Here is a 55,933-nt window from a genome sequence, read left to right as displayed (position 1 = left end):
CGCGACACATCCGGAAACGTCCCCGGCGTGAAGTCCTTGCGCTCATCGATGAACCCGTCGACCATCTCCTCGGGCGTAAAATCGCCCTTCGTCCCCATCCACAGGTTCTCGCCCATGTTGCTGCGATCGGAATTGTCGGAATGCTCCAGATCGTCGATCCGCGCGAGCTGCTCGGCCCATTCGCGCGCGGCGGAAGCAAGGGTTTCACTCCAGGCGAGCGGACGAAGGCCGAGGCGGAGCCGCTCGCCATTGTGCGCATCGAGCAATTGCTGCGAAATGTCATCGGCCGGGACAGCCGACGCGGCCGCGGAAGCAGCTGGACCGGAGCGGGAAGCTCCGACTGTCATGTTATCGCGCGCCACAGCGGGGCAAATACTTGTCGTTAAAAGAAAAATTACAAGTACGCCACCGCGGGCGCGAGCAAGCGCTCGCATCTCGTTTCCCGACAGGCTCTGAATTCAACCAAAGTGATGCGCCCGATGTCTTTGGCCCTCTACATACACTGGCCTTTCTGTCTTAGGAAATGCCCCTATTGCGATTTCAATAGCCATGTCCGCTCGCATTTAGACGAGGCCGCTTGGGAACAGGCTTTACTAACCGATATGGCGTTCGAAGCCGGATTGACGGAAGGACGGGAGATCGGCTCGATCTTCTTCGGGGGAGGAACGCCATCGCTCATGCCGCCCGCGCTCGTCGAAAAATTGATCGACCGCGCAGGAAGTTACTGGAAGCTGACCCAAGACGTGGAGATCACGCTCGAAGCCAATCCCTCGTCGGTGGAAGCAGGCAAGTTTTCCGATCTGGCACGAGCCGGGGTCAATCGCGTCTCGCTCGGTCTGCAAGCGCTCAACGACCAAACTCTCGGTTTTCTGGGCCGGATGCACAGCGTGGCGGAGAGCCTCGCAGCTCTCGATCTGGCACAGTCCGCGTTTCGACGCGTGAGCTTCGACCTGATCTACGCGCGCCCCGGCCAGTCGCCCGACTCGTGGCGGGAAGAACTTGCGCAGGCGCTCGCCTTCGGCACCGGCCACCTGTCGTTGTATCAACTGACGATCGAGCCGGGCACGCAGTTCGCCACGCTGGTCCGGCAGGGAAAACTGGTCCCCCAGGACGACGACGAGGCCGCGGAACTGTTCGCGATCACCCGCGACATGACCGCAAGCGCAGGGCTTCCCGCCTACGAGGTGAGCAACCACGCGCGCCCCGGCGAGGAGAGCCGCCATAACCTGACCTACTGGCGCTATGGCGACTACGTCGGCATCGGACCTGGCGCCCATGGCCGGCGCAACGGGGCTGCGACGGTGCGCCACAAGAAGCCCGAGAACTACCTCGATGCGGTGGCCTCTCGCGGGCAGGGTCTTTGCGAAGAACGCGGACTGGGCAATCGCGAACAGGCGGCCGAGGCGGTGATGATGGGCCTGCGCCTGGCCGAAGGCATTCGTCCTCGCGCCCTGGCCCGGCGCTTCGAGCTCGCGGAGGACCAGTTGATCGATCGCGCAAAACGGCGTTTCTATCGCGAGATGGGATATCTCGAGGAAACGCCTGCGACCGAGGACAACGTGGACGATCCGGGAGGCGTGTTGCGCGTGACCGGGCCAGGAATGGCGGTCCTCGACGGGCTGCTCGGCGAGCTCGTGGCGGCCGACCTTCTCGCATGATCGACCGCGGCGACATCCTGCGCGCCTGGCACGACCATCTGGTTCACGCGCGCCGTCGCTCGCCGCATACCGTGCGCGCCTATCATGCAACCGCCGCCCGCTTGCTCGACGCCCTTCCCGACGGCCAGACCTGGACGTCGCTGGCCGGGCTAGAAGCAGCTGCCTTGCGCACGCAGCTCGGCAAGCGCCGCGCGGACGGCATCGGCAACGCCTCGGCCGCGCGCGAACTCTCGGCCTTGCGCGCCTTCCTTGCCTTCGCCCGCGCGCAGGCCGGCGATCCCGAGGCGCGAGCGCCGCGCCTGCGCGGGCCACGGATCAAGAAGGGCCTCCCCCGCCCGATCACCCCGGACGAGGCCGTCGGGCTCGCGGCAACGGTAGCCGAAGACGCCGCGAACGACTGGATCGCCGCGCGCGACCGCGCGGTCCTGCTGCTGCTCTACGGCGCGGGCCTGCGCATTGCCGAGGCGCTGTCGCTGCCCGCGAGTGTCCTCCCGCTCGGCGAAACGCTGCTGGTACGTGGCAAGGGCGGCCGCGAGCGCGTGGTCCCGCTGCTGCCGCTGGTGCGTGCAGCGGTCGATGACTACGTCGCGCGCGTACCCTATCCGCTCGCCCGCAACGAGCCGCTGTTCCGTGGCGCGAAGGGCGGACCGCTCGCGCAGGCGATGATCCAGCGCGCCGTTGCGCGCGCGCGAGTCGCGCTCGGTCTCCCGGCGACGGCGACCCCGCATGCGCTGCGCCATTCGTTCGCGACGCATCTGCTGGGCGCGGGCGCAGACTTGCGGTCGCTGCAGGAGCTGCTCGGCCACGCGAGCCTGTCCTCGACGCAGATCTACACCAAGGTCGACGCCGCAACGCTGCTCGAAGCCTATCGCAGCGCCCATCCGCGGGCCTGACGCGCGACGACGGCCTCAGCGCGGCGCCGCGCTGCGGGGCAGGCGCAGTGTCGTGAGCAGCCCGCCCAGATCCTCGCTTTCGCCGAGCGTGACCGAGCCGCCATAGAGCTCGGCGACGTCGCGCACGATGGCGAGGCCGAGGCCGGTCCCGGGCTTCCCGGTATCGAGCCGCGCGCCGCGGTCGAAGATCCGCTCGCGCGCATCCTCCGGGATGCCGAGGCCGTCGTCCTCGACCCAGATATCGCAGAACTTGGCATCGAGCGGCGATGCATCGACCGTAATGAACACCGAGCCACCGCCGTACTTGGCGGCGTTCTCGATCAGGTTGCCGAGGATCTCGTCGAGGTCCTGCCGCTCGATCGCGACAAGCGCCTCCTTGTTGCCGTCCATGTCGAAGCGCACCTTGGGATAGAGGCGCGATACCGCGCGCTCGACCGCCTCCACGCTCTCCCACACCAGCGCGCGCGACAGGCCGGTGGCGCGGCGGCCGACCGCGCGGGCGCGGGCGAGGTGGTGGTCGACCTGCCGCCGCATGACCGCCGCCTCGCGGATGACGGTATCGGACAGGTCGTCGGCCCGCGCGGTCGCTGCGTTCATCACCACCGTCAACGGCGTCTTGAGCGCGTGCGCCAGGTTCCCGGCATGGGTGCGCGCCTCGGCCGCCTGTCGCTCCGAATGCTCGAGCAATCCGTTGAGCTCGACCACGAGCGGCTGGACTTCGAGCGGCAGCGGCTCGTCGACACGCGCCGCGCCGCCTTCGCGCATGTGCTGGATCGCCCGGCGGACGCGGCGCAGCGGCGAAAGCCCGTAGTAGGTCTGCAGCGAAGCCATGCCGATCAGGCCGAGCCCGAGCACCACGAACGACCAGAGCAGGATCGACCGGATCCGCTGCAATTGCGCATCGATCTCGCCCCGGCTGGCGGCGACCGAGAACTGCCAAAGCGTATTGCTGCCCGGCAGGATCACGCTGCGCTCTATCACGCGCAGCCGTTCGCCTTCGAACTGGTCCGAATCGTAGATGTGCGGCTCGGTGTCGAAATGATCGTTCTTGAGCTTGAGCGTGCGATCCCACAGCGAGCGAGAAGGGAAGTCTTCGTGCCCCTGCCCTGAAATCTGCCAGTAGAGGCCCGAGTTCGGCTCGAGGAATCGTTGGTCGCCAAGCGGCCGGTTGAAGAACACTTCGCCGTCGGGCCCGATCTCGGCCGACGCGACCATCGCGGTGAGCATGTAGCCGAGCTGCTCGTCGAAATTGCGCACGACGAGGCCCGACAGCGTGCGGTCGAGCGCGATGCCCCCGCCCAGTAGCAGCACCGTGATCCACGCGAACGCGATCAGCAGCATGCGCCGGGCGAGCGAGCCGGTGTGCGGTGCCGGGCTCGCTTGCCCGGGCGTCACCGCGTTCTGGACGGCGGGTTGCGTATCCATCGCTGGCTGGGCGGCGCCGCGTGCCTGCCCTCAGCCTCGCTTCGGCAGCGCCGGGTCGTCGAGGCTGTAGCCAAGGCCCCGGATCGTGGTGATCACGTCGGGTCCGAGCTTCTTGCGGATGCGCGTGACGAAGACCTCGATCGTGTTCGAATCGCGGTCGAAGTCCTGGTCGTAGATGTGCTCGATCAACTCGGTGCGGCTGACCACCTTGCCCTTGTGGTGCAGCAGGTAGGACAGCAGCTTGTATTCCTGCGCCGTCAGCTTGACCGGCTCGCCGTCGAGCGTGACGCGGCCCGAACGGGTATCCAGCCGCACGTCCCCGGCGATCAGCTCGCTCGACGAATTGCCCGAGGCGCGACGGATCAGCGCGCGCAGGCGGGCAATCAGTTCCTCGGTCTGGAACGGCTTGGCGAGGTAGTCGTCGGCGCCGGCATCGAGGCCGGCCACCTTGTCCGACCAGCTGTCGCGCGCGGTGAGCACCAGCACCGGGAACTTGCGGCCTTCCTTGCGCCACATGCCCAGCACGGTCAGCCCGTCGATTTCGGGCAGGCCGAGGTCGAGGATCACCGCATCGTATTCCTCGGTCGACCCCATGAAGTGGCCGTCCTCGCCATCGACCGACAGATCGACCGCGTAGCCGTTCTGCTCGAGCGTGGTCTTGAGCTGTCGCCCGAGCGTGGGTTCGTCCTCGACGATCAGGATACGCATGTACGGTTGCCCCTTTTTGCGCTGCGCTCCGCCTGCGGAGCTTCGTGCGCCAAACGTTGTCAGGGGCTAGATGGTCCCAAGAACCTGAACGGTCAAGAAACAGGCCGGACCGGCCGCGTTCAGCGTGATTCGCTCAACACCCTGCCGGTGCGCGCGTCGACGTCGACGAACACGACCCGGCCGTCGCGAATGAACTTGAGCCGATAGGCCATCGCCGCCGGATCGTATTCGGGGCCGAGGTACTGCATGCCCTGCTTGGTCGGCAGGACCCGCCGTTCGATGTCGCGCAGCGACTGGACGTTACCCGCGCGCAAGTCGCGGCGCGCTTCGTCCTGTTCGCCACGCGGCTCGGCGCGCGCGGGCCCGGCGGGCAGGAGAGCGAGCGCGGCAACAGCCGCGAGCAGGGGCATTTTCCGATGCATGATGCGGAGATGCCTATCGTTTGCGCATTGAACAAGCTCTGAATGGGGCTGTCGAACAAGGTTCACACCGCAGGTGGCGCGATTGCATCACTGCCCCCGGCAAGCTAGGCGCTGCGGGTTATGGCAGCAGCACCGATCCTCAGCTGGGAAGGCCTCGGCCTCAACCAGGGCACCAGCTGGCTTTTCCGCGACATCGACATCCACATCGCCCCGCGCGACCGGCTCGCGCTGATCGGACGCAACGGCGCGGGCAAGTCGACGCTGCTCAAGCTGATCGGCGGGCAGATCGAGGGCGACAAGGGCAAGCGCTCGATCCAGCCCGGAATCAAGGTCGTGACGCTCGAGCAGGACCCCTTCTTCACCGGGTTCGACACGCTGATGGACTTCGCCCTGTCCGGCAGCGACGCACCCGAACGCTACGAGGTCGAGGCTATCGCCGGCCAGCTCGGCATCGACATGAGCCGCAAGGCCGAAAGCGCGAGCGGTGGCGAGCGCCGGCGCGCCGCGCTCGCCCGCGCACTTGCTATGGATCCCGACCTGCTGCTGCTCGACGAGCCGACCAACCACCTCGACCTCGCCGCGATCGACTGGCTCGAAGACTGGCTGCAGCGGTACAAGGGCGCCTTCGTCGTGATCAGCCACGACCGCACCTTCCTCGAGCGCCTGACCCGCGCCACCCTCTGGCTCGACCGGGGATCGCTGCGGCGCAAGGACATCGGCTTCGGCGGCTACGAAGCGTGGATGGAGCAGGTCTACGCCGAGGAAGCGCGCGCGGCCGACAAGCTCGACGCCAAGCTCAAGATCGAAGCGCACTGGCTGGAACGCGGCGTCACGGCGCGGCGCAAGCGCAACATGGGCCGGCTGGAAAAGCTTTACGAGATGCGTGCCACCCGCGCGGCGATGCTCAACCCGCAAGGCACCGCCAAGCTGGCCCTGGGCACCGACGACGAGGCCAAGAGCAAGGCGGTGATCGTCGCCGAAAACGTTTCGAAGAAGTTCGGCGATCGCACGATCATCAAGGACTTCACGCTGCGCATCACGCGCAAGGACCGCATCGGCGTGGTCGGCGCGAACGGCGCGGGCAAGACCACGCTGCTGAAGCTGCTGACTGGCGAACTTGCGCCCGATACGGGCACGGTCACGCTCGCCAAAACGCTGTCGGGCGTGATGATCGACCAGCAGCGCAGCCTGATGGCGCCCGACAAGCGCGTGCGCGACGTGCTTGCCGAAGGCAGCGACTGGATCGACGTGCGCGGCACGCGCAAGCACATCCAGGGCTATCTCAAGGAATTCCTGTTCGATCCGGGCCTGGTCGAAGCCCGCGTGGGCACGCTGTCGGGCGGCGAGCGCTCGCGCCTGCTCCTCGCCCGCGAATTCGCGCGCCTGTCGAACCTGCTGGTGCTCGACGAGCCGACCAACGACCTCGATCTCGAAACGCTCGACCTGCTGCAGGAAGTCATCGCCGATTACGAAGGCACCGTGCTGATTGTCAGCCATGACCGCGACTTCCTCGATCGCACGGTGACCATCACGCTCGGCCTCGATGGTTCGGGCAAGGTGGATATCGTGGCGGGCGGCTATGCCGACTGGGAAAAGATCCGCAAGAGCCGCGAAGCCGGCAAGCCCGTGGCGCGAAGCGGCGGCGGCGGCGGCGCCAGCGAAGCGGCGGCAACCCCTCCCCCGCCGCAAGCGGCAAAGAAGGGCAAGCTGTCGTACAAGGACCAGCGCGACTACGAACTGCTCCCGAAGCGGATCGAGGAACTGGACGCCGCGATCGCGCGCGGGGAGGCGCAACTCGCCGACCCGGACCTCTATGCCAAGGACCCGAAGAAGTTCGATGCTCTGATGGCCGCGCTCGAAAAGGTCCGCGCCGACAAGGACGCCGCCGAGGAGCGCTGGCTGGAACTCGCCGAAATGGTCGAAGGCTGAAAGCGGCCCCCTCCCCCGCGCAAGCGAGGGGATCGCGTCGTTATGCCTTCAGCGCTGCCGCGGTGCGTTCGTCGATGCGCTTCTCGAGGATGGAGAGCGGCATGGCGCCCTCGCGCAGCACTTCGTGGAACTGGCGAATGTCGAACTTCGCCCCAAGCGTCTTCTGCGCCTTTTCCCGCGCTCTCTGCCAGGCAATGTGGCCCATCTTGTAGCTGCACGCCTGCCCGATCATCGTGCAATAGCGCTCGACCTCGCGCTGGCTGCGCGGCCGGGCAAAGCCGGTGGTGGCGACCATGTAGTCGGTCGCCTGCTCGCGGCTCCACCGCTTGGTGTGGAGGCCCGTGTCGATGACGAGACGGGCCGCGCGGAACAGGAACGACTGCAGGTAGCCCGCCTTCTCGATCCCATCGTAGCCGCCCAACTCGTCGGCGAGCTGCTCGGAATAGAGCGCCCAGCCTTCGGAATAGGCCGAGAAACCGCCGATCTTGCGCAGCATCGGAATATCCTTCGAGGTCTGCGCGATGCTGATCTGCAGGTGATGGCCGGGCACGCCCTCGTGATAGGTCAGCGACGGCAGCGAATACTTCGGCCAGTCTGCCACTTCCTTGAGGTTGATCCAGTAGATCGCGGGGCGCGACCCATCGAGCGCGGCGCGGTAGTAATAGCCATTCGACGCGCCGTCCTGGATCTCCACCGGAACGCGGCGGATCTCGAGCGGCTGCCCAGGCAGCGTCGCGAAGGCTTTGGGCAGGAGCCCCGTCATCCGCGCCACCCCGGCGTTGAGGCTGGCGATCAGCGCGGCGCGGCCTTCGTCCGTTTCCGGATAGAGCTGGTCCGGCCGTGCGTTCAGCGCAGCCAGCCGCTCGCCCACGGTGCCCTTGGTCATGCCTGCACCCTTGAGCACGGCGTCCAGCCTGGCGGTCAGGTCCGCCACCTGTTCGAGGCCGATCTTGTGGACCTGCTCGGGCGAGAACTCGGTCGTGGTCGCCTGTCGCAAGGCGGCGGCGTAGACGGCATCGCCGTTCTGCAGGCGCCATGCGCCGTCACCCGCCGGGGTCTGCGCGCGCAGCTGCTGCACCAGGGCGATCTGGCGGTCGAGCGCGGGATAGACGCTGTCCGCCACGATCTTCTCAGCGCGCGCCTGCCAGTCGCCGGCAATACCCTTGGCCGCTGTCCGCCGCACCAGCGAGGCGACCATGGTGTTTTGCGCAGCCGGAACCGAGCGCAGCTTCTGCATCTGGCCGAGCGTCAGGTCGAGCGACCAGCCCGGCGCTATCAGCCCGCGCGCGCTTTGCGCCTTCTGCTCGGCACTGTCCTCGTCGAGCGCCTTGCCCACCAGCGCGAGGCGGGCGAGATAGGCCTCGGCATCGGCCGCGGTCTCGATGGTGTGCCGGCTGTCGAGAAAATCGGGCAGCGAGAAATAGGCCCCGCCCTGCTGGTAGAGGCGATAGGGCCGCTGCACCGAATCGACATGAAGGCGCGGCGACTCCAGGCGCGATTCGAGTTGATAGGTCACGACGTCGAGGTTGAGCCGGCTGGCGCTCGACAACGCCGCGCGGTCGACCTTGGCAAGATCTGCCAGCGCCTGCTGGGTCTGGGCCACGCCGGCGGCCACGCCCGCCTCGGTGCGATCGTCGAGCAGCGACTTCATCCCCGCCCATTCGCCCTTGTCGAGTCCCAGCGAGCTCACTCCCTCGGGCGAGAGCGCCATGCTGTCCTTGAAGATGCGGTCGAACAGGGCGTTCAGCGCTGCGTCGGCGTCGCCCGCAGCAAGTGCCAGGCCCGGCCGCGCCAGCGCAATCATGCCGAGCGCGCCGGTGCCGGCGAGAAAATGTCTGCGTTCCATGAAATGCGGTCCCTTCGTGCGATCAGGCGGCGCGCAGGCGTTCGGCGGTGCGCTGCTCGATCCGCGCCTCGAGCATCGAGAGCGGCATCACCCCTTCCTTCAGCACTTCGTGGAACCAGGGCAGGCTGAACTTGGCACCCAGCGCCGCCTCGGCCTTCTTGCGGGCGCGCACCCATGCGGTATGGCCGATCTTGTAGCTGCAGGCCTGGCCGATCGATGCGCAGTAGCGTTCGATCTCGCGCTGTGCGCGCGCACGCGGGAAGCCGACGGTGGTAACGAGGTAGTCGGTCGCCTTCTCGCGGCTCCACTTGTAGTGGTTTAGCCCGGTATCGACCACCAGCCGCGCCGCGCGGAACAGGAACGACTGCAGGTAGCCTGCGCGCTCGATCCCGTTGTACCCGCCCAGTTCGTCGGCGAGCTGCTCGGCGTAGAGCGCCCAGCCCTCGCCATAGGCCGACAGGAAGAAGTCCTTCAGCATCATCGGCAGCGCCCCGGCGGTGCGGCTGTAGCCGCCCTGCAGGTGATGGCCCGGCACGCCTTCGTGGTAGGTCAGCGCCGGCAGCGAGTAGCGCGGCCAGTCGCCCGTCGACTTGAGGTTGATCCAGTAGATCGCCGGGCGCGAGCCGTCGAGCGTCGCCGAATAGTAGTAGCCGTTGGGGGCCCCGTCCTGGATCTCGACGGGCACGCGCCGGATCTCGAGCTTTTCGCTCGGAACATCGGCGAAGGCGCGCGGCAACTTGGCCTGCATCGCCGCAACCCCGGCGTTAAGGTCCTTGAGCAGCGCGGCGCGGCCCTCGTCGGTGTCGGGGTAGAGCTGGTCGCCGGCATGGTTGAGCGCGGTCAGCCGCGCACCGACGTTGCCGCTCGCATAGCCCGCCCCCTTCAGGATGCCGTCAAGCTGGGCGGTGATGTCGGCCACCTGCTCGAGCCCGATCTTGTGGATCTCCTCGGGCGTCATCGTCGTGGTCGTCGCCTGGGCGAGCGCCGCGCGGTAGATCTCGTCACCACGCGGCAGGCGCCACGCCCCGTCACCGGGCCGGGTGGTGCGACGCAGGCGCTCGACCAGCGCGATCTGGCGATCGAGCGCGGGATAGATTTCGTTGGCGACGATCCGTGCGGCGCGGGCCTCCCAGTCGCCGGCGAGATTCTTCGCCGCCGCGCGGGTCACGAGCGAGCGCACCATGCCGTTCTGCTCGGGCGCGCTCTGGCGCAGCTTCTTCATCTGGCCGAGCGCGAGATCGAGCGACCAGCCCGGCGCGAGGATGCCCTTGGCCGCCTTGCACCGCTGGTCTTCGGTCTGCTCGTCGAGCGTGTAGCGGAAGAAGCGCAGGCGCGAGAGATAGGCTTCGGCGTCTTCGATCGTCTCGATCGGGTGCTGGCTGTCGAGGAAGTCGGGAATGCCGAAGTAGGCGCCATCCTGCTGGGTGATCGGATAGGGCGATTGCACGCCGTCCACGCCAAGCGGCCGGGCGACGAGTTCCTGTTCGTACTTGTAGGCGGCAATATCGCGGATGCGCTTGCCAGCATCGCTCAGGCTGGCAGGATCGAACGCGCGGATCTTGCGCAGCGCCTCGCGGGTGAAGGCCTCGGCCGCATCCCGGCCGGCCTCGCTGCTGTCGCTGAGGCGCGCACGCAGTTCGCGGCGCGGCCCGGTGTCGAGCCCCATGCTCGTCGCCTGCTCGGGGCTCAGCAGAAGTTCGTCGTAGAAGATCTTGTCCAGCAGCGCATTGAGCGCCTGGTCCGCGCTCCCTTCGGCCAGCACGCGCATCGGCCAGGAAAGACCCAGCGCGGCCACGGCGCTGCCCGAGTATGCCAGAAACTGCCGACGTTCCATTTTTTGCTCCCTGAACAGATCGTTGCAAGCGTTACCGCCTGCTGGCCCGTTGGGGAAGCTGCGAAATGGCCGCGTCGGCAGCCGGCGCGCTCAGGGAATGCGATAGAAGTCGGCGACGCGGTCGAGTGCGATACCGAGCACCAGCTTCGCGCTTCGTGCCGGCCAGCCGAGCGCTCGCTCCGCCGCCGGCAGCCCCTCGCCGGCGCAGACCACGCGCCAGAGCACGTCGGATAGCCCGCTTCCGGCTGCTGCGATGGCCGAATCGAACCGCCTAGCAGCCGCCAGTTGGCGCTCCCCGGCGGTCAGATCGTGCCGGTGATCGCGATTCAGCCGAACCGGATTCCAACGCATCGTCACGACCGGGGCGAGCTGCGCGGTCTCCCAATCGCGCCGCAGGCGCTCGCCGGCAAGGAACCGGCGGTCGCTCAGATGACCGCGAGCATGAAGCCAGGTCAGCGGGCTTTCCGCGATATTTACCTTGACGCTCCGGGACTTGGCTCCATCTGTGCGGTGAAGCTGGGGACCTTCCGAGGTCAATTCACGCTCTTCCAGAACTTGCGCCATGTCGATCGCCCACCTTCTGCACAACAGCCCAAGGAACAAATACGGAACGATAGTATCACTTGCCCGAAATGGTGGATTGTAGGAAAGCATAACGTCGCACGCCACCGCCGATCCCATGACGAAAGCCGCCGTGCCATGATAAATCGAATTCGCGACATCCGTCGCCAGAAGGGCCTGACCCTCGCCGACGTAGCCGCGCGCTGCAATCCGCCGACCACGGCGCAGACCATCGGCCGTCTCGAGACGGGCATGCGGTCGCTGTCGCTCGCCTGGATGAACCGGATCGGCGCGGCGCTCGACGTCGATCCGCAGTTGCTCGTCGGCGCGGAGAGCGACCGGCCGACCGCGATGGTGGCCAAGCTCGGCGCGGCGGGCCCCGAAGCCCTGTCGCGGCCGATGGAAGCGGTGTTTCCGCTGGCCCCCGACGGGGATACGCCGGTCGTCGTGCTCGGCGTGGAGGCGAGCGTCGGGGAATATCGCGCAGGGGACCAGGTATGGCTTCGGCAATGCGCGCCTGAAGACTTCGCCCGCGCCCTCAACCGCGACGTGCTCGTGCCTCGTCCGGCCGGTCGCTTCGCCTTCGGGCGGATGATCGATCACGAAAGCGGGCGGGTCTCGCTGCTGCCCCCTGGCATCGGACAGCGCCAGATCGTCATCGACCAGCCGGCATGGATCGGCGTTGCCGAGATGCTGGTGCGCCGTCTCTGATTTCCCAAGACCGTGAAGCGGCGGCTGCTGTCGATCTCGACGCTGTTTCCGGCGCCGCAACGCCCGGCGTTCGGCCGCTTCGTCGCGCGCCAGGCGAGCGCCCTCGCCGCGCGGGGTGACTGGGATGTCACCGTGCTCAACCCGATCGGGCTGCCGCCGGTCCGGCTTCAGCGCTACCGGTCGCTCGAGGCCATTCCGGCGCAGGAGCAGGTCGACGGCGTCGATGTCCACCACCCGCGCTTCCCGCTCCTGCCCGGCCTGTCGGGGCCGTTCAATGCGGCCCTGATCGCGCGGGCGCTTCTGCCGCTGGCGCGCTCGCTCCACGCCGAGCGGCGGTTCGACCTGATCGATGCGCAGTTCTTCTATCCCGACGGTCCCGCCGCCGCGCGCCTCGCCGCGGCGCTCGGGCTGCCCTTGGCGATCAAGGCGCGCGGGTCCGATATCCATTACTGGGGCACGCGGGCGAGCGCCCTGCGGCAGATGCGCAAGGCTGCCTGTGCCGCCAGCGCGGTGCTCGCGGTGTCGGCTGCCCTCGGGCGCGACATGGCGGCGCTCGGGCTGGCGCCGCGCGGCGTTCGCGTCCATTACACCGGGCTCGACCATCGGCGCTTCACGCCCCTGCCGCGTGCCGCCGCCCGCCAACGGGTCTCGACCATCCCGGGCCTCGGGATCTCGCCCGAAGGGCGCATGATTGTCTGCGTCGGCGCACTGCTCGCGATCAAGGGCCAGGACCTCGCCATTCGCGCGCTGCCCCATTTGCCCGACGACGTACGCCTCGTGCTGGCGGGGGAAGGAGCCGAGGAGGCGACGCTGCGCGCGCTCGCCGAGCGCAGCGGGGTCGCCGCGCGCGTCCGGTTTCTCGGATCGGTGGGGCACGAACACCTGCCGGCCCTGCTGAGCGCGGCGGACGTGATGGTCCTGCCCTCGGAACGCGAAGGGCTCGCCAACGCCTGGATCGAAGCGCTCGCCTGCGGCACGCCGGTGGTCATTGCCGACATCGGCGGCGCGCGGGAGGTGGTGACCTCCCCGGCCGCCGGCCGGATCGTTGCCCGCACCCCCGAAGCGATCGCAGAGGGCGTCCGGTCGCTGCTCGAAGCGCCGCCGAGCCAGGCGGAGGTCGCCGCGACCGTCGCGCGCTTCAGCTGGGAGGCCAATGCAGCCGCGCTCGCCGAAATCTACGACGAGATCGCCTGATACGGAAAAGCGGGCCGGAAGCATTCGCCTCCGACCCGCCAAGAACCTTCAGTCTCTATCGCTTACACGCCTTCGCGAGCCAGCCGTTCCTGCTTTTCCAGCGCGGTCTCGGTCGGCACGAAGCTCTTCGGGTTCACCTTGAGCCAGATCAGGATGGGCGCTGCCATGTAGATCGAGCTGTAGGTGCCGACGAAGATGCCGAGCGTGATTGCGGCGGTGAAGCCGAAGATCACTTCGGGCCCCAGCAGCAGCAGCGCCACCAGCGTGATCAGCATCGACAGCGAGGTCACGATCGTGCGCGCCAGCGTCTCGTTGACCGAAAGGTCGAGCAGTTCGGGCATCGGCATCTTGCGGAACTTCTTCAGGTTCTCGCGGATGCGGTCGTAGACCACGATCGTGTCGTTGAGCGAGTAGCCGATCAGCGTCAGCAACGCGGCGACGATATTGAGGTCGAACTCCATCTGCGTCAGCGCGAACATGCCGAGCGTCAGCGTCACGTCGTGGACAAGGCTGAGCAACGCGCCGATGCCGAACTGCCATTCGAAGCGCAGCCAGATGTAGGCCGCAACCGCCAGCGCGGCGAGGCCCAGCGCCTTGAAGGCGTCCCAGCCAAGCTCCTTGGAGACCTTGCCGGAAACCGAGTCGACGCCGTCGATCCGAGCATCGGCGTGGTTCTTCTTGACGTCGGCGGTGATCGTGCGCGCCATCTTGTCCGACAGCGCCGGATCGTGATCGGCGCCTTCGGGCAGCTTCATCCGGATCGAGATCTCGTTGGGCTTGCCGTAGCGCTGGATGATCGGCTCGCCGTAGCCGAGCCTGGCCACTTCGCCGCGCAGCGCGCCTACCGGCGCTTCGGCGCTGCGTTCGAAGGTCACGCGGATCATCTGCCCGCCGACGAAATCGACGCCGAGGTTGAGGCCCTTGGTCAGCACCAGGCCCCAGCTCGCCGCCATCAGCAGCACGCTGACGATGTAGAAGGGCACGCGCCACTTGAGGAAGTGGATGTTGGTGTGATCGGGAACGAGCTTGAGGAGCTTCATCTGCCTCTTCTCCTCTTACAGGTTCAGGTCGACAGGGCGCGCGCGACGCAGCCACTGCGCGACCCACAGGCGAGTGAGCGTGACCGCGGTGAACACCGAGGTCGCGATGCCGATCATCAGCACGACCGCAAAGCCCTTTACCGGACCCGAGCCGAACGCGAACATCAGCGCAGCGGCGATCACGTTGGTGATGTTGGCATCGAAGATCGCGCGGCTGGCTTCCTTGTAGCCCATCTCGACCGCAGCGACGACGCGCCGTCCGCGATGGCGCTCCTCGCGGATGCGCTCGTTGATCAGCACGTTGGCGTCGACCGCCGCGCCGATCGTCAGCACGAAACCGGCAATGCCCGGCAGCGTCAAGGTGGTCCCGATCAGCCCCATGATGCCCAGGATCATCAGCACGTTGATGACCAGCGCGATGCAGGCATAGACCCCGAACCGGCCATAGGTGACGAGGATGAACACCGCGAGCGCGAGCGTGCCGACGCCCATCGCGATCATGCCCTTGCGGATCGAGTCCGCGCCGAGGTCGGGGCCGACGGTGCGCTCTTCGACGACCTTCAGGTCGACCGGCAGCGCGCCCGAGCGCAGCGAGATGGCCAGAGCATTCGCGCTTTCGGTGGTGAAGCGGCCCGAGATCACCGCGCTGCCGCCAAGGATCGGCTCGTTGATGTTGGGCGCCGAAAGCACCTTGCCGTCAAGAATGATGGCGAACGGCTTGCCGACGTTCTGCGTCGTGAGCTTGGCGAACTTCGCGCCGCCTTCGGTGTTGAAGGTGATGTTGACGACCGGCTCGTTGGTCTGCTGGTTGTTCGACATCTGCGCATTGGTCAGTTCGTCGCCGCGGATGCCGCCGAGGCGCTTGACCGCGATCGCCGGTGCGCCGCCGCCCTCGCCGGCATTGGCGTAAGGCACGATCTCGCTGCCAGGAGGCGCGATGCCGCGCGCGACGTCGGAGGGAAGCGCAGTGCTGTCGACCAGCTTGAATTCGAGCTTGGCAGTCTGGCCGAGCAGGTTCTTGAGCTGCTGCGGGTCCTGCAGGCCCGGCACCTGCACGACGATCCGCTGCGCGCCCTGGCGGATGATCGTCGGCTCCTTGGTCCCCAGCGCGTCGATGCGCTTGCGCACCACTTCGACCGCGGTGTCCATCGCCTGGCTCACCGCCTGGTCGATGCCTTCCTGCGTCGGCGTCAGGACGAAGCGGTTGCCGTCGGCGACGGTGATCGTCCAGTCGCGCTTGCCGGTCAGGCCTGCCCCGTTGGTCAGCGGCAGGATCGCCTCGCGCACGGCGTCGACCTTGCCCGGGTCCTCGACGAGGAAGCTCAGCGCGCCGTTGTTGTTCGAAATGTCGCTGATGCGGATGTTCTCCGCCTTGAGCTTGCCGCGGACGCTCTCATCCATGCCCTCGATGCGCTGCTGGCGCACCTGCGAAGGATCGGCCTCGAGCAGGATGTGGCTGCCGCCGGCGAGGTCGAGGCCGAGGTTGACCTTGGGCTGCGGCAGCGACGCCGGCAGCCGGATGTTGGTCATCGAAGTCAGCGAAGGCACGGCTGCGAGCGCGCAGACCAGCGTCAGCGCCCAGAGCCAGATCACCTTCCAGCGGGGAAATTCGAGCATCGGTATCGTCCTGCTGGAAGGATCAGTCGTTGGCGGGCTTGGCGCCGGCGGGCGGCACGATGTCGCCGATCGTCGACTTGACCGCCTTCACCCGCACGTTGGGCGCGAGTTCGAGATCGACCGTGGTTTCGTCGACCTTGATCACCTTGGCGATGAGGCCGCCGGCGGTCACCACCTGGTCGCCCTTCTGGATTCCGGCGAGCTTGGCCTGATGCTCCTTCTGCCGGCGCATCTGCGGGCGCAGGATCAGGAAATAGAACACCGCCCCCATCGCGATCAGGGGCAGGAACTGGAGATAGGCCGGCGGCTCGTTCGACGCCGCAGCGGGCGCGGCAGAAGCGAGAAGGGCAAACATGGCAGGACCGTTCATGGGATCGGCTGGAACTCTTTTCAGGCGGCGCGCGAGGCACGAGTGCCCGCGCAACCACAGGGAAAACAACGTGGCCGCGCGCCTAGCAGCCTTGCCGCGTCAAGGCAATCGAACCCACGCGCCGCGCGCGATCCTCGCAATGGCGCGGAACCTTCGCCAACCCCCTTGCCATGATCCAAAGCCCTGCCTATAGGCCGCCGCTCCGGTCGGGACGTAGCGCAGCCTGGTAGCGCATCACACTGGGGGTGTGGGGGTCGGAGGTTCGAATCCTCTCGTCCCGACCAATCGAAAAAGGCCGAGCCTTCCGTGTGGAGGGCTCGGCCTTTTCGCTTTCAGCGGTGGCGGTCGATCAATCCATTTCGAGCCCGGCGAAGTCGCCCGCCGCGCGCCATTCGTCGAGGATGCGGAAGAACGCGGGCGAGCCCTTGCCGTAGGAGGCAAAGCTCGCCGCGAGCGGGCTCAGCTGCCCTTCGCCGTTGTAGTAGCCGGGGGTGCATTCCTCGAGGAACTTGCGCCGGTCGAGCAGGGAATCGAGCACCTCGGCGGTCCAGGCCTCCTCCGCTTCGACGGTCGGTTCGACGCGTGTCGCCTGCCGCCCCATCGCCTCGGAGATCAGGTGCGATGCATGGCAGGCCTGCTCGTCGAGCGAGTGCGGGTAGTTGGCGGTGAAGCCCGACTGGATGACCGAGAAGATGAACAGGTTGGGAAAGCCGTTGACGGTCATGCCGTGGAGCGTGCGCGCCCCCTTCTCCCACTTCTGCTCGAGCGTGCGCCCGTCACGCCCATGGACCTCGTAGCCGGCACGCCGGGCATAGCTCGTGCCGACTTCGAAGCCGGTGGCGAAGATCAGGCAGTCGAGCTTGTACTCGCGGCCATTGGCGACGACCCCGTCCCTGGTGATCCGCTCCACGCCCTTGCCGTTGGTGTCGACCAGCGTGACGCTGTCGCGGTTGAAGGTGTCGAGATATTCGTCGTGGAAGCACGGCCGCTTGCAGAACTGGTTGTACCAGGGCTTCAGCGCCTCGGCGACCTCGGGCCTGGTGATCTTCTCGTCGACACGCGCGCGGATCGATTCCATCTTCTTGAAGTCGGCGAGTTGGACGAGCTCGTCGGGGTTGGTGGCGCCGTCCTTCACCGCCTTCATCCGCGCGATCACGCCGAGGTTGCGGATGATTTCGGTCCAGCCATCGGCGACGAGGTCCTCTTCCGCCCAGCCGCCCGACACCAGGGTGTTGAAGTTCTCCATGCGATGGCGCTGCCATCCAGGCTCAAGCGAGGCCGCCCATTGCGGATCGGTCAGCCGGTCGTTGCGCACGTCGATGGACGACGGCGTGCGCTGGAACACATAAAGCTGCTTCGCACCGGCGCCGAGGTGCGGGACCGCCTGCACGGCGGTGGCGCCCGTGCCGATGATGCCGACAACCTTGTCGCCCAGCTTGTCGAGCCCGCCCTTCGAGGTGCCGCCGGTATAATCGTAGTCCCAGCGGCTGGTGTGGAAGGTGTGGCCTTCGAACTGCTCGATCCCGGGAATGCCGGGCAGCTTGGGACGGTGCAGCGGCCCGTTGGCCATGATCACGAAGCGGGCGCGAATGGCGTCCCCGCGATTGGTCGCGACGATCCAGCGCCGCGCGCCCTCGTCCCAGTCCATGCCGGTCACTTCGGTCTGCAACAGCGCGCCGCGCGCCAGGTCGAAGTGGTCCGCGATGCGCTGCGAATAGGCGCGGATCTCGTCGGCGCCCGAGTACTTGCGCTCGGGCATGAAACCGGTCTCTTCGAGCAGCGGCAGGTAGACATAGCTTTCGATGTCGCAGGCAGCGCCCGGATAGCGGTTCCAGTACCAGGTGCCGCCGAATTCGCCGCCCTTCTCGATCAGGCAGATGTCCCCGACGCCGGCCTTGCGCAGCCGCGCTCCGGCCAGCAGCCCGCCGAAGCCCCCGCCGATCACCACAACGTCACGCTCGTCGGTAACGGGCGCGCGCTCGATCGGCTTTTCGACATAGGGGTCGTTGAGGAAGTGTGCGAACTTGCCGGCCATCTCGACGTATTGTTCGTTGGCGTCGGCGCGCAGGCGCTTGTCGCGCTCGGCCAGGTAGCGCTCCTTGAGCGCGACGGGGTCGAAGCCAAGGTTGAGCTCGGTCATATCGTCGATCCTCCATCGACCACGATCGTCTGGCCGTTGACGTAGCTGCCGGCTTTCGAGGCGAGGAATACCGCGGCGCCCGCGATTTCCTCGGGCATTCCGATCCGGCGCATCGGGTGGTTCTCGTTGTAGGCCTTTTCCGCTGCCGGATTGTCCCACAGCGCGCGGGCAAAGTCGGTGCGGATGAGCCCCGGCGCGATCGCATTGGCGCGGATGTTGTGCTGCCCGACCTCGACCGCGAGGTTGCGCACCAGTTGCATGTCGGCTGCCTTCGATATGCAGTAGGCCCCGATCGTCGGCGATCCGCGCAGTCCGCCAATCGAGCTCACCACGATCACCGCCCCATCGCGCCGCGCGATCATCCCGGGCAGGCACAGCTGGATCAGCCAGTGGTTGGACAGCACGTTGTTGTCCATGATCTTGCGGAATTGCTCGTCGCCGATCCCGCTCATCGGACCATAGTACGGATTGCTTGCGGCATTGCAGACGAGCACGTCGATCGGCCCGACCTCGGCCTGGGTGCGCTCGACAAGCGTCTCGAGCGCCTCCTTCGACGAAATGCTCGCGGCGATCGGCGTGGCCGTGCCTTCGCCGAAGCGTTGATTGATCTCGGCCGCGACCGCATCGCAGGCATCCTGCTTGCGGCTCGAGATCACCACCCGCGCACCCTGGGTTGCCATTTCCTCGGCGATCGCGCGACCTATGCCGCGCGTCGATCCGGTAATGACCGCCACCTTGCCGGTCATGTCGAACAGACTCATCTGCCTCTCCTTGCGGTCTGGCGCCGCTCCTGTCGGAAAAGCTAGGTCAATCGACTTAACTGTAAAGAACAATCGTCACGGGGCTCGCAAATTACCGGCGCGGCAAGACCCCACGCGCCGCGCGATCAGCGCCCGATCGCGGCCAGCAGCGCGGTCGCCTCGGCCTCGCTCACCACTTCGGCATACTTGGCCTGAAGATCGAACAGATTGGCCTCGTGCGGGGCGTGGTGCCGGTCGCCGCAGGCATCGCGCACCACGAACGGCAGGAAGCCGTTCTGGCAGGCATCGAGCGCCGTCGCCCGGATGCACCCGGACGTCGACGTGCCGCAGACCAGCACCGTATCGACGCCCAGCGAGGTCAGCGTCGCGGCAAGATGCGTGGCAAAGAAGGCCGAGGCATAGCGCTTGGTGACGACGATATCGCCGTCCTGCGGCGCCAGCACGGCGGGAAAGGCGCCCAGCGGCGATCCCTTCTCGAACACCTTGAGCGCCGGAACCTTGCGGAAGAAGACGCCGCCGTCCGCGCCGCCCGGCTGGTATTCGACATTGGTGAACACGATCGGAATGCGCGCCGCGCGCGCCGCGGCCGTCATGCGCACGGCACTCGCCAGCGCGTCCTCGATCCCGGCATAAAGCGGCGAGCCCGGCTGGAGGTAGGCTTCGACCAGATCGATCAGCAGCAGCGCCGGACGCTGGCCGAACGGCAGGCGCCCGTCGAAGGCGCCCGCGTAGTTCTCGGCCAGGTCGGCGCTCTCCTGCCCCATCAGATCACACCCTTCTCTGCCATCGTGGCAAGCTCGCTTTCCGACAGGCCGAGCAGTTCGCCATAGACTTCGGCGTTGTGCTGCCCGACCACCGAAGGCGCCGGCCGCCGCACGCTGCTCGGCGTTGCCGAGAACTTGGGGAAGCTCGATTGCATCTTGAGCGGACCGAACCGCTCGGTTTCAACCTCGATGATCGCCTCGCGCGCCTGGAAGTGCGGATCGGCGAGCATGTCGGGCGCGCGATACACGCGGCCTGCCGGGATCGAATGCGCGATCATCAGCGCGTCGACCTCGTCCATGGTCAGCGTGGCGGTCCATTCGTTGATCAGCGCATCGAGCTCGTCCTGGTTCTCGCCGCGGGCGAGATGCGTCGCATAGCGCGGATCGTCGCCCAGTTCGGGCCGGCCCATCGCCGTTGCCAGCCGCTTCCACAGCGAATCCTTGTTGGCCCCGATCATGAACTCGCCGTCCTTGCAGCGATAGACGTTGGACGGCGCAATGCCCTTGAGGATCGATCCCGACCGTTCGCGGATCAGGCCCATGCGATCGTATTCCGGCACAAGCCCTTCCATCACCTGCAGCACGCTTTCGTAGAGCGCGGTGTCGATGACCTGCCCCTTGCCAGTCTTTTCCTTGACGTGGAGTGCGGCGAGCACGCCCATGCAGCCATAGGTCGCGGTCAGCGTATCGCCGATCGACACGCCCATGCGGCTGGGCGCGCGGTCGGGTTCGCCGACGATGTAGCGCCAGCCGCCCATCGCCTCGCCGATGCCGCCAAAGCCCGCCCGGTCCGAATAGGGCCCGGTTTGGCCATAGCCCGACATGCGCGCGATGATCAGGTGGGGGAATTCGGCGAGCAGCACGTCCGGCCCCAGCCCCCACTTCTCCAGCGTGCCGGGCTTGAAGTTCTCGATCAGCACGTCGGCATGCGCGATCAGCTTCTTCACCAGCGCCTGGCCTTCGGGCACGCGCAGGTTCGCGCTGACCGAACGCTTGTTGCGGGCGATCACCTCCCACTGCACCTTTTCGGCGCCCTGCCCCCATTCGCGCATGGGATCGCCGGTTACGGGCGGCTCCACCTTGATCACGTCCGCGCCCATGTCGCCCAGCAACTGGCCGCAGAACGGGCCCGCCAGCAGCTGGCCCAGTTCGACGACGCGAATGTCCTTCAATGCACCGTTGTTCATGGTCACTCCGCCGCTTCGAGATGCGGCCATTGAGGCTGGATCGGAGCGGCAAGTCCGGTCTCGGCCTCGCACGCAGCGCGCAGGGCCTCGATGCCGGGGCCGGTGTTGAAGACGGGGAGTGCGCCGCGGGATGCGCGAAGTTCGCTGCGGAGCGCTTGGGTCGCTGCCGCGTCGACGCCGCCGTCGGCCGCAATGACCACGCCGTAAGCGCGCGCGCCATCGACCGTCACGAGACCTTGCGTGATCTCCTTGGCCACCAGCGCGGGATCACGCTCGAGCGGGTCGCCCCAGCCGCCCCCGCCCCAGGTGACGAAGTGCAGCTGGTCGCCCACCTCCACGTCAACGTCCTCGACCTTGTTGCCGATGATCGTCATCGTGCCGTCGGCCTTTTCGAGCAGCTTCTTCGCCCGCTTGCCCGGCTCACCGCCGTTGACGCCCCAGGGCGGCACGAACCAGCGGTCGTCGTGGATCGAGATCGTACCGGGCGACAGGAAGCGGTAGGTCATGTGGATGCCGTTGCCGCCGCGATGCAGCCCCGCCCCGCCCGAATCCGGCTCGGTTTCGTAGCGCTCGATCATCATCGGGAAATAGCGCTCTAGGAACTCGTTGGGCACGTTGGTGAAGCCCGGCCACAGCGAATGGCCGTCCGGCCCGTCGCCCAGCGGCCGCCCGGGAATGCCGCCGAAGCCGATCTGGAACAGCTGGAACCAGGCATTGCCCTTGCCCGGCCGCTGGTCGTAGCCCGAATAGAACAGGTGCGGGCTCGACGAAAAGCCGGCGGCATTGAGGAATTCCGGCGTCTTCTGTCCCAGCAGCCCGCCAAGGATGTCGAAGATGCGGCCCAGCGCATGGGTGCGACCCGAAAGCGCGGCGGGAAACTTCGGCTTCAGCAGCGATCCTTCGGGGATGCGCACGTCGATCAGGTCATAGAACCCGTCGTTGAACAGGATCATCGGGTCGAAGACCATGATCATGTAGATGCCGAAGAACATCTTGAACATGTTCTCGTTCAGGAAGAAGTTGATCGACGCCGAAGACTGCGGATCGGTGCCGTCGAAGTCGAGGATCACCTTCTCGCCTTCGCGCCACATCGTGCACTTGATGCGGTACGGGCCATACCCCATGCCGTCGTCGCAGATGTAGTCCTCGAAGCTCACCGGCTCCTCGCTCACCGCTTGCGACAGCAGCGTCTTCATCGCGCGGTGGTTGCGCGCCAGCAGTTCCTGCGTGGCCGAGACATAGACATCGTCGCCGAAGCGGTTCGCCATCTCGATCACCCGGCGCGCGGCGACGCGGCACGATGCGATCAGCGCGTTGAGGTCCGCCGCGCACCAGTCCGCCTTGCGCGTCTGGTGCATGACCAGCTTCATCAGGTCTTCGTTGTATTCCCCCTTCTTCCAGATCTTCACCGGGGGGATGCGCACGCCTTCCTCGTAGATCGAGCGCGCGTTGATCGGCATCGAGCCGACGACCTTGCCGCCGATGTCGCTCTGGTGGCCGAACATCGAGGTATAAGCGATCAGGCGTCCGTCCTTGAACACCGGCAGCAGCACCAGCCAGTCGTTCGAATGGCTGATCGCGCCGTCGACCGAGTACGGGTCGGACAGGAAGATCATGTCCCCGTCCTCGAGCGTGCCTTCGTAGTTCTTGAGGAAGCCGCCGATGAAGCTGCCGAACTGGCCGACGATCATGCGGCCTTCGGGATCGGCGATCAGCGGAAAGGCGTCTCCCTGCTCGCGGATGCCCGGCGACATCGCCGTGCGCACAAGCGTGGCGTCCATCTCGACGCGCGCGTTGCGCAGCGCGTTCTCGATGATGTCGAGCGTCACCGGATCGATCGCGACGGTCTCGAACGGGGTGGAATTGGTCTGGACGATGGTGGCAGGCATGGTTTTGTCCCTTTCGTCAGGCCAGATTGATCAGGATGTTGCCGACATGGTCGACGGTGGCGACGCAGCCGCTCTCGATCAGCGTGGTCGAATCCATTTCGCACACGATCGCAGGGCCGGGGATCACGTCCCCGGCGCGCAGCTTCGCGCGGTCATAGATCACCGCCGCCTGCTCGCGCCCGTCCATCCAAAGCACATGGTCGCGGATCTTGGCGGCGGACGGATCGCCATCGCCCTTCTCCAGCTCCGCCGCCGGCAGGTCGAGCGCACGGCCCAGCGCCACGGCGCGCAGGTTCACGATCTCGTGCGGGGTGTCCATGTTGAAGGTGAACAGCCGCTTGTGCTCTTCATCGAAGCGCGCCAGCACGCCGGAAATGCCCTCGCCGGCGAGCGCCTCGGCGGTGATCGTCAGCGGCACCTCGAAGGCTTGCCCGGCGTAGCGCACATCGACCTCGAAAGCGGTGGTGATCTCGGCTTCGGACACGCCGTCGCTCAGCAACTCGCCTTTCACCTGCGTCGCCATCTCGTCGAGCACGGCGACGAGGTCCTCCGCCTTCGTATCCTTTGCGAGGCGCGACCACGACCGCGCGGTTTCGGTGCGCATCCGCGTCGTCGCATCGCCCAGCGCGCAGAGTACGCCCGGCGAAACCGGCGAAACCGCAGGCCAGCTGCCCATCAGCCTCGCCACCGCGTTGACATGCAGCGGCCCGGCACCGCCGAAGCCCATCACCGCGAAGTCGCGCGGGTCATAACCCTGCTGCACCGAAATCATGCGCAGCGCGCCGAACATGTTCTCGTTGACGATGTCGATGATCCCGCGCGCGGCAGCCATCAGGTCGATGCCCAGCGCATCGGCCACGGTCTGCACCGCTGCCTTGGCGCCTTCACGGTCGAGCTTGAACGTCCCTCCCAGCAGGTTCTCCGGCAGATATCCCAGAACGACATTGGCATCGGTGACGGTGGGGGCCGTGCCGCCCTTTCCATAGGCGACCGGCCCCGGCACCGCTCCTGCGCTCTGCGGCCCGACCCGAAGGGCTCTTGTCAGCTCAGGAACATAAGCGATCGAACCGCCGCCCGCGCCGACGGTCTTCACGTCGAGCGCCGAGGCGCGGACGGAAAGATGGCCGACCTCGGTGGTGCGCTGGCGGCGCGGTTCGAGGTTTTCGATCAGCGCGACGTCGGTGCTGGTGCCGCCGACGTCGAGCGTGAGGATATTCTTGATGCCCGCATTGCGGCCCACCCAGATCGCGCCGGTCACGCCGCCGGCGGGACCCGACATCAGGATGTTGACCGGGTGCTCCTCGGCCTTCTGCGCGCTCATCAGCCCGCCGTCGGACCGCAGCAGCGAGAGCTTGCCGGTCATCCCTTCGCTGGCGAGCCGGTTGCGCAGGTTGGACACGTACTTGCCCACGACCGGCCGGACCGAAGCGTTGGCCACCGTGGTCAGCGTACGTTCGTATTCCTGCATTTCGGGCAGGACTTCGTGGGAGAGCGACACCGGCACGCCCGGCAGCACTTCGGCCACCAGTTCGCCGATCCGCGCTTCGTGCGCGCCATTGGCATAGGCGTTGATCAGGCTGACGGTCACGGCCTCAACGCCGTTGTCCTTCAGCCGGTTGAGCTGGAAGCGCACATCGGCTTCGTCGAGCGGGCGCACTTCGTGGCCTTCGGCGTTCATGCGGCCCTTGACCGTGACGGTATCCTCAAGCGCGGCCAGCGGCTGCGGCTTGGGCCAGATGATCCACGCGGCCAGCCCGCCCGGCACATAGCTGCGGGCGATCTGCATGATGTCGCGATAGCCCTCCGTGGTCACGAGGCCGACGCGCGCGCCCTTCCCTTCAAGCACCGCGTTGGTGGCAACCGTCGTGCCGTGCAGGAAATAGTCGATCGCGCCCGCGCCGATCCCCGCCTTTTCGCAGATCGCGGTCACACCGTTGAGGATGCCCTCGGAACTGTCGTGCGGGGTCGATGGCGTCTTGTGCCGCCAGAACGCGCCCGTGTCGGTATCGAACAGCAGGAGGTCGGTAAACGTGCCGCCGACGTCCACGCCAAGCCGGTAACCCATCGATCTGAGACCCCTTTTTCTCAAGCCTGCTTCGGGAACGACGGCGCTTTCGCCACCATCCCCGGCAGGGAACGCTGCATCACCTCGCCCAGCCAGTGATTGGCCGAAACCAGGCTCGTAAGATCAAGGCCCGTGCGCACCCCGGCGCGCTCGAGCATGTAGACGACATCTTCGGTGGACACGTTGCCCGCCGCGCCCGGTGCGAACGGGCAGCCGCCCAGGCCGCCGATCGCGGCATCGACCGTCACCGCGCCGGCCAGCACCGCTGCCCAGACGTTGGCGAGGCCCGTGCCGCGCGTGTTGTGGAAGTGGACGCGCACCGGCACGTGGGGGACCGCAGCGCGCACCTTGCCCACCAGCGAGGTGACGTGCGCCGGATTGCCGACGCCGATCGTGTCGGCGAGCCCAATCTCCACCGGGCCCGCTTCGGCCAGCGCAACCGCCATCGCGACGATCCGCTCCTCGGCCACCTCGCCTTCGAACGGGCAGCCGAACGATGCGGCGATGGTCACCTGGCCGGTCTTGCCCGCCTCGCGCGCCATCGTGATGATCTCTTTCGCGGCCTCGACCGAACCGTCGCTGGTCTGGCCCTGGTTGGCCATCGCAAAGGTATCGGTCGCAACCGACACGGCGCCGAGCTGGTCGATGCGGCCGGTCGCCAGCGCGCGCCCGGCACCGCGCGCATTCATCACCAGGCCGATGTAGGTCACGTCGTCGCGCTCAGGCAGGCCTTCGCACACCGCTTCGGCATCGGCCATCTGCGGCACGGCCTTGGGGTTGACGAAGCTCGTCACCTCGATCCGTCGGCTGCCCGCGGCGATCGCGCGCTCGACGAGCGCAAGCTTGTCGGCGGTCGAGACGAGCGCCTTCTCGTTCTGCAACCCGTCCCGCGGGGCAACTTCGACCATTTCGATTGATTCTGTATACATTACTCAGCAGCTTCCCGGATGACGCCCTGCTCGGCAAGGCCACGGTGGGCGTCGGCATAGGCATGGTAGGCGCGCAGGATGTGCCCGGTCATGATCGCCTCGGCCCAGGCCCCGTCGCGGCGCGCGAAGGCGGCGATCAGTTCCTCGTGCTCGCCGTGCGAGCGGCGCAGTGCCTCGTGGCTGTAATGGTGCGCCGTGCGCCACACCACCGGCTGCTCGATCAGCGTGCCAAGCAGGGCCGCCAGCCGCCGCGAGGCTGCAACTTCGAGGATGATCGCGTGGAAATCGCGATTACCCTCGAGGAAGCCGACGACGTCGGGCACACCCTTGCGTACCGCCGCGCCGATCTGCCGATTCGCCACACACATGCGTTCGAGCGCCTGGTCCGTCATCCGCTCCGCCGCGCGCCGCGCCGCCTTGCCTTCCAGCATCGCGCGCAGTTCGAAGGCATCGGCCACATCGTCGATCGACCAGTCCGCCACGAAGCTGCGCTGGGTGTCCGTGCGGGTGACCAGAAGATCGGATTCCAGCCGCCGCAGCGCCTCGCGCACCGGGGTCCGGGAAACGCCGCATTTCTCCGCCAGCGCCTCTTCCGCAAGCTGCGCGCCCGCCGGGAGTTCTCCCGACAGGATCATGCTGCGAATGGCCTCGTAAGCGCGGTCGGAAGCGCGGGACACGGATCACTCCAAAGAACTTGACCTTCCATATTTGTATACAATACGATCCCAACTCATCAAGCCGCGTTGGCCATGGGGGCATAAAAAAGGCGCGGCGGGTGGAAGGCCTCCTTCACCAAGGGGGCCCAGAACAGGGAGTTTACGATGCGCCGTTCCCACTGGACCCTTCTCGCCGCCTCGGCTCTCGCCGGGATCACCGCACCTGCCCATGCGCAGGAAGCGCCGCAGGCCGACGCCGCCGCGCCGACCGACGACGGCGGCATCATCGTCACCGCCCGCCGCCAGAACGAACGCCTGCAGGACGTGCCGGCCTCGGTCGCGGTGCTCACCGCCGATGCGCTCGCCCGCACCGGCGCGGTCAAGGCGGAAGACTTCGTGCGCCTGACCCCCGGCGTCACCATCGTCACCGGCACCGCCGAAGCGGGCGACACCCAGATCAACATCCGCGGCATCAACGGCGCGCGCGATGCCGAAAGCTCGGTCGCCCTGATCGTCGACGGCATCCTCAAGACCAACACCGCGCAATTGAACCAGCCGCAGGGCACGATCAGCCAGGTCGAGATGCTCAAAGGGCCGCAGGGCGCGCTCTATGGCCGCAACGCCGCCGCCGGCGCGATCGTCATCCAGACGATGAAACCCACCGACACGCTCAGCGGCGCGGCCAAGCTCTCCTATGCCGACTACAACACCTGGGAAGCGAGCGCGCACGTGGCGGGGCCGCTCGGCAGCGGCGCCGGCTTCGTGCTCTCGGGCTACTACTACAAGACCGAAGGCTTCTACGAGAACGTCTTCACCAATTCGAAGACGGTGGACGACAAGGAGAACTGGGCGGTCGACGGGCGCGTCCTCGTCGGAGAAGGCAGCGCCACCCAGCTCGACCTCAAGGCCCGCTACGGCGAATTCCACGGCGCCTCGCTGCCGTTCAACGCCGCCTTCCACCTGCCCAACTTCGGCGGCGCCTTCTACGAGGACGTCAACAAGCACCCGTTCAACTTCTACAGCAACATCCGCCCGACCAACGACCAGACCAGCTTCGACGCCTCGATCAAGCTCGACCATGAATTCTCCGACAGCCTCAAGCTGGTCGGCTGGGCGCTCTATTCGAACGTCAACCAGGATCTCGTCGCCGACGGCACCTCGGCGGACTTCGGCCGCTTCCTCAGCGCCAAGGATGCGCGCGCCCAGGGCGCGGTCGACGCCTGCTTCGCCAGCACCGCCGCGCTCACCGGCTACAAGGTCAACGCGCCCGGCTTCATCGGCCAGATCCCGGTGCCGTTTATCTTCGCGCCGGCCACCGGTTCGACCTTCGGCCCCTACAGCCCCACCACCTGCGACGGCACCCAGTACCAGGTGCGCAAGCAGCAGGACATCAGCACCGAATGGCGCCTGATCGGCGATGCGGGGACGATCAACTGGCAGCTCGGCGGCTACTACCTGCACATCAAGCGCACCGTCGGCGTCAGCCTGGGGGCCGATACCGGCAACGGCGTGATCAAGCAGCTCTACAACGCGCCGGATTCGGACAACCCGACCACGCTGCTGCTGGCCGACCGGTTCAAGACCAACGTCTATGCCGCATTCGGCTCGGTCGAGTGGAAGCCCAGCGACCAGTTCGACGCGGGCGTCGCCGTCCGCTACGATATCGAGGACCGCAAGTCCTCCTCGCTGGTCCCCACCGCCACCGATCCGTTCACCGGCGGTCCGATCAACCCCGGCCGGGCGTTCGGCGCGCTCAAGGACAAGCACGCCCGCTTCGAACAGTTCGAGCCCAAGGTCACGCTCAGCTACCGGCCGACCAGCGACCTCAACCTCTATGCCAACTGGGGCATCGGCTTCAAATCGGGCGGCTTCAACAACCAGGGCTCGGCGCAGCTGATCAAGGACAGCTTCGTCAACTTCTTCGGCGCCGACGTCACCGTCAACGACCAGTACAAGAAGGAATGGTCGAGCGCGTGGGAAGCCGGGCTCAAGGGCAACCTGCTCGATGGCAAGCTGACCTTCGATCTCGCGGGCTACTACACCCAGGTCCACGACATGCAGTTCTTCGAGTTCTTCGTCGGCAGCTTCGGCCTGCTGCGCGTGGTCTCGAACATCGACCGGGTCGACCTCAAGGGCATCGAAGCCACCGTCACGGTAAAGCCGACGCAAGGGTTCAAGCTGTTCGGCTCGTTCAACTACACCGACAGCGAGATCAAGAAGAACGGCTCGCGCCCCTACACCGTCGGCAACAAGTCGCCCTACACGGCCGACTACACCTTCAACGCCGGCATGGAGATCGAGCAGCCGATCAACGATTCGCTGCGCTTCTTCACGCGCGCCGACTACCGCCTGACCGGCCCCACCTGGTTCCACACCGTGCAGGACCAGTCGGTCCCGACGCTGTTCTCGGGTCTGCTTCCGGGTTCGGCGCTGGCGCTGCCGAGCTTCGTCGGCGACGGCAAGTACGACGTCGCGCGGCGCGATGCCTTCGGCATCGTCAACCTGCGTGCCGGGCTCCAGACCGATCGCTTCAGCCTGTCGGTCTTCGCCAACAACCTGTTCGACAAGCAGTACCTCAACGAGGTCATCACCGCGGTCGAGTTCGGCGGCTCGTTCATCACGCCGGGCACGCGTCGGCTCGTCGGCGTCGAGGGCAGCGTCAAGTTCTGACTGGAGCCCCGGTCGGGAGAGACGTCAGGAGAGGCCGGGGCGCTGCTGCGAGGCGCGCTCCGGCTCTCGCCGGGCGCGCACCCTGCGCCGCATGTCGTGTACGAAACTTTCGCGCAGGCGCCCCAGCAAGCTTGCCAGCGGTCCGCGCGCACGCCGCTCGCGCTCGATGGTCAGGCGGGCACGCAACCATGTCGGCACCGAGGTCTGCAACAGGGCTTCGAGATAGACCGGGCTGATCTCGCATAGAATGTCGCGCGGCATTGCCGGGCCGAGATCGACGAACAGTTCGCGAAACCGCTCGTCCGCCGCGATCAGCGGACGGGCCGATTTCCACGAAGGCAAGAGCCAGGCGTCTGCAAGGTTCACCGGTTACGTCCGCGACTATTGTTTCGGCCGACAACGCCTTGCACCATATCTTGTTCCCGCCTTCCTTGTCGAACCTCACTTGCGCCTTTTTGGAAGGTGCAACGATGCGCTGGCGCGGTCCCACCGGCATCGAGGGGAAGCCGATGGCGCGCGATGCGGCGAACGCGATGTCAGCGCGGCAATCCCTCCTCGCTCAGCAGGCGGTGTTCGCACAGCGCCTGCTCGATGGTTGCAGCAGCACTCTTCGCCGCCTTCCGCGACGCCCAGCCGCCGAATGCGCCCCACCCCATATCGAAGATGGCCTTGCCGCCTCCCGGGCCAAGGGTGGCAACGCTCCGCGAGACGACCGCGCGGATGCGCCGTTCGATCGGCTTGCGCAGTTGCGCGACATCGCAGGCATCGACCGGCCAGTCCGGCTTCTCCGCGCGCGGCGAGGACACGTAGAGCGGAACGATTGCCCGCCCCCGCGCGCTGTCGCCCTCCATCGTCTCCGGTTCCTCCTCGAACAACCAGGTCCGCGCCCCCTGATTGTCGACCACCGGGATGCGGAAGTACGTCTCGAGGAACGAGCGGCAGTTCTCCCGCCCCAGCATGAAGTCGTGGTGGCGATAGGCTTTGCTGAGGAAGCCGGAAAACCCGCCGAGCGCGCCGCTCGCCAGCGCCGCCCCGCCCGTATAGTTGCCGCCACCTGCGCTCTGGGGCCGGTCGCGCCCGCTCGGGCTGATGATGAACCGGCTGTAGACGGTGCTGTCGAGCGCCAGCCGCACGTCCTCGGGATGGAACCGCCCTTGGTTCTTCATCGCCGCGATCACTCCGCCCGCCAGCGATATCAGGGTCTCGTCCTCGGCGCGGGCAAAAGCGTCCTTCCTGCCCGTCGCCTGGCCGGCCTTCGCCGCGCAGGCAGGAGCCTCCTGCGCAGCAAGGCGTGCCTTGACCGCCGGTGAATCCGGGAACGGGTCGACCATGATCAGCGCGCGGCACGCCTTGGCCGCGTCGCGCGGATTGCGCCCGAGGATCCCCGCAAGCTCGACCCGCGCCCATTCGAGCGGCTCGTTGTCGATCACCCCGCCGTCGGCCGAGGCGTAGCTGTACCCGGCGATCGCGCCACGGTCGTCGACGAGGTGCCGCACGCGTCCGTCGACGCGGTAGTCGATCCCGCTCGGCTCTCCCGCCACCGGGCAGGAAATCTGGGCGTGGTCGGGGAAGAAGGTTGCGTCGAACAGGCCCTTCAGCGGCACGATCGTGCGCGCGCGCAAGGCCAGCGGGAACGATCCCGTGGCGAGCGCCGCCTCGCCCAGCATCTGCCATGCCGGATCGTCCAGCCGCGCCTCGCGGCAGAGGTTGACCTCGTCGGCCCGCGCCTCGGTGTTGCCGCGCAGCTTCACGCTGAACCGGGCAAGGTCCGCGTGGCTGGTCATCGCATAGCTCGCCCCGGCATTGCCGTCGAAGTCGAAGCTGTAGGGAACGCCGCGCAGGTTGGTGATGGTGAAGCACAGCTTGAGCCGGTCGTCCAGCCAGGTCCGGTCGCAGATCTGGAAGCCGGCGCCGGCCCGCTGCGGAAACGACAGGATCTGGTCGCGCGCCTCGTCGAGCGCGGTGCAGTCGAGCAGCGAGCGCGGCGGCCCTTCGAACTCGGCGAGGTCGCGAAGGCCCAGCAGCCGGTCCATGTCGACCCCTTCGACCCAGCCGGCATAGAAAGGATTGCCGGTCGCGGTGTTTGGCGCAGGCCACCCGGTCACGTGCGGGAAGCGCCGCTGCGCGGCGGCGGCGAACATCGCTCCCGACATGCCGCCGGCCGAAGCCCCGCTGATGACCTGGACCACCACGCGGTGCCGCTTGGCGGCGCCGGGCTTGTCCGCAGCGATGTCCTCCAGGCGTTTGGCTTCGTAGGCGTCGAGCGCCTCGAACAGGAAGTCGAGCACGCCGCCGATATAGGCCCCGGCCGAAACCGCGCCCGCGAGCACCAGCCCGATCTCGAACGTCCTCGGCGCCTCGCCGGGGGGCGCCGGCCACACCGGCGGGCCACACGACGCATTGTAATCCTGATACTTTTGCGGATTTGCCATGGCCTTCGCTCCGTCCTGCCACAAATGGCTGCGGAACCGGCGGCTTTCCCTTGCCGATTCCCGATTGCGAACGTCCCGGGCCTCAAGAAGATCATAGCTCCCGGCAGCGATCAACCCGGACGGGGCGCCGCTGCGACAGTCGAACCCTGACATGTCTGGAATTGAACGCGTTTTTATTTTCCTACAGATCTCGTCGCGAATATGTGGGACGACATCCTGTGTTCGATCGGAAAGCACGCGATGTCTGGTGACCGACTTGCAACCTCGGAGAGCTCCTGCGCCGTTCCGCGCGACGTCTGGGTCGAACGCGCGCGACCGACGTTTCTCTACGTCATGTATGGCCTCATCCTGTGGTCGATCCCGCTGGGCCTGCTCGCCGCGGTTCGCCCCGACCTCGCCGCTGCCGTGACCAGGGCGATGAGCGCCTACTTCAACGGGCTGCCCGAACCGCTCTACGCGCTGTTCGGCACGGGGTACGTCGGCTATACCGTCGCGCGCCAATGGGGAAAGGCGCAGGCGCGGCCGTGACCTCTGCCTCGGCAAATCTCCTCAGGGGGTGACGAAGCCTGGTTAGTTTCAGGTAACTTTTTCCTGCTAGACCCGTCCGCACGATGGACAGCCGCCGCCTCTTGCCGCGTTCAACCGGCCCCCGGTTCCCCGCCCTGCGCAGTGCCTTGGCGGGCCTCGCGGTCGCGATGCTGCTCTCGGGGTGCAACCGCGCGCCGCAGGATGATCGCGTCGCAGCGCTCGAACAGCGCCTCACCGCGGTCGAGCAGCGCGCCGAGGCGGCCGAGAAGCGCGCCAGGAGCGCCGAGGAAATGGCCCGCCACGCCGCGCCCAATCCTTACGTCAGCAACGACGCGTTCCCCGAGCCCGATCCCGACGTCAACCAGGTTACCGACCCGACGAGCGAGGATCCGCAGTTCCAGAACGGCGTCGCCCCGCCGCCCGCCCCGGTCATCCCCAACGGCTGAACTTGCGCGGCGACGGCAGCGGTGCGAAGAAGCGCCCCCGCTTATTCGCGCCAGCAAGGTGATCGCTTCGTGACCCAGACCGTCTACGTTCTCAACGGGCCCAACCTCAACCTGCTCGGCCTGCGCGAGCCCGAGATCTACGGCACGCAGACGCTCGACGACATCGCCGGGCTGCTCGAGGACCGCGCCCGCGAGCTCGATCTCGAGATCGACATGCGCCAGTCGAACCACGAAGGCCACCTCGTCGACTGGATGCATGAAGCGCAGGCCACCGGGGCACAGGCGGTGCTGCTCAACGCCGGCGCCTATACCCACACCTCGATCGCGCTCCACGATGCGATCAAGGCGATCCGCACCCCGGTGATCGAGGTTCACCTCTCGAACCCGCACGCGCGCGAGGGTTTCCGACACAAGTCCTACGTCGGCATGGCGGCGAAGGGCACGATCGCCGGGTTCGGCGCGACCGGCTACCTGCTCGCGCTCGAGGCGGCCGCGCGGCTCTGAAAACCCGGGTCGACACGAGTTTTCCACCCGACGGACAGCGCTTTCTCTTGCCACTAGGGACAAGCGCGGGCATGGCGCGCAGCTTGAATTCACCAATCCCGCGAGGACAGAACATGGGTAACGACCGCGGCGACCAGGGCCGGTCCGACAACGCCGGCACCATGGCGATCGACAGCGCGCTGGTGCGCGAACTCGCCGAGCTGCTGGCCGACACCGGCCTTTCCGAAATCGAGGTCGAGGACGGCGACCGCAAGATCCGCGTCGCGCGCACGCTGACCGCCGCCGCCGCGCCGGTCGCCTATGCCGCGCCCGCGCCGGCCGCAGCGCCGGCCCCCGCCGCCGCGCCGGCCGCTGCTGCCGAAACCGCGCCCGCGGCGGACCACGCCAACGCGATCAAGTCGCCGATGGTCGGCACGGCCTACCTCGCCGCCGAACCCGGCGCGCCGAACTTCGTCTCGGTCGGACAGAGCGTGAAGGCGGGCGAAACCCTGCTGATCATCGAGGCGATGAAGGTGATGAACGCGATCACCGCGCCTGCCGCCGGCACGGTCAAGGCGATCCTCGTCGAGAACGCGCAGCCGGTCGAATTCGACCAGCCGCTGATCGTGATCGCGTAAGGCCGCCCGAATGGCCATCAAGCGCCTGCTGATCGCCAACCGCGGCGAGATCGCGCTGCGCATCCACCGCGCCGCGCACGAAATGGGCATCGAAACGGTGGCGGTCCACTCCACCGCCGATGCCGATGCCATGCACGTCCGCCTCGCCGACCAGGCGGTCTGCATCGGCCCGCCCGCGGCCAAGGACAGCTACCTCAACGTCGCGGCGATCATCTCGGCGGCCGAGATCACCGGCGCCGACGCGATCCACCCGGGCTACGGCTTCCTTTCCGAAAACGCCAAGTTCGCCGAGATCGTCGAGGCGCACGGGCTGATCTGGATCGGCCCCAAGCCCGAACACATCCGCACGATGGGCGACAAGATCGAGGCCAAGCGCACCGCCGGCGCGCTCGGCCTGCCGCTCGTGCCGGGGTCCGACGGCGCGGTCTCGGACGTCGAGGAAGCCAAGGCGATCGCCGAGGCAGCGGGCTATCCCGTGATCATCAAGGCCGCATCGGGCGGCGGCGGGCGCGGCATGAAGGTCTGCACCAGCCCCGACCAGCTCGAGACGCTGATCCAGCAGGCCGGCAGCGAAGCCAAGGCCGCGTTCGGCGATGCCACGGTCTACATCGAAAAGTACCTCGGCAACCCGCGCCACATCGAATTCCAGATTTTCGGCGACGGCAACGGCCAGGCCATCCACCTGGGCGAACGCGATTGTTCGCTGCAGCGCCGCCACCAGAAGGTGCTCGAAGAAGCGCCCTCGCCCGTCATCTCCGCCGCCGAGCGCGACCGCATGGGCGGCGTCGTCGCCAAGGCGATGGCCGACATGGGCTATCGCGGCGCGGGCACGATCGAGTTCCTGTGGGAAAACGGCGAGTTCTACTTCATCGAGATGAACACCCGCCTGCAGGTCGAACACCCGGTGACCGAAGCGATTACCGGCGTCGATCTGGTCCGCGAACAGATCCGCATCGCCGACGGCAAGCCGCTGTCGGTCAAGCAGGACGAGATCGAGTTCAAGGGCCACGCCATCGAATGCCGCATCAACGCGGAAGACCCCTTCACCTTCGCCCCCTCGCCGGGCCTGGTGAAGAGCTACCATGCGGCGGGCGGAATGCACGTGCGCGTCGATTCCGGGCTTTATGCCGGATACAAGATCCCGCCGTACTATGACTCGATGATCGCCAAGCTGATCGTCTACGGCCGCACCCGCGAAGGCTGCATCATGCGCCTTCGGCGCGCGCTGGAAGAAATGGTGATCGACGGGGTCAAGACCTCGATCCCGCTGCACCAGCGCCTGCTCAACGATCCGACGTTTCTCGATGGCGGCTACACCATCAAGTATCTTGAGGAATGGCTGGCCAAGGACGCCTGACCGCTCCGCAACGTACGACCGGATACGAAAGCCCCCGCCCTGTGCGGGGGCTTTTTTGTCAGTTCTCGCGCGGCTTCCAGCGCACCACGCGCCAGGCATAGACCAAGGCCAGCAGCAACATCCCCGCCGCCGCGACCGGCCCGGTGTATTTCTCCAGCGCGCCGAAGTTGCGCCCCAGATGCCAGCCTGCCCAGACCAGCACCGCGTTCCACACCGCCGTGCCGGCGAGCGTGAACACAAGAAACCGCACATGGCCCATCCGGGCGAGCCCAGCCGGCAGCGAGATCAGCGTGCGCATGAAGGGCGAAAAGCGCATCACGAACACCACCCACTGCCCGTGCTTCTGGAAGAACACCACCAGCCGCGCGACGTCGTGCCAGTCCATCGTCAGCCAGCGCCCGAAGCGGTCGACGAAGGGCTTCAACCGTTCGTAGCCCAGCGCACGGCCGAGCAGGAACCAGGCATAGTTCCCCAGCGTCGAGCCGACCGTGCCGGCGATCATAAGCGGCGCCACCGCCATGCGCCCATGCGCCACCGAAATGCCGCCGATGCCCATGATCACCTCGGACGGGATCGGCGGGAAGATGTTTTCAAGCGCCATCAGGAACGCGATGCCCCAATAGCCGCCACCTTCGATCAGGTGGAAGATCCAGTCGTTCATGGCTGGTGGAACACCTACAAGGGCCATCTTGATCCTCCCCGTTTGTGCTTCGCAAAAACAGGGAGGACCAGAAGAAGCCACACCGTTGCGGCAAGGTCCTCCCCGTTTTCACGAAGTGCAAATGGGGAGGTGGCCCGCCACAAGCGGGCCGGAGGGGTAACGAACTCTACAACCGCCCCTCGATCGCGTCCCAGATCATGCCCGCGACATCGGTCCCGTCGAACCGCTCGATCGCCACGATGCCGGTGGGCGAGGTCACGTTGATTTCGGTCAGGTACCTGCCGCCGATCACGTCGATGCCGACGAAGATCAGCCCCAGCCGCTTCAGTTCCGGCCCCAGCGCGGCGCAGATTTCCTGCTCCTGCGGCGTCAGCTCGGTCTTTTCGGCATAGCCCCCGACGGCAAGGTTCGAGCGGAATTCGCCCTCGCCCGGCTTGCGGTTGATCGCGCCCGCCACTTCGCCATCGACCAGCACGATGCGCTTGTCGCCATTGGCGACTTCGGGAAGGAAGGCCTGGACCATGTGCGGCTCGGGCCAGGTCTGGTTGAACACTTCGAACAGCGCGCCGAGGTTCTCGCCTTCTTCACCGACGCGGAAGATCGCCTTGCCGCCGTTGCCGTGGATCGGCTTGATCACGATCGCGCCGTGGCGTTTCTGGAAGGCGCGCACTTCCTCGACCGAGCGCGTCACCAGCGTCGGCGGCATGAAGCGGCGATAGTCGAGCACCATCACCTTTTCGGGCGCATTGCGCACGCTGCGGGGATTGTTGACCACCAGCGTCTCGCGCTCGATCCGCTCGAGCAGGTGCGTCGCGGTGATGTAGCCCATGTGAAACGGCGGGTCCTGCCGCATCAGCACCACGTCGACATCGCGGCCAAGGTCCAGCCGGCGGCGTTCGCCCGCGTGGTAATGGTCGCCCACCACCCGCTGCACCGTCACCGGATGCGCGTTCGCAATCAGGCGGTCGTCTTCGTCGAGGCTCAGCGCGCCGACGTCGTAGTGGAAGATCTCGTGCCCGCGCTCCTGCGCCGAAAGCATCAGCGCGAAGGTCGAATCCCCGGCGATGTTGATCGAAGGAAGCGGGTCCATCTGGACCGCGACGCGAAGGGTCATGGGGCAAGCACCTCAGTCAAAACTCTGATGCAGCCCTTAAGGCCGATTTGGAAGGCGTGCGACCAATTTCGCGCTGCCGCAAGACGCGGCGCTCCCCGCACAGGAAAAGGGACCTTCCATGCGCAAGATCATCACTGCCGTTGCCGCTGCCGCCGCCGTTATCGGCTTCAGCGCCGCCGCCGCCGCCAACCCCGCCCCGCACCCGACCGAGCACCCCAAGGACGACCACGGCGGCGACCACAAGGACGGCGAGCACAAGGACGAGCACAAGCCGCACTAAGCCTTAAGCGTCACGCGCCGGATTGCCCCACGTTGGCGATCCGGCGCGGCCATGCCCCGGGGGCGAGCAGGATCACGTCGATCTGCACGCCGTCCCCCGCCTTCGCGAACCGACCGACGAGCCCTTCGGCAGCGCGCGCCACGCGGCGCAGGCGGTAAGCGTCGGTCGCGGTGTCGAGCGCTTCCCTGCTCCGCCGCCACTTCACCTCGACGAAGGCCACCGTGCGCCCCTTGCGCGCGACGATGTCGATCTCGCCCGCACGGGTCCGCACCCTGCGCGCGAGGATGCGCCAGCCGGTCAGCCGCAGATACCAGCACGCGAGCGTCTCGCCCTTGCGCCCCTGCCGTTCGGCCTCGACGCGCCCGGCGGTCACTTCAGCTCCATCGCCCGCGCGTAGAGCGCCTTGCGGTCGAGCCCGAGCGCGCGCGCCACGCTGCCCGCCGCCTGGCTCACGCTCATCGTTTCGAGCGCCTCGCGCAAGGCGGCGTCGATGTCCGCCTCCTGCGGCGCGGCGGGCGCGGGCGGAGGCCCGGCCAGCAGCACGATCTCGCCCTTGGGCGGATGCGCGGTGTAGTGCGCCGCCAGCTCCTCGGCCGTGCCGGTGCGGCATTCCTCGTGAAGCTTGGTCAGTTCGCGCGCCACGGCGATCTCGCGCCCGGGCATGATCCGCGCCATCGCCTCGAGGCTGTCGACCAGCCGCGGCCCGGTCTCGTAGAACACCAGCGTCGCCGGCACCGCGGCAAGCTCGGCCAGCGCATCGCCCCGCGCCTTGTCCTTCGACGGCAGGAAGCCGGCGAACAGGAAGCGGTCGGTCGGCAGCCCCGCCAGCGTCAGCGCCACCACCAGCGCGCTCGGCCCCGGCAGGCTGGTCACCGCGATGCCGCGCTCGCGCGCGGTGCGCACCAGCTTGTAGCCCGGGTCCGAGATCAGCGGCGTGCCGGCGTCCGAAACCAGCGCGACCGGCTTTTCGCCCATCTCGGCCAGCAGCCGCTCGCGCGCCTCTTCGCTGGCGTGATCGTCGTAGCGCCGCATCGGGCGCTTGATTCCAAGATGATTCAGCAACTTGCCCGTGACGCGCGTGTCTTCGCAGGCTATCACCGCGCAAGCAGAGAGGACTTCGGCGGCGCGACGCGTCAGGTCGCCGAGATTGCCAATCGGCGTGGCGACAATGTAGAGCCCCGGCGGGAGCGAAGGCGTATCCATGCGCTTTCCCATGAACCGGGTCACGGGGAGCGGCAAGAGCATGAATGAAGGCAATCGGGCACGCGGCGGGTCGGTGACGCGGCGTTTTGCGGTTCTCGCGACGCTTTCGCTGCTGGCGGGCTGCGCGGTGATCCCCAAGACCGGCCCCGCGCCGGCGCCCAAGCCCACCGAAGTCGCGCCCGATTCCAACGTCCTGCCCACCGACGCCGACCGCCACCGCATCGCGCTGCTGGTGCCGATGACCGGCGCCAACGCCACCGTCGGCCAGGCCATCGCCAATGCCGCCACGATGGCGCTGCTCGACACCAACGCGCAAAGCCTGCGCATCACCACCTACGACACCGCCGCCGGGGCCTCGGCCGCCGCGAGCAAGGCGATCGGCGATGGCAACAAGCTGATCCTCGGGCCGCTGATGGCCGACGATGTCGCCGCGGTCGCGGCCGTGGCGCGGCCGGCGCGCGTGCCGATGATCACCTATTCGAACGACACCGCCATGGCCGCGCGCGACGTGTTCGTGTTCGGCCAGGCGCCGGGGCAGTCGGTCACCCGCGTGCTCCAGTATGCCCATGCCCACGGCGTCAACACGCTGGGCGCGATCATCCCGGCTGGCGACTACGGCCAGCGCGTCTCGGCCGCGCTCGGCCAGGCGGCGCGCGCCAGCGGCGTGACCGTCGGCGGCATCGAGACCTACGTGCGCACCAACACATCGGTGGGCAGCGCGATGCGGCGGGTGAAGACGCGGGGCAAGGTCGATGCGATCCTCATCGCCGACGGCGCGCGGATCGCGGTCATGGCCGCGCCCTTTGCCGCGGGCACGCAGCTGCTCGGCACCGAACTGTGGAGCGGCGAGGCCTCGATCGCCAAGAGCCCGGCGCTGAAGGGCGCGCTCTTCGCCACCGTCTCGGACCAGCGGTTCGGGCCGTTCGAGCGCTCCTACCGCGCCCGCTTCGGCGCCGCCCCGGCGCGCCTCGCCACGCTGGGCTACGATTCCGTGCTGCTCACGCTCAACATCGCCCGCAACTGGAAGCCTGGCGCGCCCTTCCCCATCGCGCGCATGTTCGATCCCGAAGGCTTCATCGGCACCGACGGGGTGTTCCGCTTCAACGACCTCGGCGTCGCCGAACGCGCGATGGAAGTGCGCCAGGTTGCGCCCGGCACCTTCGTCACCGTCAGCCCGGCGCCCGCGCGGTTCTAGGGGGCAATGCCCGCCTGCAGAGGCGGGCCGAGAAAGCTCGAAAAGGGCGGGATAAGGACAAGGCCCCGCTTGCGCGCGGAATCGCGGGTGTTCTATACCCGTTCCCATGTCCGATGACCTGTTCGACAAGCTCCCCGCCAGCACCCCTTCCGAAAGCTACGACGGTTCCGCGATCGAGGTGCTCGAAGGGCTCGAGCCGGTCCGCCGCCGCCCGGGCATGTACATCGGCGGCACCGACGAACGCGCGCTCCATCACCTCGCCGCCGAAGTGCTCGACAATGCGATGGACGAAGCGGTGGCGGGCCACGCCAACCGCATCGAAGTCGTACTCGAAGAAGCGCCGGGCAGCGCCGGGCAGCTGACGATCAGCGACAACGGACGCGGCATCCCGGTCGACGAACACCCGAAGTATCCGGGCAAGTCGGCGCTCGAAGTCATCCTCACCACGCTCCATTCGGGCGGCAAGTTCTCGGGCAAGGCCTATGCCACCAGCGGCGGCCTCCACGGCGTTGGCGTCAGCGTGGTCAACGCGCTGTCCACGCTCACCCGGATCGAGGTTGCCCGCAACAAGGAGCTTTACGCGCAGGAATTCAGCCGGGGCCTGCCCACCGGGCCGCTCCAGCGCATCGGCAATGCCCCCAACCGGCGCGGCACGCAGGTGACCTTCGTGCCCGATGCCGAAATCTTCGGCGAGGATGCGAAGTTCAAGCCGGCGCGCCTGTTCCGCCTCGTGCGGTCGAAGGCCTATCTCTTCGCCGGGGTCGAAATCCGCTGGAAGTGCGCCGCCAGCCTCGCCAGCGACGATGTGCCGGCCGAAGCGGTGTTCCAGTTTCCCGGCGGCCTTGCCGATCACCTCGCCGAACAGGTTTCGGGCCGCGAATGCGTCACCACGCTGCCCTTCTCCGGGCGGCAGGATTTCCCGGCCGGCCCCAATGGCGAGGAGATGGGCCGCGTCGAATGGGCCATCGCCTGGCCGCTGTGGTCCGACGGATCGTACTCCTGGTACTGCAACACCATCCCCACGCCCGATGGCGGCACGCACGAACAGGGCCTGCGCGCGGCGCTGACCAAGGGCATCCGCGCCTTCGGCGAACTCGTCGGCCAGAAGAAGGCCAAGGACATCGCGCCCGAAGACATGATCACCGGCAGCGAGATCATGCTGTCGGTGTTCATCCGCGATCCCCAGTTCCAGAGCCAGACCAAGGACCGCCTGACCAGCCCCGAAGCCGCGCGCCTGGTCGAAAACGCGGTGCGCGATCACTTCGACCACTTCCTCACCGACAACCTCGAACGCGGCAAGGCGCTGCTGGCTGCGGTGATGGAGCGCATGGACGAACGCCTGCGCCGCAAGCAGGAGCGCGAGGTCAAGCGCAAGACCGCCACCAACGCCCGCAAGCTGCGCCTGCCGGGCAAGCTGACCGACTGTTCGGGCGAAGGCGATGGCGAGACCGAGCTGTTCATCGTCGAAGGGGATTCGGCCGGCGGCAGCGCCAAGCAGGCGCGCGACCGCAAGACGCAGGCGATCCTGCCGATCCGCGGCAAGATCCTCAACGTCGCCAGCGCAACGGCGGACAAGATCCGCGCCAACAGCGAAATCGCCGACCTGGCGCTGGCCTTGGGCTGCGGCATGCGCAAGGACTGCAACCCGGACGCGCTGCGCTACGACCGCGTGATCATCATGACCGACGCCGATGTCGACGGCGCGCACATCGCCACGCTGCTGATGACGTTCTTCTTCCAGGAAATGCCCGAGCTGGTGCGCCGCGGCCATCTCTACCTCGCCCAGCCGCCGCTCTATCGCCTGACCAGCGGCAGCACCTCGGCCTATGCCAAGGACGACGCCCACCGCGCCGAACTGGAGCGCACGAAGTTCAAGGGCAAGAAGGTCGAAGTCGGCCGCTTCAAGGGCCTCGGCGAAATGAACCCGCAGCAGCTGCGCGAAACCACGATGGCGCCCGCCACGCGCAGCCTGATCCGCATCACGCTCCCGCCCGAATACGAAGGCCGCGCCGCCGTGAAGGACCTGGTCGACCGCCTGATGGGCCGCGACCCCGCCCAGCGCTTCATGTTCATCCAGAACCGCGCCAGCGAGATCGACCCCGAACTGATCGACGCGTGAGCGGGGGCGAGTTTACGAAGTCGCCAGGTGATCGCGTGAAAAATCGCTTCACTTAGCCGCCATCAAACACACCTTGATCGCATTCGAGATGATGCTGGCGGCACTAGCTGGTGGCGCAAGCTTGCCCAACTGCGCTGCATGATCGAGACAATCAGCGCTGGCCGACGTTTTCTTCGCATCGGCAAGGATTTGCGCCGCAACGCCGGTAGAAAAGCTCTTACCCAGGCCAACATCGCCGTGGACGCCATCGGCTCCGGTTTTCACCGAATTGTTGTTGCTGAAGGTACCATAGACAGACAGGGCGTCGTGGCGATTGCCATTCGGCTTTCCATCGGCATTGCCGGATACCTGCCGAATGCTCTCTGCCTGATCTTCGACGGCATCAATGGCTTTTGCCAGATCATCGGCAGCGTCTTTCGCTCGCTTTTTGGCGCTGTCGTACTCGAATGCTGCATTGCCGTTGGCTTTGACGAAGTTGCGCGCAGCGGCGACGCGTTCGGGTTCAGCGGAGCGCAACGCCTCTTCAACCGGCTGCGGAGACTGCTCAAGCGGCGGTGGCGGCTCATCGGCCTGCTGACCAGCAACAGTTGCGTCGAAAGTCTCGATTATTGCGCGGGCTCGTTCGAAATCCTTGAGGGTCTCGGCATTGCGCCGCTCCCGGGACTGCTCTGACACGAGGTTCGCGCGCGCACTTTCGACGGCCGCCTGCTTTTCCATCAGCTTTCGCGACTCGTCCCGCAACAGTTGCGACAGGTCCGAGGCGGTCTCGTTGGTGCCAGTGATTTCCGTGATCGGATAATCGCTTCTCTTGCATTCGACCCCGGGCTTGACCTCGCAGTGGCGGGCCTTCGTGACCGGAACATAGGCCGCGTCGGTCGCATCGACGCCGATCAGGAATTTGGCGCCCGGCGTCTCGGCGGTCCCCGAGGACAGGCCGACGCCGACCTTCACCGTCGAGACATAGACCATCGCCCCATGGTCGATGGTGCTGCACCCCGAAAGCACCAACGCACCCACGACCGGCCAGATTCTCCGACTGATCATTGTGATCCCCCCTTGCCCATGACACATAGCCGGTCCCCGCCAGCATTCTTCGCCAACACCGCTCGCAGCGCTTCGACATTTCCGGCGTGCGGCTCGATCAGCACGACCCGGCATGCTTGGGGATCGTAGACGAACACCCCTCGCTCGCGCAGGTAGCCCAAGGTCGGCCCGCCCGATCCCGGCACCAGCCCGAGCCCGCTCACGCTGTAGCCGATCGCGCCCGCGCCGTCCGCGGGCGCGACCTTCAGTACGCCGCCGCGCAACTGCAGCCGCGCGTCGCCTTCGATCCGGACGATGGTGCAGCCGCTGCAGAACTGCAGCAGAATAGCCCCCACCAGAAGACCAAATCTGTACGGCAATATCCGCCCGCCCTTCTCTCGGGCATGCTACTTGTTTTGACGATCCGACAAAAGACCGAATTTTCTTGTTGATCTTATGTAGTAACGGGTCTGCTTAATGTCGGATTTCGCGCGGAATTTTTTGATGACTCCGTGAACTCGCCCGTTACCGTCACTCGCCCCTCAATGCTTCAGATGCCCGCCCACCGCGCCGGCCAGCCGCTTCGATAGCGGCTCGCTCCCTTCCGCGCCGCGCTGGGCGAAGTGCATCAGCACCGCGGCGAGCACCGCCGCGATCAGCGCCTCGAGCTCGGCGCCCTGCAGGCGCCGGATCATCTTGTTGGCCTGCTTGCGCGGCTCCTTGGGCAGGCGGAACCCGTTGATCTTCTTGGGCAGCTTGAACGTCTTGGCCATGGTTGCGTCTCCTTTGCCCGATGGAACGCTCCGGAGGCGGCCCTGGCTCCCGCGCCACCTAGGCGCGCATTTCGGGATCACCATCGGCAACGGATGGCGCGAAGAGGCTTGTAACCATGGTTAATATGGTATTACTTCCCCCCTAATTGCCAATGTTGCAACAGGGGACGACTTTCATCATGGCAGTCATCATTGGAACAAGCGGAATAGACGATCTGGTCGGTACGGTCCTGTACGACTATATCTACGGCGGGCTCGAGGCGGACAAGATTTCCGGCGGCTTCGGCAACGACGTGATCTTCGGCGATCGGTCGAGCGGCGAATTCAGCACGCCCGCATCTGGCGGCGCCGATACGATCCGCGGCGGCGCAAACGACGACACGATCTATGGCGAGGCCGGAAACGACACGCTGTTCGGCGATTCGGGTAACGACCTGCTGTATGGCGGTGCCGGCGCCGACAAGTATTTCGGCGGAACCGGCAGCGACCAGTTCTTCGTCGGCACTGTCGATGACATGGCCGGGGACAGCATCGACGGCGGCGCCGGCATCGACAAGCTCGTCGCCGACTTCGGCGCGCGGGCCTCCGCCCTCACCTTCACCGCGCGCGATGCGAGGTTCAGCTACGCGGTCGCGGGCCTGACGGTGATCAACGTCGAGCAATACGACATCACCGGCACCGCCTTTGCCGACAAGTTGACCGGCTGGCGCAACGACGACATCCTCGCCGGCGGCGCCGGGGCCGACGTGCTCAAGGGCCTCGAAGGCGCCGATACCCTGCGCGGCGGCGAAGGCGCCGACGACCTTGCGGGCGGATCGGGCCGCGACGTGATCTACGGCGACGAGAGCGGCCAGGCCTTTGCCGACGTGATCCATGGCGATGCCGGCAACGACTATGCCGATGGCGGCGGCGGCAACGACAAGGTCTACGGCGGCACCGGGAACGACCAGCTCTACGGCGGCGAGGGCGACGATCTCGTGCTCGGCGAAGAGGGCATCGATACGCTCTACGGCGGCGCCGGGGCCGACACCCTCAAGGGCGGGGCGGGCGGCGACCTGATCTATGCGGGGTACGGCAACAGCTTCTACAACGGCGACACCGGCACCGAAAAGGACACGATCGACGCCGGCGACGACAACGACACCGTGGTGATCGGCGTCGGCGACAGCGCGCTCGGCGGCGCGGGCACCGACATCCTCGGCCTCAGCTTCAGCGCGAGCAGCACCGGGGTCGACTTCGCGTTCAAGACCGCCAGCACCACGCTCGCCAACGGCACCACCTTCGCCGGCTTCGAGGTCCTGCAGTTCGCCGGCGGGTCGGGCGCCGACACGGTCACCGGCGGCGACAACAACGACCTGCTCTACGGCGGCAGCGGCGCCGACGTGCTCAAGGGCGGCGCGGGCGCCGACTCGCTCGATGGCCAGGAAGGCGACGACCAGCTCTACGGCGGCGAAGGCGGCGACGTCCTGTCCGACAGCGGCATCACCGGCAACGACCGGCTCTACGGCGGCAACGGCAACGACTACCTCTACAACGGCGCCGGCACCGACACGCTCAACGGCGATGCCGGCGACGACATCATCTTCATGGGCGACTACGACGTCGCGGCCGATACCGCCAACGGCGGCGACGGGATCGACAAGGTCAGCTACGCCAACACCTACGTCTCGGTCGTCGTCGACCTCGCCAGCCGGGGCAAGAACGACGGCGGCGCGATCGGCGATCGCTACACCGGCGTCGAGAACCTCGAAGGGTCGGCGCTCGACGATCGCATCGCGGGCGACGCCAAGGCGAATTCTCTCGAAGGCAACAGCGGCGACGACACGCTCGACGGGCGCGGCGGCAACGACCGGATCGACGGCGGCACCGGGGCCGACGTGATGACCGGCGGAGACGGCGCCGACACCTTCGTGCTGCGCGCCGACTTCGTCTACTCGGGCGCGGGCTGGCAGGGCGACGAGATCACCGATTTCGTCCGCGGCACCGACAAGCTAGAGATCAACCGCTACGCGTTCGGGACCAATATGTCGTTCAGCGTCGGCCCCGGGATTTCCTCAGGGATGGACGCCACGCCGCACCTGCACTTCGATCCCGACAGCTCGCGGCTGTGGTTCGATCGCGACGGCAATCTCGACGATGGCGAGCCGATCCTCATCGCCACGCTCATCGGCGTGACCACGCTGGCGCTGAGCGACATCGTCATCATCTAGGCCGTGAACGCATAAGCACCCGCGCCGCTTCGGCCGGGTCCGCCGGCGCCGGCTAGCGGGCCTCTGCCGGAGGCGGAGCGCGGAAGTCGAAGCGGATGCGCACCCAGGTGCCGAGCTGCGGCTTGCCGTCGACGCGCGGCGGGCGGACCAGGAACTGCCAGGCCGCCTGCCGCAGCGCACGCGCGAGGCCCGAGCCCGGGGGCGATTCCGCCAGCTCGCGGCAATCCTCGACGTGGTAGTTCTCGATCGTGCGGCAGGCGATCATCGCCCACGAACCCGGCGGGCGCGCGGCCGGCAGGTAGGGGCCGAGTTCGGCGTCGCGCGGCTCGCGATACCACTGCGCGGCATAGAGCACCGCGCCGCCCGGCCCCTCGCCGACGCTGGGCGACGAGGCGCCGCCGCCCGCCTGCCCCGCGCCTGCCGAGGCGGCGGCCGGCGCGGCGGGCGCCATCCTGCCGATGTCGGCGGCGGCGAAATCCTTGCGGCTCATCACGATGAAGCCGGGCGGCAGCGCCGGGCTTTCGGCAGGCACGATCACCCGCGGCGGGATTCGCACCGCGCGGGCCACCGGTTCGGGCTGCGGCTGGACCGGCTGCTTCTGCGCCGCGGCCTTCCGCTTCTGCTCGGGCTTGCGCTCGCGGCTCTTCTCCTCGCCGCGCTCCTGGCTCAGGCTCACCGCGGTGAGCTCGCCCCGGCCTTCGCCGCCGAACTCGACGTAATCGCCCATCCGCACGACGATCGCGGCGAGCGCGAAGCACACCGCCGCGGCGAGCACGATCGCCCTCGGCCGGTCGCGTTTCGATGCGCCATAGCGCGAAGGGGCAGCCGCGGGGGCCTCGACATTCATCGCCCTGCGCCTAGACGGTCAATTCTGACAGGACAATGTACGGGCGATGAAGGGTGGGCAGGCGGCGCGCAAGAGTCACTTGCCAGCCGCCATCGGCCTGCTATCGTTTAACCAACCGATTAACTCACCCGACCACCGGCGCGGACGACCGCCGCCGCTACGACCAGAACAGAGCAAGGGACAGCCGATGCGCTTCGAAGGTACCCAGAACTATGTCGCCACCGACGATCTCAAGGTGGCGGTCAACGCCGCGGTGCTGCTGCGCCGCCCCCTGCTCGTCAAGGGCGAGCCCGGCACCGGCAAGACCGTGCTGGCGCACGAAATCGCCAAGGCGGTGGGCGCGCCGCTGATCGAATGGAACATCAAGTCCACGACCAAGGCGCAGCAGGGCCTGTACGAATACGACGCGGTCGCCCGCCTGCGCGATGGCCAGCTGGGCGACGAGCGCGTCCACGACATCCGCAACTATATCAAGAAGGGCAAGCTGTGGGAGGCGTTCACCGCGCCGCAGTTGCCCGTGCTGCTGATCGACGAGATCGACAAGGCGGACATCGAGTTCCCGAACGACCTGCTGCAGGAGCTCGACCGCATGAGCTTCGACGTCTACGAAACGCAGGAGCGGATCACCGCCCGGGAACGCCCGATCGTCGTCATCACCTCGAACAACGAGAAGGAACTGCCCGACGCCTTCCTGCGCCGCTGCTTCTTCCACTACATCAAGTTCCCCGACCGCGACACGATGCAGGCGATCATCGACGTCCACTTCCCCGGCATCCAGAAGACGCTCGTCACCAAGGCGATGGAAGTGTTCTACGAAGTGCGCGACGTGCCCGGCCTCAAGAAGAAGCCTTCGACCAGCGAACTGCTCGACTGGCTCAAGCTGCTGCTCAACGAGGACATGCCCTTGGACGTGCTGCAGAACCGCGACCCCACCAAGGCGATCCCGCCGCTGCATGGGGCCTTGCTCAAGAACGAGCAGGACATCATGCTGTTCGAACGGCTCGCCTTTATGGCCCGCCGCCCGAGCTGACGAAGGACGAGGAGCCGCCAGACGATGACCGCACCCTATTCCGGGCGCTGCGCCTGCGGCGCGGTCACGCTGGCGATTGCGGCCGAGCCTGCCGCGACGCGCCAGTGCTGGTGCCGCCAGTGCCAGCAGATCGCCGCCGGCGGGCCGACCCACAACGCGATCTTCCCGGCCGAAGCGGTGACGATCCACGGCGTGCTCGCCAGCAACACCTGGCGGGCGGCGAGCGGCAACACGCTCACCTTCCACTTCTGCCCCTCGTGCGGCACGCAGGTCTACGGCCAGAGCTCGGCGCGCCCGCATCTCAAGACCGTGCGCTTCGGCGCGCTCGACGCAGGCCACGGGCTGGAACCCGAAGTCGTGATCTGGACCGACGATGCCCCCGCCTGGGCGCAGATCGATCCGGCCCGCGAAAGCTGGCCCCAACAGCCGCCCGCCCCATCGCCGACCACGCCTCCCCTTCCCCCTTCAGGGACCTGAACCGATGTTCTTCAACTTCGTCGACGAACTGCGCGCGGCGGGCATTCCCGCCAGCTTCAAGGAGCACCTCGTGCTCCTCGAAGCGCTCGACAAGGACGTGATCGAGCAGACGCCCGAGGCGTTCTATTACCTCAGCCGCGCCACCTTCGTGAAGGACGAAGGCCTGCTCGACCGCTTCGACCAGGTCTTCAACAAGGTGTTCAAGGGCATCCTCACCGACTACGGCCAGCGCCCGGTCGACATTCCCGAGGACTGGCTCAAGGCGGTTGCCGAGAAGTTCCTCACCGAAGAGGAAATGGAGAAGATCAAGGCCATGGGCTCCTGGGAGGAGATCATGGACACCTTGAAGAAGCGGCTGGAGGAGCAGGAAAAGCGCCACCAGGGCGGCAACAAGTGGATCGGCACCGGCGGCACGTCGCCGTTCGGCAATTCGGGCTACAACCCCGAAGGCGTGCGCATCGGCGGCGAAAGCAAGCACGGCCGCGCGATCAAGGTCTGGGAAAAGCGCGAGTTCCAGAACCTCGACAACACCAAGGAACTGGGCACCCGCAACATCAAGGTCGCGCTGCGCCGGCTGCGCCGCTTCGCCCGCGAAGGCAACCCGGACGAGCTGGACCTCGAAGGCACGATCGAAGGCACCGCCAAGCAGGGCTGGCTCGACATCCGCATGCGCGCCGAGCGGCGCAATGCGGTCAAGCTGCTGCTGTTCCTCGACGTCGGCGGGTCGATGGACCCGTTCATCCGCATGGTCGAGGAACTGTTCAGCGCGGCCACGGCCGAGTTCAAGAACATGGAGTTCTTCTACTTCCACAACTGCCTCTACGAAGGCGTGTGGAAGGACAACAAGCGGCGCTGGTCTGAGCGGACCAAGACCTGGGACATCCTCCACAAGTACGGCCACGACTACAAGATCGTGTTCGTCGGCGACGCGGCGATGAGCCCCTACGAGATCAGCCACCCGGGCGGCAGCGTCGAGCACTTCAACGAGGAAGCGGGCGCGGTCTGGCTGCACCGCATCGCCCAGACCTACCCCGCGACGGTCTGGCTCAACCCTGTGCCCGAAAAGCAGTGGACCTATTCGCAGTCGACCAAGATGATCAAGGACATCCTCAACGGATCGATGTTCCCGCTGACCCTCGACGGGCTCGACGGCGCGATGCGCGAACTGACGCGCAAGAAGCATTGAGCCCCTCCGTCAGCCGCCTGCGGCGGCTGACGCCTCCCGTTTGTGCTGCGCAAAAACGGGGAGGATCGAGCATCGCCGTCGCGAAGCGAATGACGCAGGGGCAACCGCTTACCCGACCGTCACGCCCTTCCAGAACGCCACGCGCCCCCTGATCGCGCGCGCGGCCTCCTTCGGCTCGGCATAGTACCACGCCGCGTCCCGGTTTTCCGCGCCGTTCACGACCAGCGAGTAGTATTGCGCGGTCCCCTTCCAGGGGCAGACGCTGGTCGTCGCGCTCGGCTTCAGCACCCCCGGATCGACCGATTCCAGCGGAAAGTAGTGGTTGCCCTCCACCACCACCGTATCGTCGCTGCGCGCGATCACCGCGCCGTTCCACCGTGCCTCGACCATCGTCCGGACCTTTTCGCTTGCATCGCTGCTTGCGAACCTGCCCCAATCCACGTCGCGCAGCCAGTCGGGCGAAGGGGCATCGCGCTGCGCTCGCCCCGCGCCCGCGCCGGGCGGTCTCAATAGAGCAGGTACGGCGCGCGCGTCTCGATCCAGGCCTGCTCGTCGGGCCCGGCGACGCCGTCGAGGTCGGCCGGCGTGCTCGCCGCATCGTCGACCCACTCGCGCAACGCCGGGCCGCCGTTGATCACGTCGATGGCGAGCTTGTCGAACACGTACTCGTAAGCGAAATCGCGCCACAGCGGATAATCCGGGTAAAGCCGGCGGATCGCCTTGAACGCCAGCGCCTGCAACCGCCACGGGCGGAATGCGTGGTGATCGTAGAAGCGGCCCTCGGCATGGACCATCAGCGCGCTGCACAGCGTCTTGGCGTGCTTGTGGAAGGTCGGTTCGAACCAGCATTCGCGGATCGCGGCGCCGTCCATCCACTGCGGGGCGAACGTGCGCATCTCGGCCAGCACGGCCTTGGCGTCGATGTCGGGCGCGCCGAACAGCACTTCGAGCGGGCGGGTGGTGCCGCGCCCTTCCGAAACCGTCGCGCCTTCGATCATCACCGTGCCGGCATAGGCGCGCGCCATGTTGAGGCTTGCCGCGTTGGGCGACGGATTGACCCAGATGCGGCTCTCGGGCCAGCCGAATCCGGGGCCGCTTTCGGGCTGCCAGCCCTCCATCTCGACAACGCGGTAATCGACATCGAGCTTGAAGTGATCGACGAACCAGTGGCCCATCTCGCCCAAGGTAAGGCCATGGCGCATCGGCATCGGCCCGGCGCCCACGAAGCTTTCCCAGCCGGGCCGCAGCGTGGTGCCCTCGATCGGGCGGCCGGCGGGATTGGGCCGATCGAGCACCCACACCGCCTTGCCCGTGCCTGATGCGGCTTCGAGCAGGTAGAGCAGCGTGGTGACGAACGTGTAGATGCGGCAGCCGAGGTCCTGCAGATCGAACAGGAACACGTCGGCGCTGTCCATCATCCGCGCGGTGGGGCGGCGGACTTCGCCATAAAGGCTGAACACCGGGATGCCGTAGACCGGATCGAGCTCGTCGGCGGTTTCGACCATGTTGTCCTGCTTGTCCCCCTTCAGCCCGTGCTGCGGGCCGAAGGCGGCGGTCAGGTTCACGTCCGCCAGGCCGGCCAGCGCATCGAGCGAGTGGACCAGGCCTTCGGTAACCGAAGCGGGATGCGCGACAAGCGCGACGCGGCGGCCGGCGAGCGGCGCGCGCAAGGTGGGGTCCGCCAGCAGGCGGTCGATGCCGAACTTCATGGGTGCCCGGGTGCCGCAAGGTGGCCGTGGAAGCAAGCCGGGTCGTGGAAGTCGGGCGCCTCGCCCCCGTGCGCCATCGCCCAGTAGGACATGTGCCCGCCCTCCTCCTCGATCACCGCGGTCAGGCCATAGCGCGCCGGCAGCGGCGGCAGCGCGCTTGCCGGCAGCACGGCATCGCAGATCAGCACGTTCTGCCCGCGCCGCGGGGTGCAGACGGGCTGCGGCGCGACCGCCCGCTCGGCCATGCCGGCGCGCACGTCGGCAAAGGAATAGGCCGCCCAGCGCTCGGACGGGCTGAAGTTGAACTCGGCATAGGCCGGCGCGTCCGCCCCTTGCACGAACAGCTCGAAGCAGGTCGCCCGCCACAACCCGTCGGCGCGGCGCTTGCCCGCAAACGGCGGCACCACCAGCGCGGCGGCGCCTTCGACCCGCCAGCGGACGGAGAGCCAGTTTGCATCGAACCCGATGATCCGCGCCGAAACCGCCGCGACATGAAACGGCGGGCGTGCCGGGTGCGGTAAGAGCTCGAACGTTTCCAAGCGCGGATCTCCATGCTAGGCGCGCCGCCACCAGAAAGAAGGCCGCGATGACCCAATACCAGTCGACCCTGCTCCGCCTGCTCGAAGAGCGTGGCTACATCCACCAGCTGACCGATGCCGAAGGGCTCGATAAGCTGGCGAGCGCGGACGTGGTGCCGGGCTATATCGGCTTCGACGCCACCGCGCCATCGCTGCACGTGGGCTCGCTCGTGCAGATCATGATGCTGCGCCGCCTGCAGCAGGCCGGGCACAAGCCGGTGGTGCTGATGGGTGGCGGCACCACGCGGATCGGCGATCCGACCGGGCGCGACGAAAGCCGCAAGATGCTGTCGGACCAGACGATCGAGGACAACATCGCCTCGATCCGCCGCGTGTTCGACAAGCTGCTGACCTTTGGCGACGGCCCTACCGACGCGGTCATGGTCAACAACCACGACTGGCTGGGCAAGCTCGGCTACATCGAGCTGCTCCAGGAAGTCGGCACGCACTTCACCGTCAACCGGATGCTGACGTTCGATTCGGTCAAGCTGCGGCTCGACCGCGAACAGCCGATGACCTTCCTCGAATTCAACTACATGATCCTCCAGGGCTACGACTTCCGCCACCTGAACAAGGCGATGGGCGTGCGGTTGCAGATGGGCGGCTCGGACCAGTGGGGCAACATCGTCAACGGCATCGAGCTGACCCGCCGCAAGGACGGCAAGGAAGTGTTCGGCCTCACCACCCCGCTGCTGACCACCGCCGACGGCAAGAAGATGGGCAAGACCGCCGCTGGCGCGGTCTGGCTCAACGAGGACGCGCTGCCGGCCTGGGACTTCTGGCAGTACTGGCGCAACGCCGACGACCGCGACGTGGGCAAGTTCCTGCGCCTGTTCACCGACCTGCCGCTCGACGAGATCGCGCGGCTCGAAGCCTTGCAGGGCAGCGAGATCAACGCCGCCAAGGTCGTGCTCGCCAACGAAGTGACGCGGCTGGTGCGCGGGGAAGAGGCGGCGCGCGCCGCCGAATCGACCGCTGCGGCGACCTTCGCCGGCGGAGGCTTGGGCGAGGACCTGCCGAGTCTCGTCGTCGAGGGCGGAGACATCTCGATCGTCGATGCGCTTGTCGGGCTGGGTTTCGCCGCCAGCCGGGGCGAGGCAAAGCGGCTCGTGGCCGGCGGCGGGGCGCGCGTCGATGGCGCGTCGGTAACCGACGAATCGCACCGCATCGTGTTGACCGACAACGAGATTCGCGTGTCGTCGGGCAAGAAGAAGCACGGCGTGCTACGACCTCGTTAACGGAAGGATCCTGCCGCCTTCCGGCAACGGCCCGGCTTAAACATGCCGTCGCCTTTACGAAATATAAGCCAATATGGACCAAAAGCTTGGGCATCGAACGGCTCTGGTAAGGAGGAACGCGTGTCCGGGGGAGCTCAGCTTTCGGTCACCGACCAACGTCGCGCCACGCGACATCCGGTGAACATGCCGGTGATCGGCGAACATCGCCAGCTCGGCGACGTGATGCTGCAGATCATCAATATCTCGGCGACCGGCTTCATGACCGGCGGGGCGCTCGCGCTCGGCCGCGGCGAACGCGTCACCATCCGCCTGCAGGTGATCGGCCGGATCGAGGCGTTCCTCGTCTGGAACGATGGCGAGCGTGCCGGATGGCAGTTCGAACGGATCGTGCGCCAGGACGATTTCCTCAAGCTGATCAAGGCCCTCCAGCCCAACCCGCGGCTGCGCCAGAGCCGCTGAGCCAGCGGGCGGCGCGCCCTACTCACCCAGCGACCGCCCCCCTCCCCGACCTGTAGCGCCGCCCCGCCGACCCGCCCCACCGCCGCACTGCCGCGCCGCGGTCCCGTCACCGCCCGGCCACCGATCCCGCGCCCTTGTTGCGCGTCTCGTCGATCAGGTATTGATATATTGTATCATAGCGCTAGACAGCCGCGCAGAACAACAACCGCGGGTGCAGCCTTGATCTCCTCCTCTTCCCTGTTCCGTCCCGCCGGCGCTGCGCGCGCCCTTCCCCTTCGCGCCGCGCTGCTCGCCGGGCTGGCGTTCGGCGGCACGCTGCTCGCGCCGGCCGCGCGCGCCGCCACCGACGACAGCGCGCCGGTCGCCGGTGAAACCCCCGCGCACGCCGATCCCGCGCAGCCCGACGATGCCGGCCACCCCCAGATCATCGTGTCGGGCCGGCTGATCAGCGGCGATCGCGATGCGATCTCGGCGCCGGTGGTGCTGTCCGGCGATGCGCTCGCCCGCAACGTCGCGCCGCAGATCGGCACGATGCTGGCCAAGCTGCCCGGCGTCTCGACCAGCGGCTTCGCCCCCGGCGCCAGCCGCCCGGTGCTGCGCGGCTTCGACGGCCCGCGCGTGCAGGTGCTGACCGACGGCATCGGCTCGCTCGATGCGGCCTCGGTCTCGGCCGACCACGGCGTCGCGCTCGATACGCTCAACGTCGACCACATCGACGTGCTCCACGGCCCTGCGGTGCTGCTCTATGCCAGCGATCCGGCGGGCGGCGCGGTCAACGCGATCGACAAGCGCATTCCGCGCAGCGTGCCCGACAAGCCCGTCTCGCTCACCGCGCTCGGCTCCTACGACACCGCCGCCGATGCGGTGAACCTGGGCGCCGCCGCCGATATCGTCATCGCCCCGCGCCTCGTCGCGCATGTCGACGGCAGCTACAACCACGCCGGCGACGTCCGCATCGGCGGCTATGCGCTGTCGCCGCAGCTGCGCGCGCAGACGCTCGCCTCGGCCGCCGACCTTGCCGCCGCCGGCGACCAGGCGGGCGCCGACGACCTTGCCGCGCAGGCCGATCAGACCGGGCGGCTGCGCAATTCCTGGGCCAAGGGCTATACCTTCGGCGGCGGCCTCGCCTTCATCGATGCGGGCGGCAGCATCGGCCTGTCGGTGCAGCGCCTCGCCAGCGACTACGGCATCCCGCCGCGCCCCGAAGTCGGCAATTCCGACCCGGTCTCGCTGTCGCTGCGGCAGACCCGCTACGACCTGCGCGCCAGCCTCGACGCCGGCGGCTTCCTCGATCGCGTCGACCTGCGCGCGGCCTATGGCGACTACACCCATGCCGAGCTCGACGCAGGCGTTCCGGCAACGCGCTTCTTCAACAAGGCGATCGAGAGCCGGCTCGACCTCATCCAGGCAAAGCACGGCGACTGGCGCGGCCAGAGCGGGGTCCAGGTCTCGACCCGGCGCCTCTCGGTGGTCGGCGACGAGCGCCTGATCCCCGATACGCAGACCGACCGCTTCGCCGTGTTCACCCGCCAGCAGCTGACGCTCGGCACGGTCGATCTCGAAGCCTCGGGCCGCTACGAGCATACCTCGGTCGCGACGATCGACAGCACGCAGTCCAGCCGGTTCGACCAGTTTTCGGGCGGGCTCGGGCTGGCCTGGCGCCCGGTCGAGAGCCTGACGCTGAGCCTTGCCGCCACCCACGGCGAGCGCGCGCCCTCGTCCGAGGAGCTCTACATCGACGGCATCCACGATGCGACGCAGTCCTACGAACGCGGCAACCCGGCTTTCCGCAAGGAGCGCTCGAACACGATCGAGGCGGGCGCGCGCTATCACGACGACCGCTTCGCCGCGGCCGTCACCGCCTATGCCACCGATTTCAAGGACTACATCGCGCCGCTGCCGACCGGCGCGCTGGTCGAAGGCTATCCGGTCTACCAGTTCACGCAGGTTCCCGCGAAGTTCCGCGGGCTCGAGGCCGAAGCCTCGGTCAAGGCGCTGCGCTGGGACAACGGCAGCACGCTGGGGATCGACGGCAGCGTCGATTATGTCCACGCCAGCCTGACCGGCCTTGGCGCCGCGCCGCGCATTCCCCCGTTGCGCGTGCGCGGCGGGATCGAGTTCGATTCCGACCGCTTCGACGCGCGCGCCGAGGCGGTGCACAACGCCCGGCAGACCCGCGTCGCGGCCAACGAGAACCCGACCGGCGGCTTCACCCTCGTCAACGCGAGCCTGACCTTCCGGCCGCAGGGCAAGGACGGCCCGCTCTCGCTGATCCTTTCGGGCGACAACCTGCTTAACGTCTCGGGGCGCCTCGCCACGTCGGAGACCCGCGACTTCGTGCCCATCGCCGGCCGCGACGTCCGGTTGACCGTCTCGCTCAAGATCTGAACCGCCACGGGCGCGCTCCCCTCGCATCCTCCCCTGCAAGGGGAGGGGGACCACCCGCAGGGTGGTGGAGGGGTATCGGCCCCGCGCCAGCCCCCGAGGAAGAAGGACGATCCTTCGACAAGCTCAGGATGGACGGGATTGGCACACCAAGGTCTGCCCTACCCCCGCCCGCCCTGAGCCTGTCGAAGGGCCGCCCTTCCTTCAGCACAACCCCCGAAGCCCCCCGCACCCCGCGCCGCATCCGCAAGGCCAAAGCCGGAAGACGTCCCGGGAGCGCGAGGGGCCCTGCC

General features: G+C 67.4%; 52 protein-coding genes and 1 tRNA gene (1 of these 53 cut by a window edge). 22 read left to right on the top strand and 31 right to left on the bottom strand.

Annotated features, from left to right (window positions below; translation table 11 throughout):
* On the bottom strand, window positions 1-266 hold the 5' portion of the coding sequence (locus tag K3A85_RS12230; protein ID WP_225206806.1) for a CAP family protein. Its footprint begins 154 nt before the window's first position; only the first 266 of its 420 coding nucleotides appear in the window; its start codon is at window positions 264-266; its stop codon lies beyond the left edge, outside the window.
* A gap of 213 nt (window positions 267-479) precedes the next feature.
* Between K3A85_RS12230 and hemW the strand changes: the two genes are divergently transcribed.
* The gene (gene hemW / locus K3A85_RS12225) at window positions 480-1,658 is read left to right on the top strand and encodes a radical SAM family heme chaperone HemW (protein WP_225207346.1); all 1,179 of its coding nucleotides are present in this window, start codon (window positions 480-482) and stop codon (window positions 1,656-1,658) included.
* The gene (locus K3A85_RS12220; protein WP_225206805.1) at window positions 1,655-2,551 is read left to right on the top strand and encodes a tyrosine recombinase XerC; all 897 of its coding nucleotides are present in this window, start codon (window positions 1,655-1,657) and stop codon (window positions 2,549-2,551) included. Before hemW ends, K3A85_RS12220 begins: the two co-directional genes overlap by 4 nt.
* A gap of 15 nt (window positions 2,552-2,566) precedes the next feature.
* Here the strand turns inward: K3A85_RS12220 and K3A85_RS12215 are convergent, their stop codons facing one another.
* From K3A85_RS12215 to K3A85_RS12205, 3 genes are all read right to left on the bottom strand, one after another.
* Window positions 2,567-3,976, bottom strand: coding sequence for a sensor histidine kinase (locus tag K3A85_RS12215; RefSeq protein ID WP_225206804.1), 1,410 nt, complete (start codon window positions 3,974-3,976; stop codon window positions 2,567-2,569).
* A gap of 30 nt (window positions 3,977-4,006) precedes the next feature.
* Window positions 4,007-4,684 (bottom strand): response regulator transcription factor, encoded by a 678-nt coding sequence (locus K3A85_RS12210; protein ID WP_225206803.1) that lies wholly within the window; start codon window positions 4,682-4,684, stop codon window positions 4,007-4,009.
* Window positions 4,685-4,803: 119 nt separating this feature from the next.
* Window positions 4,804-5,106, bottom strand: a complete 303-nt coding sequence (locus K3A85_RS12205) for a PepSY domain-containing protein (RefSeq protein ID WP_404822930.1) — start codon at window positions 5,104-5,106, stop codon at window positions 4,804-4,806.
* A 120-nt stretch (window positions 5,107-5,226) separates the two neighbouring features.
* On the opposite strand from K3A85_RS12205, the gene K3A85_RS12200 reads away from it, so the two are divergent.
* Window positions 5,227-7,035 carry an ABC-F family ATP-binding cassette domain-containing protein gene (locus tag K3A85_RS12200; protein ID WP_225206801.1) on the top strand — a complete coding sequence of 603 codons (1,809 nt, stop codon included), beginning with the start codon at window positions 5,227-5,229 and terminating at the stop codon, window positions 7,033-7,035.
* A 40-nt stretch (window positions 7,036-7,075) separates the two neighbouring features.
* Here K3A85_RS12200 and K3A85_RS12195 read toward each other — a convergent pair whose 3' ends face one another.
* The 3 genes from K3A85_RS12195 to K3A85_RS12185 all read right to left on the bottom strand — a co-directional run bounded on the left by K3A85_RS12195 (window position 7,076) and on the right by K3A85_RS12185 (window position 11,279).
* Window positions 7,076-8,881 carry a DUF885 domain-containing protein gene (locus K3A85_RS12195; RefSeq protein WP_225206800.1) on the bottom strand — a complete coding sequence of 602 codons (1,806 nt, stop codon included), beginning with the start codon at window positions 8,879-8,881 and terminating at the stop codon, window positions 7,076-7,078.
* Between the two features lie 22 nt (window positions 8,882-8,903).
* A complete protein-coding gene (locus K3A85_RS12190; RefSeq protein ID WP_225206799.1) occupies window positions 8,904-10,715 on the bottom strand; it encodes a DUF885 domain-containing protein in 1,812 nt (603 codons plus the stop codon).
* Window positions 10,716-10,805: 90 nt separating this feature from the next.
* Window positions 10,806-11,279, bottom strand: coding sequence for a DUF6456 domain-containing protein (locus K3A85_RS12185; protein WP_225206798.1), 474 nt, complete (start codon window positions 11,277-11,279; stop codon window positions 10,806-10,808).
* A 135-nt stretch (window positions 11,280-11,414) separates the two neighbouring features.
* Here K3A85_RS12185 and K3A85_RS12180 point away from each other — a divergent pair, with 135 nt between their 5' ends.
* Window positions 11,415-11,987 carry a helix-turn-helix domain-containing protein gene (locus K3A85_RS12180; RefSeq protein WP_225206797.1) on the top strand — a complete coding sequence of 191 codons (573 nt, stop codon included), beginning with the start codon at window positions 11,415-11,417 and terminating at the stop codon, window positions 11,985-11,987.
* A gap of 12 nt (window positions 11,988-11,999) precedes the next feature.
* Window positions 12,000-13,181 carry a glycosyltransferase gene (locus K3A85_RS12175; RefSeq protein ID WP_225206796.1) on the top strand — a complete coding sequence of 394 codons (1,182 nt, stop codon included), beginning with the start codon at window positions 12,000-12,002 and terminating at the stop codon, window positions 13,179-13,181.
* Between the two features lie 62 nt (window positions 13,182-13,243).
* Here the strand turns inward: K3A85_RS12175 and secF are convergent, their stop codons facing one another.
* Genes secF through yajC form a run of 3 tightly spaced genes read right to left on the bottom strand, consistent with a single transcriptional unit; the run spans window position 13,244 to window position 16,208 of the window.
* On the bottom strand, window positions 13,244-14,221 hold the full coding sequence (gene secF / locus K3A85_RS12170) for a protein translocase subunit SecF (RefSeq protein ID WP_225206795.1): 978 nt from the start codon (window positions 14,219-14,221) through the stop codon (window positions 13,244-13,246).
* A 15-nt stretch (window positions 14,222-14,236) separates the two neighbouring features.
* On the bottom strand, window positions 14,237-15,838 hold the full coding sequence (gene secD, locus K3A85_RS12165) for a protein translocase subunit SecD (RefSeq protein ID WP_225206794.1): 1,602 nt from the start codon (window positions 15,836-15,838) through the stop codon (window positions 14,237-14,239).
* Between the two features lie 22 nt (window positions 15,839-15,860).
* Window positions 15,861-16,208, bottom strand: coding sequence for a preprotein translocase subunit YajC (yajC, locus tag K3A85_RS12160; RefSeq protein ID WP_225206793.1), 348 nt, complete (start codon window positions 16,206-16,208; stop codon window positions 15,861-15,863).
* A gap of 207 nt (window positions 16,209-16,415) precedes the next feature.
* Between yajC and K3A85_RS12155 the strand changes: the two genes are divergently transcribed.
* Window positions 16,416-16,492, top strand: a tRNA-Pro gene (locus tag K3A85_RS12155).
* 65 nt (window positions 16,493-16,557) lie between these two features.
* Here the strand turns inward: K3A85_RS12155 and K3A85_RS12150 are convergent.
* The 8 genes from K3A85_RS12150 to K3A85_RS12115 form a co-directional block, all read right to left on the bottom strand.
* Window positions 16,558-18,348 carry a flavin-containing monooxygenase gene (locus tag K3A85_RS12150; RefSeq protein ID WP_225206792.1) on the bottom strand — a complete coding sequence of 597 codons (1,791 nt, stop codon included), beginning with the start codon at window positions 18,346-18,348 and terminating at the stop codon, window positions 16,558-16,560.
* The gene (locus K3A85_RS12145) at window positions 18,345-19,109 is read right to left on the bottom strand and encodes an SDR family NAD(P)-dependent oxidoreductase (RefSeq protein ID WP_225206791.1); all 765 of its coding nucleotides are present in this window, start codon (window positions 19,107-19,109) and stop codon (window positions 18,345-18,347) included. Before K3A85_RS12145 ends, K3A85_RS12150 begins: the two co-directional genes overlap by 4 nt.
* Window positions 19,110-19,234: 125 nt before the next feature.
* A complete protein-coding gene (locus K3A85_RS12140; protein WP_225206790.1) occupies window positions 19,235-19,873 on the bottom strand; it encodes an N-carbamoylsarcosine amidohydrolase in 639 nt (212 codons plus the stop codon).
* Window positions 19,873-21,060 carry a CaiB/BaiF CoA transferase family protein gene (locus K3A85_RS12135; protein WP_225206789.1) on the bottom strand — a complete coding sequence of 396 codons (1,188 nt, stop codon included), beginning with the start codon at window positions 21,058-21,060 and terminating at the stop codon, window positions 19,873-19,875. Before K3A85_RS12135 ends, K3A85_RS12140 begins: the two co-directional genes overlap by 1 nt.
* A 2-nt stretch (window positions 21,061-21,062) precedes the next feature.
* Window positions 21,063-22,949 carry a hydantoinase B/oxoprolinase family protein gene (locus tag K3A85_RS12130; protein WP_225206788.1) on the bottom strand — a complete coding sequence of 629 codons (1,887 nt, stop codon included), beginning with the start codon at window positions 22,947-22,949 and terminating at the stop codon, window positions 21,063-21,065.
* A gap of 16 nt (window positions 22,950-22,965) precedes the next feature.
* Window positions 22,966-25,014 (bottom strand): hydantoinase/oxoprolinase family protein, encoded by a 2,049-nt coding sequence (locus tag K3A85_RS12125; RefSeq protein ID WP_225206787.1) that lies wholly within the window; start codon window positions 25,012-25,014, stop codon window positions 22,966-22,968.
* Between the two features lie 20 nt (window positions 25,015-25,034).
* Entirely contained in the window at window positions 25,035-25,943 is a 909-nt protein-coding gene (locus tag K3A85_RS12120; protein ID WP_225206786.1) for a hydroxymethylglutaryl-CoA lyase, read from the bottom strand.
* Window positions 25,943-26,620, bottom strand: a complete 678-nt coding sequence (locus tag K3A85_RS12115) for a GntR family transcriptional regulator (RefSeq protein ID WP_225206785.1) — start codon at window positions 26,618-26,620, stop codon at window positions 25,943-25,945. Before K3A85_RS12115 ends, K3A85_RS12120 begins: the two co-directional genes overlap by 1 nt.
* A 144-nt stretch (window positions 26,621-26,764) precedes the next feature.
* Between K3A85_RS12115 and K3A85_RS12110 the strand changes: the two genes are divergently transcribed.
* A complete protein-coding gene (locus K3A85_RS12110; protein ID WP_225206784.1) occupies window positions 26,765-29,269 on the top strand; it encodes a TonB-dependent receptor in 2,505 nt (834 codons plus the stop codon).
* A gap of 24 nt (window positions 29,270-29,293) precedes the next feature.
* Here the strand turns inward: K3A85_RS12110 and K3A85_RS12105 are convergent, their stop codons facing one another.
* Complete coding sequence (locus K3A85_RS12105) at window positions 29,294-29,635, bottom strand: hypothetical protein (protein WP_225206783.1); 342 nt, start codon at window positions 29,633-29,635, stop codon at window positions 29,294-29,296.
* 170 nt (window positions 29,636-29,805) lie between these two features.
* The gene (locus K3A85_RS12100) at window positions 29,806-31,701 is read right to left on the bottom strand and encodes a patatin-like phospholipase family protein (RefSeq protein ID WP_225206782.1); all 1,896 of its coding nucleotides are present in this window, start codon (window positions 31,699-31,701) and stop codon (window positions 29,806-29,808) included.
* A gap of 240 nt (window positions 31,702-31,941) precedes the next feature.
* Here K3A85_RS12100 and K3A85_RS12095 point away from each other — a divergent pair, with 240 nt between their 5' ends.
* The 5 genes from K3A85_RS12095 to accC all read left to right on the top strand — a co-directional run bounded on the left by K3A85_RS12095 (window position 31,942) and on the right by accC (window position 35,153).
* Window positions 31,942-32,229 (top strand): 3TM-type holin, encoded by a 288-nt coding sequence (locus K3A85_RS12095; protein ID WP_225206781.1) that lies wholly within the window; start codon window positions 31,942-31,944, stop codon window positions 32,227-32,229.
* 146 nt (window positions 32,230-32,375) lie between these two features.
* Complete coding sequence (locus K3A85_RS12090) at window positions 32,376-32,675, top strand: carbohydrate porin (protein WP_225206780.1); 300 nt, start codon at window positions 32,376-32,378, stop codon at window positions 32,673-32,675.
* A 69-nt stretch (window positions 32,676-32,744) separates the two neighbouring features.
* Complete coding sequence (gene aroQ, locus K3A85_RS12085; protein WP_225206779.1) at window positions 32,745-33,179, top strand: type II 3-dehydroquinate dehydratase; 435 nt, start codon at window positions 32,745-32,747, stop codon at window positions 33,177-33,179.
* 113 nt (window positions 33,180-33,292) lie between these two features.
* Window positions 33,293-33,796, top strand: coding sequence for an acetyl-CoA carboxylase biotin carboxyl carrier protein (gene accB / locus K3A85_RS12080; RefSeq protein ID WP_225206778.1), 504 nt, complete (start codon window positions 33,293-33,295; stop codon window positions 33,794-33,796).
* A gap of 10 nt (window positions 33,797-33,806) precedes the next feature.
* The gene (gene accC / locus K3A85_RS12075; RefSeq protein WP_225206777.1) at window positions 33,807-35,153 is read left to right on the top strand and encodes an acetyl-CoA carboxylase biotin carboxylase subunit; all 1,347 of its coding nucleotides are present in this window, start codon (window positions 33,807-33,809) and stop codon (window positions 35,151-35,153) included.
* A gap of 58 nt (window positions 35,154-35,211) precedes the next feature.
* On the opposite strand, the gene K3A85_RS12070 is transcribed toward accC, so the two are convergent.
* Both K3A85_RS12070 and gshB read right to left on the bottom strand, forming a co-directional pair.
* Window positions 35,212-35,814: a DedA family protein gene (locus K3A85_RS12070; protein WP_225206776.1), complete on the bottom strand. Its 603-nt coding sequence runs from the start codon at window positions 35,812-35,814 to the stop codon at window positions 35,212-35,214.
* A gap of 166 nt (window positions 35,815-35,980) precedes the next feature.
* The gene (gshB, locus tag K3A85_RS12065; RefSeq protein ID WP_225206775.1) at window positions 35,981-36,928 is read right to left on the bottom strand and encodes a glutathione synthase; all 948 of its coding nucleotides are present in this window, start codon (window positions 36,926-36,928) and stop codon (window positions 35,981-35,983) included.
* Window positions 36,929-37,046: 118 nt separating this feature from the next.
* Here gshB and K3A85_RS12060 point away from each other — a divergent pair, with 118 nt between their 5' ends.
* Window positions 37,047-37,208 (top strand): hypothetical protein, encoded by a 162-nt coding sequence (locus K3A85_RS12060; RefSeq protein ID WP_225206774.1) that lies wholly within the window; start codon window positions 37,047-37,049, stop codon window positions 37,206-37,208.
* Window positions 37,209-37,218: 10 nt separating this feature from the next.
* Here K3A85_RS12060 and K3A85_RS12055 read toward each other — a convergent pair whose 3' ends face one another.
* Together K3A85_RS12055 and rsmI are read right to left on the bottom strand one after the other, a co-directional pair.
* Window positions 37,219-37,581 (bottom strand): YraN family protein, encoded by a 363-nt coding sequence (locus tag K3A85_RS12055; protein WP_225206773.1) that lies wholly within the window; start codon window positions 37,579-37,581, stop codon window positions 37,219-37,221.
* Window positions 37,578-38,411: a 16S rRNA (cytidine(1402)-2'-O)-methyltransferase gene (gene rsmI, locus K3A85_RS12050; protein WP_225206772.1), complete on the bottom strand. Its 834-nt coding sequence runs from the start codon at window positions 38,409-38,411 to the stop codon at window positions 37,578-37,580. Before rsmI ends, K3A85_RS12055 begins: the two co-directional genes overlap by 4 nt.
* Before the next feature lie 40 nt (window positions 38,412-38,451).
* Here rsmI and K3A85_RS12045 point away from each other — a divergent pair, with 40 nt between their 5' ends.
* Together K3A85_RS12045 and parE are read left to right on the top strand one after the other, a co-directional pair.
* Window positions 38,452-39,606, top strand: coding sequence for a penicillin-binding protein activator (locus tag K3A85_RS12045; RefSeq protein ID WP_225206771.1), 1,155 nt, complete (start codon window positions 38,452-38,454; stop codon window positions 39,604-39,606).
* A 106-nt stretch (window positions 39,607-39,712) separates the two neighbouring features.
* Window positions 39,713-41,725 carry a DNA topoisomerase IV subunit B gene (parE, locus tag K3A85_RS12040; RefSeq protein WP_225206770.1) on the top strand — a complete coding sequence of 671 codons (2,013 nt, stop codon included), beginning with the start codon at window positions 39,713-39,715 and terminating at the stop codon, window positions 41,723-41,725.
* Window positions 41,726-41,773: 48 nt separating this feature from the next.
* Here parE and K3A85_RS12035 read toward each other — a convergent pair whose 3' ends face one another.
* The 3 genes from K3A85_RS12035 to K3A85_RS12025 all read right to left on the bottom strand — a co-directional run bounded on the left by K3A85_RS12035 (window position 41,774) and on the right by K3A85_RS12025 (window position 43,521).
* Window positions 41,774-42,769 carry a hypothetical protein gene (locus tag K3A85_RS12035; RefSeq protein WP_225206769.1) on the bottom strand — a complete coding sequence of 332 codons (996 nt, stop codon included), beginning with the start codon at window positions 42,767-42,769 and terminating at the stop codon, window positions 41,774-41,776.
* Complete coding sequence (locus K3A85_RS12030) at window positions 42,766-43,104, bottom strand: hypothetical protein (protein ID WP_225206768.1); 339 nt, start codon at window positions 43,102-43,104, stop codon at window positions 42,766-42,768. Before K3A85_RS12030 ends, K3A85_RS12035 begins: the two co-directional genes overlap by 4 nt.
* Window positions 43,105-43,290: 186 nt before the next feature.
* A complete protein-coding gene (locus K3A85_RS12025) occupies window positions 43,291-43,521 on the bottom strand; it encodes a hypothetical protein (RefSeq protein WP_225206767.1) in 231 nt (76 codons plus the stop codon).
* A gap of 179 nt (window positions 43,522-43,700) precedes the next feature.
* On the opposite strand from K3A85_RS12025, the gene K3A85_RS12020 reads away from it, so the two are divergent.
* On the top strand, window positions 43,701-45,731 hold the full coding sequence (locus K3A85_RS12020) for a calcium-binding protein (protein WP_225206766.1): 2,031 nt from the start codon (window positions 43,701-43,703) through the stop codon (window positions 45,729-45,731).
* 52 nt (window positions 45,732-45,783) lie between these two features.
* On the opposite strand, the gene K3A85_RS12015 is transcribed toward K3A85_RS12020, so the two are convergent.
* Window positions 45,784-46,578, bottom strand: a complete 795-nt coding sequence (locus K3A85_RS12015; protein ID WP_225206765.1) for a hypothetical protein — start codon at window positions 46,576-46,578, stop codon at window positions 45,784-45,786.
* Between the two features lie 187 nt (window positions 46,579-46,765).
* On the opposite strand from K3A85_RS12015, the gene K3A85_RS12010 reads away from it, so the two are divergent.
* The 3 genes from K3A85_RS12010 to K3A85_RS12000 are packed head-to-tail and all read left to right on the top strand — an operon-like array spanning window position 46,766 to window position 49,271.
* Window positions 46,766-47,608: an AAA family ATPase gene (locus tag K3A85_RS12010; RefSeq protein ID WP_225206764.1), complete on the top strand. Its 843-nt coding sequence runs from the start codon at window positions 46,766-46,768 to the stop codon at window positions 47,606-47,608.
* Between the two features lie 24 nt (window positions 47,609-47,632).
* The gene (locus K3A85_RS12005) at window positions 47,633-48,085 is read left to right on the top strand and encodes a GFA family protein (RefSeq protein WP_225206763.1); all 453 of its coding nucleotides are present in this window, start codon (window positions 47,633-47,635) and stop codon (window positions 48,083-48,085) included.
* 4 nt (window positions 48,086-48,089) lie between these two features.
* Window positions 48,090-49,271 (top strand): vWA domain-containing protein, encoded by a 1,182-nt coding sequence (locus K3A85_RS12000; protein ID WP_225206762.1) that lies wholly within the window; start codon window positions 48,090-48,092, stop codon window positions 49,269-49,271.
* Between the two features lie 108 nt (window positions 49,272-49,379).
* Here the strand turns inward: K3A85_RS12000 and K3A85_RS11995 are convergent, their stop codons facing one another.
* The 3 genes from K3A85_RS11995 to K3A85_RS11985 form a co-directional block, all read right to left on the bottom strand.
* Window positions 49,380-49,661 (bottom strand): DUF427 domain-containing protein, encoded by a 282-nt coding sequence (locus K3A85_RS11995; protein ID WP_225206761.1) that lies wholly within the window; start codon window positions 49,659-49,661, stop codon window positions 49,380-49,382.
* Window positions 49,662-49,777: 116 nt separating this feature from the next.
* Window positions 49,778-50,980 (bottom strand): exo-beta-N-acetylmuramidase NamZ family protein, encoded by a 1,203-nt coding sequence (locus K3A85_RS11990; RefSeq protein WP_225206760.1) that lies wholly within the window; start codon window positions 50,978-50,980, stop codon window positions 49,778-49,780.
* On the bottom strand, window positions 50,977-51,519 hold the full coding sequence (locus K3A85_RS11985; RefSeq protein WP_225206759.1) for a DOMON-like domain-containing protein: 543 nt from the start codon (window positions 51,517-51,519) through the stop codon (window positions 50,977-50,979). The genes K3A85_RS11990 and K3A85_RS11985 overlap by 4 nt, the downstream gene beginning before the upstream one ends.
* A gap of 47 nt (window positions 51,520-51,566) precedes the next feature.
* On the opposite strand from K3A85_RS11985, the gene tyrS reads away from it, so the two are divergent.
* The 3 genes from tyrS (at window position 51,567) to K3A85_RS11970 (ending at window position 55,643) form a co-directional block, all read left to right on the top strand.
* Window positions 51,567-52,796: a tyrosine--tRNA ligase gene (gene tyrS, locus K3A85_RS11980; protein WP_225206758.1), complete on the top strand. Its 1,230-nt coding sequence runs from the start codon at window positions 51,567-51,569 to the stop codon at window positions 52,794-52,796.
* A gap of 120 nt (window positions 52,797-52,916) precedes the next feature.
* Window positions 52,917-53,255, top strand: coding sequence for a PilZ domain-containing protein (locus tag K3A85_RS11975; protein ID WP_225206757.1), 339 nt, complete (start codon window positions 52,917-52,919; stop codon window positions 53,253-53,255).
* Between the two features lie 219 nt (window positions 53,256-53,474).
* Window positions 53,475-55,643, top strand: a complete 2,169-nt coding sequence (locus tag K3A85_RS11970) for a TonB-dependent receptor (RefSeq protein ID WP_225206756.1) — start codon at window positions 53,475-53,477, stop codon at window positions 55,641-55,643.
* Window positions 55,644-55,933 lie beyond the last annotated feature (290 nt).

It is taken from the genome of Novosphingobium huizhouense (genome assembly GCF_020179475.1).
Lineage (GTDB): Bacteria > Pseudomonadota > Alphaproteobacteria > Sphingomonadales > Sphingomonadaceae > Novosphingobium > Novosphingobium huizhouense.
Note: the sequence above shows the minus strand (reverse complement) of the source record. Positions and strands in the feature narration are given on the sequence as shown.

Coding starts and splice junctions, on each gene's coding strand:
- K3A85_RS12025 (WP_225206767.1), bottom strand. CDS start 43,521: ATGGCCAAGACGTTCAAGCTGCCCAAGAAGATCAACGGGTTCCGCCTG.
- K3A85_RS12000 (WP_225206762.1), top strand. CDS start 48,090: ATGTTCTTCAACTTCGTCGACGAACTGCGCGCGGCGGGCATTCCCGCC.
- K3A85_RS12130 (WP_225206788.1), bottom strand. CDS start 22,949: ATGCCTGCCACCATCGTCCAGACCAATTCCACCCCGTTCGAGACCGTC.
- accB (WP_225206778.1), top strand. CDS start 33,293: ATGGGTAACGACCGCGGCGACCAGGGCCGGTCCGACAACGCCGGCACC.
- rsmI (WP_225206772.1), bottom strand. CDS start 38,411: ATGGATACGCCTTCGCTCCCGCCGGGGCTCTACATTGTCGCCACGCCG.
- K3A85_RS12035 (WP_225206769.1), bottom strand. CDS start 42,769: ATGATCAGTCGGAGAATCTGGCCGGTCGTGGGTGCGTTGGTGCTTTCG.
- K3A85_RS12220 (WP_225206805.1), top strand. CDS start 1,655: ATGATCGACCGCGGCGACATCCTGCGCGCCTGGCACGACCATCTGGTT.
- K3A85_RS12015 (WP_225206765.1), bottom strand. CDS start 46,578: ATGAATGTCGAGGCCCCCGCGGCTGCCCCTTCGCGCTATGGCGCATCG.
- K3A85_RS12005 (WP_225206763.1), top strand. CDS start 47,633: ATGACCGCACCCTATTCCGGGCGCTGCGCCTGCGGCGCGGTCACGCTG.
- K3A85_RS12120 (WP_225206786.1), bottom strand. CDS start 25,943: ATGTATACAGAATCAATCGAAATGGTCGAAGTTGCCCCGCGGGACGGG.
- K3A85_RS12195 (WP_225206800.1), bottom strand. CDS start 8,881: ATGGAACGCAGACATTTTCTCGCCGGCACCGGCGCGCTCGGCATGATT.
- K3A85_RS12110 (WP_225206784.1), top strand. CDS start 26,765: ATGCGCCGTTCCCACTGGACCCTTCTCGCCGCCTCGGCTCTCGCCGGG.
- secD (WP_225206794.1), bottom strand. CDS start 15,838: ATGCTCGAATTTCCCCGCTGGAAGGTGATCTGGCTCTGGGCGCTGACG.
- K3A85_RS12140 (WP_225206790.1), bottom strand. CDS start 19,873: ATGGGGCAGGAGAGCGCCGACCTGGCCGAGAACTACGCGGGCGCCTTC.
- yajC (WP_225206793.1), bottom strand. CDS start 16,208: ATGAACGGTCCTGCCATGTTTGCCCTTCTCGCTTCTGCCGCGCCCGCT.
- K3A85_RS12215 (WP_225206804.1), bottom strand. CDS start 3,976: ATGGATACGCAACCCGCCGTCCAGAACGCGGTGACGCCCGGGCAAGCG.
- K3A85_RS12070 (WP_225206776.1), bottom strand. CDS start 35,814: ATGAACGACTGGATCTTCCACCTGATCGAAGGTGGCGGCTATTGGGGC.
- K3A85_RS12020 (WP_225206766.1), top strand. CDS start 43,701: ATGGCAGTCATCATTGGAACAAGCGGAATAGACGATCTGGTCGGTACG.
- gshB (WP_225206775.1), bottom strand. CDS start 36,928: ATGACCCTTCGCGTCGCGGTCCAGATGGACCCGCTTCCTTCGATCAAC.
- K3A85_RS12095 (WP_225206781.1), top strand. CDS start 31,942: ATGTCTGGTGACCGACTTGCAACCTCGGAGAGCTCCTGCGCCGTTCCG.
- K3A85_RS12135 (WP_225206789.1), bottom strand. CDS start 21,060: ATGAACAACGGTGCATTGAAGGACATTCGCGTCGTCGAACTGGGCCAG.
- hemW (WP_225207346.1), top strand. CDS start 480: ATGTCTTTGGCCCTCTACATACACTGGCCTTTCTGTCTTAGGAAATGC.
- K3A85_RS12185 (WP_225206798.1), bottom strand. CDS start 11,279: ATGGCGCAAGTTCTGGAAGAGCGTGAATTGACCTCGGAAGGTCCCCAG.
- K3A85_RS12100 (WP_225206782.1), bottom strand. CDS start 31,701: ATGGCAAATCCGCAAAAGTATCAGGATTACAATGCGTCGTGTGGCCCG.
- K3A85_RS12150 (WP_225206792.1), bottom strand. CDS start 18,348: ATGACCGAGCTCAACCTTGGCTTCGACCCCGTCGCGCTCAAGGAGCGC.
- K3A85_RS12125 (WP_225206787.1), bottom strand. CDS start 25,014: ATGGGTTACCGGCTTGGCGTGGACGTCGGCGGCACGTTTACCGACCTC.
- secF (WP_225206795.1), bottom strand. CDS start 14,221: ATGAAGCTCCTCAAGCTCGTTCCCGATCACACCAACATCCACTTCCTC.
- K3A85_RS11995 (WP_225206761.1), bottom strand. CDS start 49,661: ATGGTCGAGGCACGGTGGAACGGCGCGGTGATCGCGCGCAGCGACGAT.
- parE (WP_225206770.1), top strand. CDS start 39,713: ATGTCCGATGACCTGTTCGACAAGCTCCCCGCCAGCACCCCTTCCGAA.
- K3A85_RS12205 (WP_404822930.1), bottom strand. CDS start 5,106: ATGCATCGGAAAATGCCCCTGCTCGCGGCTGTTGCCGCGCTCGCTCTC.
- tyrS (WP_225206758.1), top strand. CDS start 51,567: ATGACCCAATACCAGTCGACCCTGCTCCGCCTGCTCGAAGAGCGTGGC.
- K3A85_RS12045 (WP_225206771.1), top strand. CDS start 38,452: ATGAATGAAGGCAATCGGGCACGCGGCGGGTCGGTGACGCGGCGTTTT.
- K3A85_RS11990 (WP_225206760.1), bottom strand. CDS start 50,980: ATGAAGTTCGGCATCGACCGCCTGCTGGCGGACCCCACCTTGCGCGCG.
- K3A85_RS12190 (WP_225206799.1), bottom strand. CDS start 10,715: ATGGAACGTCGGCAGTTTCTGGCATACTCGGGCAGCGCCGTGGCCGCG.
- K3A85_RS12180 (WP_225206797.1), top strand. CDS start 11,415: ATGATAAATCGAATTCGCGACATCCGTCGCCAGAAGGGCCTGACCCTC.
- K3A85_RS12060 (WP_225206774.1), top strand. CDS start 37,047: ATGCGCAAGATCATCACTGCCGTTGCCGCTGCCGCCGCCGTTATCGGC.
- K3A85_RS12210 (WP_225206803.1), bottom strand. CDS start 4,684: ATGCGTATCCTGATCGTCGAGGACGAACCCACGCTCGGGCGACAGCTC.
- K3A85_RS12010 (WP_225206764.1), top strand. CDS start 46,766: ATGCGCTTCGAAGGTACCCAGAACTATGTCGCCACCGACGATCTCAAG.
- K3A85_RS12145 (WP_225206791.1), bottom strand. CDS start 19,109: ATGAGTCTGTTCGACATGACCGGCAAGGTGGCGGTCATTACCGGATCG.
- K3A85_RS12200 (WP_225206801.1), top strand. CDS start 5,227: ATGGCAGCAGCACCGATCCTCAGCTGGGAAGGCCTCGGCCTCAACCAG.
- accC (WP_225206777.1), top strand. CDS start 33,807: ATGGCCATCAAGCGCCTGCTGATCGCCAACCGCGGCGAGATCGCGCTG.